Here is a 56675-nt window from a genome sequence, read left to right as displayed (position 1 = left end):
TCAGCAGTGTCAAAACAAATTGAGCATGTACTGAAAGTGTGCTTGGAAAGCACACACTCAAAGCAGGAGAAAAGACGGAACTGAAGGTGTCGTTTGCAACCAAAGGAGCGCCGGGCCCATTTGAAAAAATCGTGACCATCGATATCGATATCCCTGCACAGCAACAGGTTGAGGCGGTCATGACCGGCACGGTCAAGGAAGCGCCGGGAGCCAAATTGACGGTCACGCCGCGTAAAATGGACGTTGGCAGCATAAAACAAGGTGTTTCAAAGAGACTGAAACTTGCTGTGACGAACACCGGCACCCTTCCGCTTACAATCAGGAAGATCTTCTTGAAGGGCGGTTCAACTGTGTATTTTGATGGCGTTAAGCAGGGCGACATCAAGATTGGCGAAGGGAAAACGCATAACATCGAGATCGAGTACATAGCCTCCAAGCCAGGAACGCTTAAAGACGTGATCCTGATTGAATCAAATGCCCGGAATGCCCCCAAGGGAGGCATAGCTGTCATGGTGACCGGCAAAAGCGAAGAGTGAGTATTGGAGTTAGCACCACGAATCCCGCTAAGGGATCACAAAAAAAGGAGGAAAGAGTATGCGACAACGAACAGTAGTATCATTTCTGACGACGCTGGCTATCGGCATGAGCTCGATATTGCCATCGATGGCAGCGGCCAAGGAAGATGTTCAGCAATGGGAAGTGCTGAACCCGACGGGTATTGTCGACATCAAGCCTGTCAAACCCGCTCCTCGTCTCACTACGCTGGAAGGGAAGACGATTGTCCTCAGATGGAACGACAAGCACAACGGCAACAATATGTTGGACAGAGTCGCAGAACTGTTGAAAGAGCAGGTCCCATCAGCAAAGGTGATCAAGCTCTACGAAGTTGATAAGTCCACAATCAAGATCAGCGGCTCCCAGAAGGAAAGTGCCCGCATTGCAAAAGTAATCAAGGATTTGGGAGCCGATTTGGTCATCGCCTCCCAAGCCGATTGAGGGTCCTGCACCTCATGGCTGGTGGTCGACCAGTCCGAAGTTGAAAAAGAAGGTATCCCCACAGTTACTATTGCATCCAACCAATTCGTCGCCTTGGCAAAAGGCACCGTTGCCAGTACCGGCTTGCCGGAAATGGCCTTTGTGGAGTGTCCGCATCCACTCGGCATGATCCCGCTCAACGAGATCAGAGCAAAAGCGGACCTGATCTTCCCCGACATCCTGCGTATGGCGACAAAATGGCAGCCGGCACAATCCGCCAAGGTCGAGTTAAAACGGCCATACCCTGCGGAGCACATCAAGTTCAAGGGAACCTACTCGGCCCTCAACAAGATGTTATACGATAAGAAGATGTCACTTGGCCTCCCCGTCATCCCCCCCACTCCCGAGGCTGTAGCAGCCATGCTCAAGGGAACCAAGCATAACCCCGGCGAGGTTGTCTGGGTCGTTCCCCCGCGCCAGGCGCAGTTGACCGTCGAATTGGTTGCTACGCTTGGCGCCATGTCTGGGTGTAAGCCTTCCCACATGCCACTTCTGCTTGCCATGGTGAAGGCCCTCAGCCAGCCCGATTACGATTTCAGAGGGAATATCACCACTACAGCCCCAACCAGCCCGGTCATCGTCATTAACGGCCCGATCGTGAAAAAACTCGGCATCTCGCATTCAACCGCGCTCCTTGGACAGCGTCAACCGGTTAATATCGCTCTCGGGTATTTCGTTGACCTGCTTGCCTATGTCGTCGGCGGTGCTGCTCCCCCTGATGTGGATAAGAGCACCCAAGGTAGCCGCGGCGACTTGGTCGCCTTGGTGCTTGGAGAAAATGAAGCAGAGAATCCGTGGAAAGAGTCGTACGCAGTAGAACATGGCTTCAAGTCGACCGACAACGTGGTCACCGCTTATGGTGCCTACTTGGGCACCAACAATACCGACCACACCAGTGTCAAGGGCAAAGACCTCCTCAATACCTTGGCCGCCGCTTCGGCTGGTACCTCGGCCGGCATCAGTTCGTGTCTCACTAAGTACGACCAGCCGTTTAACTGGCAGAATGCAGTCAAGTTCACTTTCTTCTTCCTCGGGCCCGAACACGCGCAGACCATCGCCCGTGATTTCCCGACCAAACGGGCTGCAGAAGAATACCTAGTCAAGCAAACCAAGCTTCCGATGTGGGGGTACGCGCCTACCCAGTGTGCACTTCCTGCGGGGTTTGGTCCTTGGGACGAAAACACCATGGTGCAGAGGTTCACAACGCCCGAGCAGATCCATGTTGTGGTGACAGGTGGTCCTGGCAAGCAGTCCCAGGTCTGGCCTGCATTCGTGACCGACATGAAACCAGTCCACGTTGTGGTTGAAGATTAAGAGCTTCTACTGACTTGTGGGGAGAAATAGTATTTCTCCCCACATTCTTTTGATCACATAAATAGTGGGAGCGGCTTTAACGCACACAAGGTAATTGGGTGAGTATCAGCCGAATGTATTATTGATGCGCAAAGCTGGTACTGTAACGGAGACTTTGCCTCTATGCAGAGCTTGATAAAGGTGATCGTAATGCGTAATGCGACAATATCCCTTGTAGTGCTGCTGTGCCTGTTTTTCATGGAGACCGGTGTACCGGCTTCGCAACAGGTCCTTGTCTATAACCCCGCCGGGCAGCGAGAGGACGGTGGATATGTAGACCATCTTTTGAAAAAACTTATGATCCAGGCAGGCGTAAAAAAACCAGCTAAAGCTGGCATGTTCTCAGGTGCCAAGATTGAAAAAGTAGCGATCAGCTCCGATGCAGTCGCAGAGGTTAATGAATATTTCTATGACCGGGGATGGACGGACGGTCTTCCGATCATACCGCCCACACCTGAGAAGGTCAGAGAAATGCTGGCAGCAACCGACCTGTCGCCCGACATGGTTATCGCTCCCCTGGAACCGATGGGTGGGGTTGCAACCGTAGAAAAAATTGCTGTTAATGCGGTGATGGCCGGCTGCAAACCCGAATATTTGCCCCTATTGCTGTCGGCGGTTGAACTGGTTGCCGCACCGGAGTTCGATCTGAAGGGGCTGGCCACAACCACGAATCCCGACGTACCGATGATAATAGTAAGCGGTCCCATCTCCAAGCAACTGGCCATAAACTCAGGAGCCAACAGCCTGGGGCGAGGTTGGCGGGCCAACGCGTCTATCAGTAGGGCTCTCCACTTGATCATTCAAAATGTCGGTGGGAGTTGGCCCGGGGTGACGGACATGTCAACTATCGGTTTTCCGGGTGATTTTGCCATGATGCTCGCTGAAAACCGCGAAGCAAGTCCGTGGCCTCCTTTGCAAACTGAATTGGGGGTGCCGGCGGATGCAAACGTGGTGATGCTTTTGGCCGCTGAAGGAACGCACAGTATCCTTGGTATAGGGCAGTCGGATACAGGGTTCCTGAACCTTGTTGCAGCACACTTGGCCGGGCTCGAGAGACCGTACCGTGCAACGATGCTGCTGATCATTGCTCAGGATACAGCAAAAATGTTGGCAGACAAGGGGTGGACGCGGGAAACAATGACCGCCTACATCAAAGAACACGCCAAGATTCCGTTTAAGGAATATAGAGAGCGCTATCTGAGAGGCGCAATACGCAAGGGGGTTCCCGAGTGGGTTTACCGGATTAAGGATCCGCAAACAATGGTTCCGAGTCCCGAGATTGGGAAGCTGCTGATACTTGTTTCCGGGGGGACGGGAGAAAAAAGTATACTGATCCCCGGCTGGTATGACACTGAAATAATGAGTAAAGAAATCAGATTACCATCCTTTTGGGAAGACCTGCTGCAAAAACGGGAAGCCTTAAAAAAATAGTTTAAAAGGAAGGAGCGCAAGGCTCTCATTCCCAAAGGGAGCTACGAGGAGTCGATGTTCTTAAAACGGCAGGTGTGCTTGGCGCCGCCATGTTGACGGGGGAAGTGCTCGCGCTGCGTGGAAATACGCAGACGAGCAACGTGCTTTCTGGTCTGATCGATAGGCAAAGGCGCGTTCTGCTTTTGGTCGCGAAAATTGTGTGATCTCAGCCGCCCTCGGGCAGGCTCAGAACCCTGTACCTGCGGTTGGAATGGCCGATTTCATCGAACGGTTGAAAAGTGTAATTTAAAAGGCCCCGATCGATCTTATGGCGAGAAAGAATTCGGCAAAACTTTTAGGACTTGATGGAACTTACCTTGAATACGTTTCATGCGCTATTTGCTTGGCTGGGCCGCCGGCAATTTGTGGGCAGATGGATCTTGAATCATCTGCCCTCTTGGTTGTTGGCAATAAGGTTGAAAATGGTTAGGACGTTTCATATCAGGATATTCCGCTCAATATCCCAGCAGATCTGTTCACACAATGGGTGAATTTTGCCCTTCCGGCGCCATGGGGGGGGTGATGTCCGTTGTTAGAAAAAATGAACTGAGGTGTCATTTTGCGTCGAATCGAAGCCGATTTCACAGTTGAAATTTCCCTAACATTTCTTCTCTTGTGTTCAATGAGGTGGGTGCGATATAATTAATAATATTAAATAAATATTTTTTATTTTGAGGCGTGTAGGCATGCATCAAGCTCTGCAATTGTATGTGAATTCCAAAGTAACTCAAAATTTGCGGCAACTATTTCTGGGTATAAAAGCAAACTTAACCATTCACCGTATTCCGGCAATAATGGTGCTTTGTTGCTGGCACGTATTGTGTGTTTTCCCTGCCATGGCTGAACCACTGACAGAGAACCGCCCTATCATTGTCGGGGGAATCATCAGTCACCCACCGTTTGAATTTCTTGACCAAGAAGGCAAATTCACCGGTTATGGTGTGGAGCTCACCCGCGCTATTGCCAAGACGATGGGGATGAACCTCCAGTTTACCATTGAACCTTTTGGCTCTATTCGGAGATCGCTCTATAACGGAAAAATAGATGTTTTAATGGACATTGCATATTCGGAATCGCGTGCAAAATATTTCGATTTTTCCCCCCATACGATAGTCGTTTTTTCAATATTCGGCAGAAAGGGAGCGCTTCCGATAAGCCCTTCTGAGACATTGAAAGGCAAGGATATCATGGCGTTGAAGGGCAATGTGATTTCAGACCTTGCAATAGAACAGGGGTGGAACGATTCTCTGACTCTTTTTGATACTGATGAGCAAATACTGCGGCTACTTGACTCCGGGATGCATGAGTATGCAATTTTGCCCAAAGATGTGGCCGCCTACCTGATAAAAAAGCTGGGACTAAAAAATGTTGTGTATATTGCAGAAACCCAGAATGCTTTCAACTATAGTTTTGCCGTCAGGAAGGGAAATCAAGAATTACTTCAGCAGTTTACCCAGGGACTTGCTATTCTGCACAAGACAGGCCAGTACAAAAAAATTCATGACAAATGGCTGGGAGATGGCCTTAAGCCACACAGGGAAGCGTGGTTACAGACCATTAAAATTGCTGGATCCTTAACAGCTTTATATCTGGTAATACTCAGTGTTGTCTTTATATGGTCCCGCACCCTGAAAAGTAAGGTTGCACAACGTACTGCCGCACTTGCGCAAGAGGTTAAAGAGCGCCAGCGCGCCGAGGATGAGTTGCGTCGCAACCAGGAACAATTGATACAGACGAGCAAGATGGCTGCCATAGGCACGCTTGTGTCTGGCGTAGCCCATGAGATTAACAACCCTAATGGGCTGGTTCTTTTGAATGTGACAATGCTGTCGGAAATGAACGAGACTATCAGACACATCACTGAGGAGTGGTACAAAAAAAATGGGGATTTTGCCATCGGGAAGTGGCAGTACTCGCAGATAAGGGAAAATCTTTGGTATCTGCCGGCTGAAACGCTCGAAGCTTCAAAACGTATTGGCCGCATTGTCAATGACTTGAAGAATTTCAGCAGAAGCACCATTCCTCAGCAGGATGAAGTCGTAGACTTGAATTCCGTTGCAAAAACAGCAATAAGGCTCGTCGATACTTCCATAAAACAAGCGACGGATTCATTTGTCGCCCACTACGCCGAAGATTTACCGAAAATTCGCGGCAATTCGCAACGTATCGAGCAAGTCATTGTCAACCTGATCATGAATGCCTGCCAAGCTCTCTCCAGTCAGGATGAAAGTATCGTTCTGAGAACCGGTTACAATGAGAGCGAACGGGTGGTCGAGCTCCAGGTTTCCGACGCGGGCGTTGGCATCGCTCCGGAGCAACTTCAGTATATTACGGATCCTTTTTACACGACTAAACGTGAACTGGGCGGTACCGGGCTCGGGCTTTCGGTGAGTTCCACAATCGCCAAAGAACATGGGGGAGTGCTTACCATAGATTCAACGTTGGGCAAGGGGACAACTGTTACTCTCGTACTACCGGCTGCCGCGAATGGAGCTCTTGCATGAAAAAAAATCTATACCCAGCGTTTTCAGTCCTACTTGTCGATGATGAATTGCCGTGGTTGCGTTCTTTAACCATGGCACTCAATGGAGAGGGAGGCATTAATAACATTATCCAATGCCAGGATAGCCGGCAGGTGCTGGACATCATAAATGAACAGAACGTCGGGCTCGTTCTTCTCGACCTTACGATGCCGCATGTTTCTGGAGAACAACTTCTTACTACGATTTCAGAAACGTTTCCATCTGTATTTGTCATTGTTATTACTGGCATGAACCAGGTTGATTATGCTGTTCGCTGCATGAAAGTCGGGGCATTCGATTACTATGTAAAGACAAATGATGTAAATCGCATAATCACAGGAATATTACATGCCATTCGCATAATTGAACTACAAAGAGAAAGCAGAGATGTACGCAGTAGGCTGCTGACCGATCGTTTGGAGAACCCGGAAGCCTTTAGTGATATTGTAACCACAAGCAAGAAAATGTTTGCCATTTTCCAGTATATAGAATCAATAGCTTTAAGTAAGCAGCCGGTCTTAATAACCGGTGAAAGCGGCGTCGGGAAAGAGTTGATCGCCAGGGCTTTATACAAAGCATGCGCCTATGACAAACCTATGGTCTCTGTAAACATAGCTGGACTTGACGATGCGATGTTCTCCGACACCTTGTTTGGCCACAAGCGGGGCGCATTCACCGGTGCGGATGATTCCCGCAGCGGGCTTGTAGAACAAGCGGAAGAAACGATACTGTTTCTCGATGAGATTGGAGATTTAAGCCAGTCGTCGCAGGTTAAGCTACTGCGGCTTTTACAGGATGGAGAATATTATTCCGTTGGGGGCGACCAGTTAAAGCGTACAAAATCCAGATTTGTCTTGGCTACTAACCATGATTTGTTAAGCAAGCAACAATGTGGTGAATTTCGCAAAGATCTCTTCTATCGGCTGCAAACTCATCATATCCATATACCTCCGCTCAGGGAACGCAAAGAAGACATTCCCTTGTTGCTTGAACATTTTGTTAAAGCGGCAGCACATGAGCTTGGTTTGAAATGCCCCCCGAATATCCCGAAGCCAATCCCTGCATTATTGTCACGCTACGCATTCCCCGGAAACATCCGCGAACTGCGATCCATAGTATATGATGAAGTGTGCCGGAATAAAATAATGCTGTCCGCCGATGGCTTTAAAGATGTAATTAATTATCGGCAAGAAATAGAATCTAACCCTGATGCCTGTATATTGGGAGATGCTGCAATTTTACAGGTTTTTCTCAACGCACAACGATTACCTACTTATTCCGAGGTTGAAGACATCTTGACTGAGGCTGCTTTAGATAAGGCAGGTGGAAACCAGACGCTTGCAGCCAGAATGCTCGGCATCTCACAGCCAGGTCTGAGTAAACGTATAAGCTCTTGTAAAAATCGTATAAACAAATAATCGCTATTATATAATGACTATTTGTATAAATATTTATGCGGTAAACAATATTATATAAGATGTGAATAAATATAAATTTACAACTATTTATTTAACAAATTAAAAATAATTTACTGCTATAATATTAGCTATCATTTATTGCTCTGGTTATTATCGCTGTAACTAGCTATCAAATAAATAAAAAAACCATTTATTAGCTTAAATACCATTCCAATAGTTATTGTTGCTCCTCGCTGTACACACCCTCCCTGTTTTAAAATAATAATAAAATCATAGTGATATGAGTTTGTGCGATCTGGCATTAGAGTTGCTAAAGTATTAAAAAAAGCAACAACACCGGGTCGTTTGTATCGATTCTGGCTCTAGCTGAAACAGAGCCGCTTGGCTTCAGTGGTGCCTCGACTTTTAAAGGTTTGTGTCTCCTTCATGTGATGGGGGGTAAATAGCTACCCCCACGTTTTTGAGACTAGTTGTGCATAACATACTATTTTAAATGGATAATATCCTTTTGATTTGATGCGAGAAGAGGCCGCACAATCCACCCCTTGCTGGTTGGATACAATTCACTAAGGAGGAATTGAATGGAGCGTTTAAGCAGCAGGAACAAAATGAAGGTAGCTCTTTTGGGGGCTTGCGTCTTGACGATGGCGACAGCAGTGCAGGCGTCGGCGTTTGAAAATGAATTTCACGGCTCGTATATGTTGAAGTATTTTATCTCCAACTACGAACAGGGTGGGGCGGGAGCCATTTTATCCGGCCCCACCCCTGCGTTCCCATCAGGCAATACAACCAGTAATCTCCGTATAAACAATTATTTTGAACAGCGTGCACGCCTTTTTTATACCGCAAAAGCCAGCGATGACCTGAAGCTGGTAACCGGCTTTGAAATGGACTCCGTTTGGGGCGACAAGGCTCAAGGGGCCTTGACGGCAGCCAACTCAAACGCAACCGCTTCAACAACAACCGCCGCCTTCAGAAATTCCGGTGGTGCCTTGGAATCTGATGCCGTAAACCTCGAAACCAAGTGGGTATATCTCGACTTTAAAATCCCAGCGACCCCAACCCGGGTAAGAGCCGGTATTCAGCCGTTCAAGGATTCCATCAAGGGAGTCATGTTTGATTTTGACGCAGCGGGAATATCTGCTTCCACGCAGGTGAATGCCGCTACCTTCAACACTGCATACATTCGTGGGTATGACCAATCTTATTTCAGCGTAGGCTCACCCATGAACCAGGCAAATGTGCGTGGCAACCAGAATCTTGACATCGGCGTGGTCGAGCTTAAGTATGCCCTCAATAAATCCGCGAATGTCGGGGCAGCCTACTACATCTATGGCGACGGCCGGCCGCTTTATCTCTCTGCGACGGCAACCACCCCCGTCGACACGTCGACTCAAGTTCATGCCTTTGGCCTGACGGGAGATGCAAAGGTGGGGCCGGTGGCCCTCAGTGGTTTTGCCGCTTACCAGGGAGGTATACTGAGAAACGTCAACAGCAATGGTGATAGCGCTTTTCTCAATGCCTTCGCCTATAACGTGGCCGGTAAAATGGATGTTGGCCCCGGTACGCTCAAAACAGCCCTTCTCTTTACCTCCGGGAATGACAACAACGCCTCAACTCTCAAAAGCAAGCACCTGACCGGGTGGGTTACCGTAAACCAGTCGCCCGATGCCATCTGGGGCGTTTCCTCCGTCAGCAGCTACAATGAGAGCGGCATGATCCTCCTCAACAGAAACAATCTGACGTCTGGCCCGACGACTGAAAACATGATGGTCTACAATATGGGCAATGGTACAACGCCAATAAATCAACAAGGTTTGTATCTCTATACCATCGGATACGACGCGAATATCACCCCAAAGCTGTCAGCATCGCTCAATGCGGGAGCTGCATGGGCGGCCCATACAAATGCGCTTAAGCCGACGGATAAGCATAACAATATCCAGAATGCCTCGAACTATATGGGTACTGAGTTGAATATAGTAACGAACTATAAATTGTACGATAACCTTGAGGCAAAAATACAGGCAGCATATGTTTTCCTTGGTGGGTTCTACAAAAATTCCGTACTGAATGGCAAAAATGCTGTCGCCGATCCTGAATCTCCCTATACGGCACGCGTGGTTCTGCAATATTCATTTTAGCTAATATGCTAATTAAGGGTGGCGCCTTTACAATGGCGCCACCCACGAATGATCAATTATATAAACTAGAGAATGCAGTAAAGGGAAAGCTACGCTTTGATATTTGCGGAGCGAATAAATGAACCTGGATAAACAGCGTTATTGCATACAGTCTGTCACCAACGCTCTCGATCTCCTGGAGCAGTTCCAGAGTGGGGGGGGGGAGCTTAGCTTCAACCATTTGGTTGACTCTATGCACCTCTCCGAGGATAAGGTGCTTCGCTTGCTGACCACCCTGGAAAAACGCAACTATATAGAGAAAGATATGACGACAGGCCGCTGCCGCTTGGGGCTGCAGGCCTTAAGATTAGGACAATCCGCTATCAGGCATATGGGCCTGTTGCGCCATGCAAGGCCGGTATTGGAGTCGCAAGTTCATCAGCATAACGAAACAACCTACATAGCGGTTCTCAGAGATTCCTTCAGTATCTGCCTCGACGCGGTTGAGTCAAGCCAGCCGGTTCGTGTTGTCCCACGGCTGGGAGCTTGTCTTCCAACCTACTGTACGGCCGGGGGCAAGGCACATCTGGCATTCATGAAAAAGAAAGAGTTGTTACGGCATCTCCCCGTTGGCAAATTGCAGCGTTATACATCAAATACCATTACGGACCGGGATCATCTGTTGCGACACTTGCAGGAGGTGGCTGAGCAGGGATTTGCTATTGATAATGAAGAATTATATGTGGGGGTTATGTGTATCAGCGCGCCTCTTCGCGACTCAATCGGCAGTATCGTTGGGACACTGAATATATCAGGGCCGGTTTCTCGCTTTACCAAGCATATTATCGATGAAAAATTGGCGCCTTTGGTCAAATGCGGAGCCGCTGAGATATCGGGGCGACTCAGATCATGTTGAAAATTGAAATTATAGATGGCCGCACATAGATCATGCAAACGGCAGCGCAATCGGCCCATGGACCTGCCAGGGGCGTCGATAAGCTGGCGAATGTGGCGGATGAACTAGGAGAGCTCGTCGGACAATTCAGGTTAGCCTGGGGGGACGTGGAGCGGCATGGCAACCTTACAACGGAAGCACAACCATCGCTGGTGGGTGGCCCGGTCTTCAAAACCGGTGAGGGAGATGAGAAATTTCCTTGGTGGGTTCGATTCCCATGTGCTTCCGCCAAATTTACAGTTACCGCCTCACGACATATTGAGGGCGATCTCGGTGACAGAGGTTTGCGACATAAAATACATAAAGCGGTTTCAGCTCGGCTCTTGCACCTGCGCTCAATTCTTATGGATGATTACTACAGATATCAGCATAAATGCACCGTAGACCTGCCCACATGGCTGCTCACGATTTGCATATCCTGGTGGGCTTTCTGAAGGCGTTGGCCGAAGGTGCTTTCGTCTGCGGGCACTCCGACTGCGCCCCGCCGTCTGATCATGTCATGCCAGGCCGGCTCCGCGTGATGTTGGAACATGCGTAATAAACGGAGGGCCTGTTGTCCAGCGGGCCGGTAAAATGCGAAGAGAGCGAATTATGGAAATGGACACTTATAGGCAATGCGATCCACCCTTTCCCTGCATGCTGGTCGCTACCAAGCGGCTAGCCGAAAGGGAACTCTGCTGCGACAGTCGTTACCGGAGCATCATAGACCAATTGGACGCCATGTTTGGGCAGCTCCTGCTGCAGCCCGATAAAGACTTGGGGGCAGACTTCGATCACCTGCTGGATACCGTGTTGGAACATGTCGGCAGTGAAAATATCTCTATGGGGATTGTGGGCTTCCCTCAGGCCATTCAGCACGGTCTCAATCACCAGTTCGTCTGTCTCAAAACTGCCGAACTGCGTCACCGTATCAGGGCGGGGCAGCAGGTAACAACGGAAGAATTGGGACAGGTTCGCCAACTCTGGCTTAAGCATATTGAGACGTATGACCATGATTTCGAAGATTTCCTCGCCTCGTAAAAGATGACGCCCCTCCGGACATGGAAAACGCACACCCTCCAAAAAACGGCTGCACTCCAACGTATCAAAATGTGTGCAGTTTCGTGAGAAACCCTTTCCCAGAATGTTACTGTTACGCGATGTCCAGCAGAAATATTGCCAACATAATAACCTATTGCGGGGATGATTTCGAATCATGCGCCGTATATCGTCAACGGACCAAAGCATCATGATGCTTTGGTCGGGAAAACGTTGGTGCACCGCGCTGGTGCCAGGCCGGCGGCCATGCGACCGTTTCGATAGTTGTTCGTAATTATTGGATAAATCCGTCTTGCATGTATTCCGTTTTTTTCTTGGGGGATGTCGCAATGAAACACCTTATACTCGGCACGGCAGGCCATATTGACCACGGCAAGACCTCGCTGGTACGGGCACTGACCGGTATTGACACCGACCGCCTCAAGGAGGAAAAGGCTCGCGGCATCACCATTGAACTGGGATTTGCCCACTTGGAGCTTTCCCGAGACATTACGTTCGGGATAGTCGACGTGCCGGGGCATGAAAAATTCGTACGGGCCATGGTGGCTGGCGTTGGCGGTATGGACGTGGTCATGCTGGTGATTGCCGCTGACGAAGGGATCATGCCACAGACGCGAGAGCACCTGGATATCCTGCGACTTCTGGGAGTCAAAAGCGGCTTGGTAGCCCTGACCAAAAGCGACATGGTGGACAAAGAATGGCTGGAACTTGTCACCGAAGAAACGCGGGAGTTCGTGGCCGGCAGCTTCTTGGAAAACACCCCGATCGTACCGGTATCGGCGCGCACCGGCGCAGGCCTCGACGTGTTGAAGAAAAAGTTGGCGCTGCTGGCGGACGTTGCTTCCGAGAAACGGCGTGAAGGCCATTTCCGGCTGCCTGTGGACCGGGTCTTTACCGTGGCCGGTTTCGGCACCGTGGTGACCGGGACACTGCTGTCAGGGGAGATTGCCGTAGGAAACGAGTTGGCATTGCTTCCCACGGGCAGAGAAGGGCGAGTCCGCAGCATACAGGCCCATGGGTGCAAGGTCGATAAAGGGGCGGCAGGCCAGCGCCTGGCGGTCAACCTGCAAGGTGTGGATCTGGATGAGGTGCGCCGCGGAGACGTGGTCACGCCACGTGGCGTGTTCCAGCCAACTCGAGTTGTGGACGCCCGCCTCGATTATCTGCACACGGCGACCCGTGAGTTGAAACACCGTGCCGGCGTACGTCTCCATTCGGCCACATACGATGTGCAGGCCCAGGTAATCCTGCTGGACCGTGACGCCCTCCGGCCCGGAGACAGCGCCTATGTGCAATTGCGCCTTAATGAGCCGGTGCTGCTGATTTCAGGGGACAGCTATATCCTGCGCACCGCCTCACCTGCCACTACCGTGGGAGGAGGCGTGGTGCTCGACCCCTTCCCGCCACGACGCCGGCGGCGGAACGAGGAAGCCATACAACTGCTCGCCTCCCTGGATGGCCGGGAAGACCGGTGCATCATCTCGCTGATCGTTGGGCAAAGCCTATTATCCGGAATCTCGTTCGAAGATCTCCTGTTGCGCTCCGGTATCCCCCGGAAACCGGCTGAAGCAGCACTCGCGGCGCTGCTGTCCTCCGGCGATATCGTTCAAATGGCGCGAGAGCCGCGAATCCTGCTGGGCCGGGAGGCCTTTGCAACGCTCAAAAAGGTGCTGTTGGACGAAGTCGCCACCTATGTGACGGCCAATCCGCTGAAAAACGGGATAGGAAAGGAAGAACTCAAAACACGCCTACCGCAAAGGAGTGACCAGCGCTTCTATACCCCGCTTCTGCTTGCGTTGGAGCATGAAGGCAAGCTGCTGCCCGACCGGGATATTGTGAAGCTGACAGGGCAGATCTCGCGTCCGACACGCTCTACTGCCAACCTGGGCGATGCCATTATATTGTTTCTTCAGGAGAGGGGAATCGAAGCCCCTACGGTCAAGGAGATCATGGAGCGCCTCCGCTGTGATGAGAAGTGCGTTCGCGATACCATGGCCATGTTGACTCGCAACGGCGATGCGGTGCGGGTCTCTCATGATTTGTTCTACGCAGGGGCGGTCTTGAGTGGCTTACGAGACAAATTGGTATCCTATCTCCAAGATAAAGGAGGAATAACCCCCCCTGAATACCGCAATATAACCGGCCTGTCACGCAAGTATCTGATCCCTCTGCTTGAATACTTCGATAGTGAAAAGGTTACCATCCGTTTGGGAGATTCACGGGTGTTAAGAAAACGGTAGTTTGGCACGGGAAGCATTTCCCGCATATTGCTACTGAAGAGGATACCAGGCATCAGACAAAATATAAGCGAGCCATAACCGCTATCGTCTTGATGATCAGGTTGCGCGCCCTATCACATCCGGCATAGTTTTGCCGACTAGAGTCTGCTGGTGTGAATTGAACCGTTACGCTTGGTAAAGATGAGGCAAATCAGGCCGTGATCGAGAAGTTCAACCGGCACGGGAAATGAGATGCTTTTGGACAATATCTTGCATACTCATTAAAGCATTTCCTCCTTTGCCGCCTGGAGCTTACGGAATGATCTCGATTATAATCCCCGCTTATAATGAAGAAAACCGGCTCCCATACTATCTTGACAGCATCCTGCAGTACCTCGAACAAAAAAAGCGCATCTATGAAATCCTGGTGGTGGATGACGGCAGCACCGACGCCACCGCGGCGGTCGTCAAACGCTTCATGGCGTTGAATGCAAACGTGAAGCTTATCCGGCTTCCCCGCAACCGTGGGAAGGGATTTGCGGTAAAGACGGGGATGCGGCAGGCCGTCGGCAGGTTGCGCCTGTTTGCCGATGCCGACGGCGCCACGCCGATTGAAGAGCTCGAACGGCTTGAACGGTCCATCGAGGCCGGGGCGGATGTGGCGATAGGCTCCCGCGCGTTGCTGAGCGATGCGTGTTCGGTGAAAGCACGGATGCATCGTAAGTTAATTGGCGCGGTATTCAACACTATCGTACGAACAATGGCCGTAAGGGGTATCCGTGATACCCAGTGCGGCTTTAAGCTTTTTACGGCCGGAGCGGCTGCCCGGATTTTCTCCCTTCAGCAGTTGGACGGCTTCGGATTTGATGTCGAGATCCTTTGTATCGCAAAGCGAAACGGGTTGTACATTTCCGAGATACCGATAAATTGGCGGGACGTCAAAGGCGGAAAGATCCGGCTGATTCGTGATTCCGTCAGCATGCTCTTCGACGTGATCAGAATACGGATCAACGAGTTGCGAAATAAATATGCCATTGAGCGCATGGGCACATTACAAGGAGAACCCCGCAAGTGAAAATCGATTGGAAATATGTTGGCGTTTTTGCTTTGGCGGCTGTGGCCGCTTCTTTTTTGTACTACTACAAATTCCTGAATAATTTTTTTGTGGATGATGATTTCAAATACCTGGAGAATATGTTCCACGGGCCGCTGGCGGTTTTGTTGGGCTACGGCACCATACGGGTAGTATCCAACACCGTCTGGTGGCCGCTCTATGCTCTGTCGGGCCTCGATCCCTTCGGGTACAATCTGTTCGGCGTAGTCATGCACGCCGTCGATTCCGTCCTGCTCTGTATTTTTCTCATGCGGCTGACAGGGGACAAGATTCTTGCCGCCATCTGCGGGGGGATCTTCGTCCTGAACTCCGTCGGCTGTGATGCGCTCTTCTGGAAGGCGGCGAGCAATACGCTGATAAATGTCTTTTTTTACCTGATCACGTTGTACCTTTATGTCGTTTACCGCCAGGAGGGTTCCCGGAAGCATCTCCTCCTTTCGATCGCTTCATATCTCGTGGCCATGTTCAGCAAGGAAGACGCCGCCTCGATGCCATTTATCATTCTCTTGCTGGAATTGACCTTCTTTGACGGGTTGCGGTCCGTTAAAGAGACCATCATGAGGACTGTGCCGTATGCGGCCGTAATCGTCGCGTATGCCTTAACCAATCATCTGGTCTTTAACGTTCTGCTCAACACCAGCGCCGAACATATTCAATTTTTCAAAATAAGGCCGCTTCATTCCCTTCTAACCCCATGGAGCGTATTTTTTCTACGCCCCGAGGGGTTCCTGAAACCTGACAACCCGGCGATCCCTGCGACCATTATCGGGATTGTCGCCAGCTTTTTCTGGGTGAAAAACAGAAAGCTCCTCTATTTCGGCTATGGCTGGATATTTTTGGCGTTCCTGCCGCAGAGCTTTACGAGCCTTGGCCATCTTGAACCGATATATATTGCCAATTCAATCAGCCGGTACATGTATATCACCTCCATCGGCTCGTCCCTTGTCCTGGGGGCGGTCATGGTGCGCCTGCGGGAGAAATTCTCCCGAACGGTATTCCTGTGCGGAGTGGTCATTTTTTTCTCATTGTTCATCCCGCTGAACTACGGGCTGGTTCAGGCTCGAGGAGTGGAGTGGCAAAACGGAAACGAACAAACCGCCCGGTTTCTGGTGGCAATAAAGAAAATAATTCCCGTCCTCCCCCCAAAAACTAACATTTTTATTGAAGAGCCCCCTGCCGGGCGCGCCTTTATCCAACAAGCGCTACGAGCTTTTTACGGCAATACGGATATTACATGGATATCCGACCCTATCCATTATGTTCATCAGCCGGGTGTTAATTCTTTTCTCGTTACGTGTTTATGGGGATACGAAGGGGAATTGAGTTTGCACGTTCGTTGGAATGATAGCGCGGGTCAAAAACATTATGTCTCGAGTGATTTTTGAGAGGGGTATTTTGTTACAGGCTGATCTAAAAAACAATTTTTGCTACTAAATTGCTACCAAAAGACCAAGTTTTAAAAAGAAAGGGTTGCAGCACGATTGCTGTAACCCTTTGTTTTTATGGCGGAGAAGTAGGGATTCGAACCCTAGGTGGAGTCACCCCCACACTTGATTTCGAGTCAAGCGCCTTCGACCACTCGGCCACTTCTCCAAAAATGAGTGCGTACCTTATCCTAATTTTGGTCAAAACTCAAGCCCTAGATGGCGACTGGCGCCGGGAAGCCTTGCACGTTATTTGTCATATTAAAAAATTGACAGATCGTAAGATGGGTATCAGGATTAATGGCAATCGATCCCGAGCCCACCCAAACGTCTCCTCTTGCATAGAAAAGAGCAGGAGAAAGGGGACCGGCCTCGGCCGCCACCGGAAGGCAACGCTTGAAATAGTTCCTACGTTGCCGATAATGTTACTATATCGATCACATGGAGGCTATCAATGCCACTGGCTCAACTTTCACCCGCTGTCATTGTGGGAACCCCGACGAACCTCAATCCACTGGCCCAGGCGAACAACAGCGCTACGGCGGCGGTCGTCGGCACCATCGCCCAGAAGAACACGCAAAAGGCAAAGAGCGATTCAGTGACCATTTCGCGTGAAGCCATGGCAAAGGCGGCAGAGGCCGACGCCCGGAACGGCAGCGGCAAGGATGCCCAGACCAAAGATGCAACCCCACGGGCGAAGCCCCGCTAAGCCTTCCAACCTTCCTTTCGTATCGAGTGTGCCGACGGATTCAGACGCATTACCGTTTCCTCCACGCCTTATCTTGGCTCGTCCGGCATGGATTACCCTGGTCTTGACTGCTGGTTCGGCCGTTGTTGCTCACGTGCCCGCACTCCTATCGGTTGCCGCGGCGTCATCCGGTTTCTCTCCCGTTCCCTCCACCGGGCCGCAGCCAGGCAGCCACGTCGGCAACGCCGACCGGCGCGGGAACGATGTGCTTGGGGAGTCGTAGGATCTCGGTTCCCTGGGGTGGTTGCAGTTCGTGGTACAGATCCACGGTGCGGCGCAGGTAGCTCTTGGAGAGGTGCAGGGGGAGCAGGTAACGTGGCACCAGGCGTCCCGCCAGACGGTTCAGGTCGCCGGTGGTGAGATGGTAGGAAGCCCGGGCCTTGTGCACATCCGCCTCCAGAAAGGTGCACTCGGCACAGAGTAGCGTCAAGCCTCCCATGAAACGCTCCATGACGGCCACGTTTTCCCTGGTCCAGCCGACGTCTGTGACATAGCCCAGGGAGGCGGTCGTCTCCTGGGCGCGGATGGCCTCGTACAGGGCTGTTGGATCGCCGGCCGGCTCTTCCCTCGATCCTTCTCCGTCCCGCCGGGTGACCAGCACCTCATGCTGCCCGTAACCTTTCCACACCCTGGTCTTCAGGTCCCGCAGCCACTCGCCGGCTACCAGCCCGTGGGCCTCCAGCTTGGTGGGGTCAATGGTGAAGTGGGGTTGTTCGTTGGCCCGGAAAGCGAGCACCGGCAGCTTGTGATCCAGTATCTCGGCCTCGACGGATAGGTAGCGGCATGCCCAGATCTCCCGGCCGATGCGGGGTTCTTCGCCCTCACAGGTGCCTATGAACCGGTCGGGTCCGGGAAAACGGTAGTGGATGATACGGTCGGCATGGACCTCGTGGAGTCGCAGGGTAAACCAGGTCGGTTCGGCCAGATTCCAGTCGTATCCCCCCAATAGATGTTGGACCCGTTCGGCGATGCCGGGTGGACCGAAGACGTCCAGAGGGCGGGGGGATGCGTGGTGGTGGCGCACCAGGGTGGGAAGTCCCATGATGTGATCCATGTGGGCGTGGGTGATGAAGACCGCCGCGATGGGTTTGACGACCCGCTTGGCCAAATGGGCGATCTGCCCGCAGTCGAAGAGCAGAGCACGTCCCAGGGGCCGGATGCGCAGGAAGATGAGCGGATCATCCAGCAGGCCGCCGAAGCAGGCCGGCTCGCAATAGCGGAATGGAAGACGATGGTTGCCGTTGACCATGGCTGTTCAACACCTCATAAGGGGGCCCGGCGCTGTATCATGTCACTCCGGGGACCCCGCCCTCTGCCTCCACATACCTTTTCACCAACCTCCGCTCCATAAAGTAGCGTACCCCCAGGGGAATGACAACAGCGATGAAGATGATCCCACAGCCGAGCCATTCGCGGGCGGAGAGGCGTTCACCCAGGACAAAGAAGCCGGCGACCAGGCTCCAGACCGGGTCGAGGGTGTAGATGAGCCCGGCCCGGGTTGCGGTGACGTAACGCTGGTAGGCGTTCTGGAGGGTGAAACAGAATACGGTGGGGAACAGGGCGCAGTAGGCCACCGACAGGAGGGCGGAGCGGTGCAGCGTCACATGCGGCAACGGGAGCAGCAGGGTGATGCATCCCGCCATCAGGGATGCCGTGGCAAACTGCACCAGCGAGACCAGGTAAACATCGTCGTCCCTCAGCAGTTTGGAAACGGCCACGACCTGGCAGGCGATCATGAGGGCGCAGAAGGTGGAGAGCAGGTCGCCCCGGTTGAACCCCTCGCTGCCGCCGGTGGCCAAGAGCCAGATGCCGCCTGAAGCCAGGATGATGCCGGCCAGGTTGATACGGCCGATTCTCTCGCCCCAGGCGATCTTTACTATGAACGGAATGAATAGAACAAACAGGTTGTTGAGGATTCCGGCCCGGGAGATGCTGGTCCCCTGGACGCCGAAGACAAAGCTGATGTTGGTCAGCCCCAGGGTGACACCGACCGCGGCGCCGCGCCACAGGATCTGCCGGTTGAAATTTTTGAGCCGCCGGCCGGAGACGAACAGCATGATCATGGCTGCCAGGCTGAAACGCATCAGGACGAAGAGCTGGGGCGGGATCTCTCTCAGGCCGATCTTGGTGAAGAGGAAGCTGCCCCCCCAGAAGAAGGTGGTCAGGATCAGGATGAAATAGACCTGTCCCATGGCGGGCTTGGGCGGGGAGGTCACGGATGCGCCCCCTCTCCAGCCCCGAGGGACCGGGTTGCCAGATAGCCGGCGATGATCGGCAGATCGGCCTCGGCCCAATCCAGGACGAGCATCTGCTCCGGTTTCAGCCAGGCCACGGCTCGGTGTTCGATCAGGGTCAAGGTGCCGTCTCCGGGGGTGCAGACAAAGGGATAGAGCGTGACCGTGAAGGCTTCATAGGCATGGGTGGCGACCGGGAGCGCCCGGCCGACGTTGATGCCGATGGCCAACTCCTCCCGCACCTCCCGGACAAGGCAGGCCTCGGGCGTTTCGCCCGACTCCAGTTTCCCGCCGGGGAATTCCCATTTGAGGGGCATCTTCATGGTTTCGCTGCGTTGGGCGGCCAGGGTCCTCCCATCATGTTCGATAATGGCGCAGGCTACGTGGATATGAGGTTTCACAGGATTCGCTTTCATTCAGTGTTCTTGAGGTGCGCGGTTGCGGCCGCCATTCAGTTATTGCGCCTAATGCAAGGCCGGTTTTTTGATGATGCCGCCGACAACATCCGCCAGCGGGTGGACCAGGATGAAGGACGATTCATCGATTTCCGTCGCGGCATTCTTGACATTGCCGATCTCCAGGCGGGTGACGACGCAGTAGAGGATGTGCATATCCTTGCCGGTTTTTCCTCCCCGGCCTTTATACACGGTTACGCCCCGGTTCAGGACCCGCACGATCGACTCCCGGATCTCGTCGCTCTTCTCCGAGACGATGATCACCGCCGTGTATTCCTCGATGCCGTGGATCAGGAAGTCAACCGTCTTTGACGCCGCCAGGTAGGTGAGGATCGAGTACAGAGCCGATTCGATGCCGAGGAAGAAGGCCGCGGCGGCGAAGATCAAGAGATTCATGAGCAGGATGACATCGCCGACCTTCAGCAGATTACTGTTTTTGCTGATCAAGAGCGCCACGATGTCGGTGCCGTCCAGGACCGCTCCGCCCCGGATGGCCAGCCCGATCCCGGCACCGATGAAAAATCCCCCGAAAACCGCTGTCAGGAGCTTGTCCGGTGTGACGTCCGGGTAGTGGACGAAGGTCAGACAGAGGGAGAGGCCGGCGATGGTCAGGGTGCTCTTGATGGCGAACATGAGGCCTATCTGGCGGTAGGCGAGGGCAATAAAGGGAAGGTTGATGAGCAGGATCAGGAGCGCCAGGGGGATGCCCAATACGTGGGAGAGCAGCATCGAGATGCCGGTCACGCCGCCATCGATGAAGTGGCTGGAGAGCAGAAAACCTTTCAGCCCCAGGCCGGCAGAAAAGATACCCAACACAATCAGGACCGTATTCAGGGATTCCCGCAGGATCGTTTTTTTGGAGAGAGTCCGGCGCATTATCTGAAAAATCCTCCCAAAGCAAAATTGAAATAGTGTGGCGGCGGAGCCTTACCGGTCGAGCCGCAGAGCCAACTCTTCCAGGGTTCCGACGCATATGTCGGCCAGTTCCGGCCAGCGGAAGCAACGGGTGGTGTCCACATGCACGGTCAGCGCTCCGGCGAGACGCCCGGCCTGCAGATCGTAGAGATAGTCCCCCACCATGACGGTGGTTGCCGCCTCCGCGCCCCAGAGCGCCATCAGGCGGTGAATGCCGTCCGGGTCCGGTTTGGGGAGGGCTTCGTCCCGCCCCAGCACATCGTCCGCGGCAAAATACCCGCCGAGGCCGATCATCCCCAGGGTGCGCAGGGCGTTATCGCGGGTATTGCGGGTCAGCACCCCCAGGGAAGCGCCGGCGCTGTAGAGACGGTCCAGCAACTCCTGCGCCCCCGGGGCGGCCTCCGTGATGCGGGCCAGCTCCAGTTCGATCTCCTGCAAACGGACATGCAGCGGATGCGCCCGGTGCTCCGGCAGGGAGGCCAGGTGGCCGAGGATGTCGCAACCATCGGGTATGGACAACTCCTGCCGGATGGCGGCGAAATCATGCACCGCCACGGTCAGGGTGCCGTCCAGGTCGAAAACCCAGTGGGAACGGGCCGCGATGGGGGCGGCGTATCTGGTGCCGTTATCCGCCAATATGCACCGCCAGCCAGATCGTCGTTTCGTTCGGAGCGGTCCAGGCCACACGGTGGCGCCTTCGGGCCGGGATCATGAGATAATCGCCCGCGGTCAGGCGACGCAACTCCGGTTCCCCGTCGAAAAGGAGCCCGGCGCTACCCGCCAGCAGCAGCACCCATTCGTCCCGGTCCTGGTCGTACCATTCCCCCTCCGGCGTGGCTTGGCCGTGGGACAGGATGCGCTCGATGCGTACGGTCCCCCTGTGGGCCAGGGTTTCGAACAGTTCCGCGGGCAGATCGGGGGGGATCTGGCTGAACATGTTGCCGGATTCCGTCATGGTCGTCTCACCACCAGCGCCAAAGGGCAACGATCAGGGTGATTGCAAACACCATGACCAGGTTCATGTATGCCATGAAGAAGAATACCCGCTCATGGAGCGGCCGCGTCGGCGTGCCCGGGGTTTGGGCGATGGTCCCGACGCGGGGCAAGGCCAGTAGCCGGTCCTCGCCGTGGGGAGCTTGACCGAGAAACATGGTCAGGTCCTGGCCGGCAGGGTGGCGCCCGGCGTGTTTGCCCCCTTTCCAGAGGACGCTGGCGCTGGCGTCGTACACGGTGCCGTTGTGGGCGAAGTAGGCCGGTCGCCCAAGGGACCCGTCGTAAAAGGCCAATTCTTCCGGCGTGAAAACGGATGTGCCCGATGGGGCCGGGATGGCCGCTTCTTCCCTCCGTGCCCGCAAGCGGGGGCCGATCACGAATACCACCACCAGGGCGGAGATCACCATAATGGCGAACAGGCCGATCTTGATCATCAACAGGATACCGAAACGGGTGTGAAAGAGCATCTCGGCGGAGGTGATCCGGTAGTGGGCCAGGATGGCGCCGGTCAGGGCCATGGCAGCCATGGAGGCCAGCCCGACCCGCACCTCGCCCCGGGGCAACCCCTGCGAGGCGTAGGCCGGTTTGAGCACCAGATGCACATAGAGGATCGTGCCGAACCAGAATATGCCCACCAGCAGATGGAGATAACCGCTCACCAGCCGGACGACGCGGGAGAGGGCATCACCGGTGCTGCGCTCCCGGGGGGGCGCTTCGGCGGCCTTCGGCGTGACGTCGGCCAAGGAGTGGTGCAGCTCAAACCGCTTGCCTGCCGCGGTCAGTTCACCGCCGCCGGTCTGGCTCAGGTGGCAGTAACCGCATTCCTTGCCGGTCTGCTGCGCATACTCTTCCAGGGCGTTGGCTGAAATATTTGAAAATACGATCAAGACGATTGTTAATGTATATAATGCAATTTTCATGCGGCCCTCCATTGTCTGATACCACTCCACAGGGCGGAACGCAGACCGTCTGAATCGCCCACTCTGTCTGCCGCTCATTACGAGTTTCCCGTGAAGGTCAATTCTTACGTTATTTCATCGCCCGACGCAAGGCTTCCGGCATGCCGGCCGGATGATTGGGGCTACCTGCGATGAAGCGTGACAAAACAGATATAATCGGATAATGTAACACATTACAGCCATATGCCGGCAATTTCCCCGGCGGTGATCTTCGCGGCACCATGTGGAGGGCGGACCATGGCCTTGGACAGAAAGATATCCGGAGCGGCAGTGCCTGACGACATCGGTCAGTTCGAGAATATTATCGCCGAGGGCAACCCCCTGTACCCCAAGTTCAAGCTGCTGCTGGAGAGCTATAAAAAGCTTGCCCACCACGCAGAGGGCTTGGCCTACGAGAATGAGCTTCTCGGTACCCAGCTTGTGGAGCTTAACCGCTCCCTGGACCTGGCAACCAGGGTAGACCCCATGACCGGTCTGGCGAACCGCCGCCACATCAAGGAAAAGGTTGAACAGGAATATAGCCGCGCCCAGCGTCACAATCGCATTTTTTCCATCATTCTGGCCGACATCGACAACTTCACGAAGATCAACGACACTTACGGCTATAATGCCGGGGACGATATTCTGGTGGAAATATCGCGCGTTTTCATGAGCTGTGTTCGCCAAGAGGATGTCTGTGCCCGTTGGGGGGGCGAGGAGTTTCTTATCCTTCTTCCCGAGACGACGATTGAGGGGGCTCTGGCGGTGGCCCAGAAAATCCACGAGTCGATTGCCATGACGGAATTCAAGGCCAACAAGCCGGGCATCCGGACCACCATCAGCATAGGACTCAGCGAGTACAAGCCCGGTCAGGCGCTGTTCGAGTGCATCAGTCGGGCCGACCATGCCCTGCGCCAGGCCAAGAAAAGCGGGAAAAACCGTTATATTGCCGAGCCGTAACCGTAACCCCTGTCAATCCCCTTTAATGCCTTCGGGCGTTCCTCCGTGCCCCGCCGGGGGAGAGGGCTCATTTCCCTGGACGCTTTCCCTCAGTTTGCCCAGTTCGTGGAGCGCTTCTTCCAATCTCTGATTGAGCTGCATTTCGTTGAGCAGCATCTGTCTGATCTTGGCGATGGTGAGCGCCGTGGTAAGAAATGAGATCAGGCGCATGAACATCTCCCAGTAGATGAAGTAGGCGCGGGAGTAAGGATGGTTGGTATACTTGTCCGAGAAATACCAGCATATAGCCGAGGCGCCTGCCATGAAGAGGCCGGGACGTTTGCCGCCCAACCAGGCCGAAACCGAAACCGGGATGAAGTAAAAGATGAAAAAACCGAACTCGTAGCCGGTGGCATAGTCAAGCCAACCTATGAGCAGCAGCATAATAAGACTGACGGCGTAGACCGCCCGGTCCCTGGCGGGCGATGGTGCCAAAACAGGCGGGACGATATAGGTACGGCCCATGGGGGCACTCCATGATCATAGAGAGATGAAGCACAGCATACCAACTCTTTGCAAAAAAAACAGCACGTGTTACAAAAATAGTAAGGGTGGGGTGTGGGGGCCGGTTTCGGCGGCAGGTCAGGACAGTTCGGCAATCACCTCATGCAGCTTGGCATCGATCACGGGGAGAAGAGCGCTGATAATACTGACGTCGCCCTGGTTTCCCGCCAACTCCGCCTGGCGGGCGAGTTCGCTGAGCTCATATGCCCCGATGGTGGCCGATGAGGATTTGAGGGAGTGGGCGTGACGGATTGCCACAATTAGCTGGCCGGCATCAACGGCATCCCGCAGCTTGCGTAGGAGTTTCGGCCCATCTTGCTTGAAGATGGTGCAGATTTCGGCAAACAGTTCCTGATCGTTATTTAGCCGCTCAAGCACCGCGAGTTTGTCAACTGTCATGTGTAGTCCTCCGACGGCACCGAACTGCGACCTGAATTCTTTGCCTTATAAGTTTTTGAGATCATAAAGAATAAATATAATGATGACAAATTTTGGACATGTCTGCAATAAAACTATGGCCGCTCTTTGGAAAGAGCCCGATACAGAGTCTACTTAAGCGGGGGCGGGAGCACTATGAAGCGAGTAGTGATAGCAGGAATGGGGTTCGGCGGTTTGAGCGCGGCTAAAAGCCTTGCGGGAAGCGGGCTGGAGGTCGTGATGGTCGATCGCCACAACTACCATCTTTTTCAGCCATTGCTGTACCAGGTGGCCACGGCCGGGTTGGAACAGGAGTCGATTGCCTACCCGATCCGGGCTTTGGCCCGGCGCTGGCGGGGCGCGCATTTCAGGCTCGGGGAGGTTACCGGCGTCGATTTCAACGGCAAAAGGCTCATGCTCGAAGACGGGGAAATCCCCTACGACTACCTGATTCTGGCGGCCGGCAGCCGTACCAACTTTTTCGGCCAGGCCGATATCGAGCGGCACGCCTTCGATCTCAAGCGTCTCGATCAGGCCGAGAATCTGCGCAACCATGTGCTGCTGGCCTTTGAACGCGCCTCCCGCGAGCCCGACCGGGAGCGCCGGAAGGCGCTCTTGACCTTTGTCATCGTTGGGGGCGGGCCGACCGGCGTTGAATTCGCCGGAGCCCTGCGCGAACTGGCCGTCCATGTGCTCTCCCGGGACTATCCCGAGGTGCGGCCGGAGGAAACCCGTATTATCCTGATGGAAGCGTCATCGTCCCTCTTGTCTGTCATGCCCCGGCGATTGCAGGGATATGCCCTGGAGAGGCTGCGCTCCATGGGGGTCGAGGTCATGCTGGAGACCCGGGTGAGCGGCGCGGATGGGGAGCATGTTTATCTCAACGGTGGGGAGGTCATCCCGACCCATACCCTGTTCTGGTCGGCAGGCGTGGCGGCCGTCGAACTGGCGGGAAAACTCGGTCTGGCCCAGGCTGGGGCGGGCAGGATCGTCGTGGCCCCCGACCTGAGCATTGAAGGGCACCCGGAGGTTTTTACCATCGGCGACATGGCCTGCCGGGAACAGGACGGCGCCCCCCTTCCCATGTTGGCGCCGGTGGCCAGCCAGCAGGGGCAGTACGTCGCCCGCGCCATCCGTGCCAGGGAGCAGGGGGCGAAATTGCCCCCATTCCGCTATCGGGACAAGGGGACCATGGCCACCATCGGCAGAAACGCCGCGGTGGCCACGACCCACGGCGTGAGTTTTTCGGGCTATCCGGCGTGGCTGGTCTGGCTGCTGCTGCATCTCTACTACCTGATCGGATTCCGCAATCGTTTGCTGGTGCTGATGAACTGGGCCTACTACTATTGGTTCCATGAACGCCAGGTCCGGCTGATTACCGCTTCCGCCCGCCGCTCTCCCTGAACGGTTCGGGCGCTGTCGGCCGCCGGGCCGGTCTGCGGTTTCTCTCTGTGGGAAATCTGGCCGGAGGCCGCGAAAACACGGACTGCCCGGTATGCAAGACCACGGTCGTCAGGCGCGAAGAGTTCCAAGTCCTCGATAACAGGCCAGCAGGGAACGCTTGCCTCGGTGCGGTACGGAACTTGCTGGCATATTCGCGTGACCTGTTTTTGCCGCGAAAACCCAGAAAAAGGCAGGTAAGCGGGGGGCATTTTGTCATTGCTTGGTTGCCTCTCTGATCATGCCCCCGCGCCTGGAGCTTTGCGGCAGATGGCCGGGGTTATCCGCCTTGACTTTTGCGCAGGTCATGCCGTACATTCGTCAGCTGTGAAAGATGCTGGCGATACCCATCCCACGCGACCTGGAGAACTCGGAACTTGAAAGCTATCGTCGTCATTCCCACCTACAACGAGCGGGACAATATCGTCCGGCTTGCCGGAGAGGTCCTCGCCCAGCACCCCGATCTGCAGATATTGTTTGTGGATGACAACTCGCCCGACGGCACCGGAACGCTTGCCGACGAGCTGGCCGCCGGAAACGGGCGGATCAGCGTGATCCACCGTTCCGGCAAACTTGGCCTGGGGTCTGCCTACCGGACCGGCTTCAAGGCGGCCCTTGCCATGGGGGCAGATTACCTGATCGAGATGGATGCCGATTTTTCCCATTCCCCAACGGTGCTGCCGCTCTTCCTCGAAGCCATCCGGAACGCCGATCTGGTCGTCGGGTCACGCTATCTCAACGGCGTCAGCGTCGTCAACTGGCCCATTCGCCGTCTGATGCTCAGTTTCTTCGCCAGTGTCTATACCCGTTTTGTGACCGGCCTTCGGGTCAAGGACTGCACGAGCGGGTTCAAATGTTTTCGCCGCTCCGTGATCGAGGCATTTGATCTGGATAGCGTCAAATCGGACGGCTACTCGTTTCAGATAGAGATGAACTACCGCTGCATGGAAAAAGGCTTCAGGATCGTCGAAGTGCCGATCATCTTCATCGACCGGCATGCCGGCACCTCAAAGATGTCCGGCAAGATCGTCCGGGAGGCGGTCACCATGGTCTGGAAGCTTCGTTTGGGGACGCTCTTCCGGCGTTTGGTCGGGAAAGGATAGTGACATAATGGGTGAAGCGTGGGGTATTGTTACCATAGTCGGGTTTGCCGGCTGGCTGACGGCGTCTTTGACCTTTCTTTTTACATCGTTTCCCGAACGGGGACGCTTCGAAAAACGGCCCGCCATGGTGTGGGGGGGCGTCCTGGCCGTCTTCTACGCCGTGTGGATCGCCGGACTGCTGAATGCCTGATACCACGATTGGGCATCGGTATCGGTATCAGGCGGTGCAGCCATGAGGGTATTGGGCATCGATCCCGGTTCGCGCATCACCGGTTACGGTATCGTGGAACAACAGGGAAATCGTCTCGTTCACGTTGACAACGGCGCTATCTTCACCGACAGCGCCGCTGATTTTCCCGGACGCCTGAAACGGATCTTCGACGGCCTTTGCTCCGTCATCGCCCAGTACCGGCCCGATGGGGTGGCGGTGGAAAACATCTTCTTTGCGACCAACGCGCAGAGCGCCCTCAAGTTGGGCCAGGCGCGGGGCGCGGCCATCGTGGCGGCGGTGCATGCCGGCCTGCCGGTGGCCGAATATACGGCGCTCCAGGTCAAGCAGGCGGTGGTGGGGCAGGGCCGGGCAGAAAAAAGCCAGGTGCAGAAGATGCTCAAAGCGCTCCTGGGCCTGCCCGAGATCGCCCAGGCCGACGCCTCCGATGCCTTGGCGGTTGCGGTCTGCCATATCAATTCCTCCGCCTTGAAACAGATGACCGGGAGTGCCAAGCCGGCGTCACGGAAACCCACCTCCTGGAGGGACATGAAGCTATGATCGCGCTGCTGACCGGGGTTATCGCCTATAAATCGCCGGATCACATCATCCTCGACGTACACGGCGTCGGCTATCGGGTGTTGATCCCCTTTTCCACCTACTACGAACTGCCCGAGGAGGGGGGGACCGCCTCGCTCCACATCCATACCAGCGTGCGTGAGGACGCCATTCAACTCTACGGCTTTCGCACCCGCCTGGAAAAATCCTTTTTCCAACTGCTGATCTCGGTCTCGGGCGTCGGCCCCAAGATGGCCCGCGACATCCTCTCCAACATCCAGCCCGGCCCGCTTGCCCAGGCCCTCGTCCAGGGGGATGTCCACAAACTCTCCGCAATTCCGGGCATCGGCAAGAAGACCGCCGAGCGCCTGGCCCTGGAATTGAAGGACAAAGCCGGCAAGCTGGATCTGGCTTCAGCCCCGGCCTTCGAGGCACGGGAGATACCGGCGGAGGATGTCATGGACGATGTCGTCTCGGCGCTGCTCAATCTGGGGTACAAGGAACCGCAGGTGCGCAAGGCCCTGGGGGGACTTGACGCCACAGGTGGGGGCACGGTGGAAGAGTTGCTCAAGCAGGCTTTGAAGATACTGATGAAATGAACCAAAAGACGGCAGTTATTCACCACAAAGAGCACAAAGGATGCACAGGGGGAGTGGCGGAAAACCGTTCGCTCACTACGCGAGTCCAGCCAATTACGAAATTGTCATATGACTCAATGAAATCACCCTTTGTGTCTTTGTGGTGAACTACTTTTCGAGGATGAATCAGTAGTCATCCGACGACCCGCCGCCATCGAAGCCGCCGCCCCCGCCGGAAAAACCGTCGTCGCCGCCGGATGAGCCTCCCCCCCCGCCATAGAAACCGCCGCCTCCCCAACCGCCTCCGTAGAAGCCGCCGCCCCCGCCTCCACCGAACATGCCGGAGAACAGCAGGCTGAGCAGAAATCCCACCACGAGGCCGACGCCGGCCAGGATCAACAGCATCGTCACGCCCAGGCCGGGAAAGGCCAGGAAGGCCGCCAACGGCAGGCCGACCGCCCCGGCCAGGCCGCTCAGGTAGCGGGAAAACGCGCCGAGCAGGACGGCCACGACAGCGATCAGCAGCAGAAGTACGGGGAACGAAGCAGAACTCTTCTTATGGGCACGTTTGCCCGCATCCTGGGGGGAAGCCGTGAACTCCCCCCTGGTCGCGGAGATGATGGCGTCGATGCCGGCGGTGACGCCCTGGTCGAAGTTGTCGGCTTTGAGATAGGGGCGCATGACGTCACGGATGATATGGCTGGCGGTTATGTCCGGCAGCACCCCCTGGAGCCCCATGCCGACCTCGATGCGCACCTTGCGCTCGGCCTGGGCCAGGATCAGCAGCACACCGTTGTCCTTGCCCTTCTGGCCGAGCTTCCACTGTTCGGCCACATGGATGGAAAATTGTTCCAGGTCGTCCCCCTGGAGCGTGGGGACGGTCAGCACGGCTATCTGGGTGGATGAGTCACGCTCGAAGGCGGCCAGTTTTTGATCCAGTTGCCGCACGGTTTCGGGCGACAGCATCCGGGCATAATCGTTGACCCGTCCGTTGAGCTGCGGGACATCGAGGGCCGGCAACGGGAGCGGCAGAAGAACCAGAAGCGCCAGTATGAAGATGTTGCGTAACCTCATGGTAATGCCCCCGTTGCCACCCCTGTCCCGTGCGGTGCGTTTATTCCGGCGAACTGGCCGCACGGGACACGGTTTGGACTAAAACTTGATCTTTGGCGCCGTTTTTGCCCCTTCTTCCGCCTTGAACGCCTCTTTGCGGTTCAAGTGCAGCAACAGCGAGTTGGTAAGCGAATTGGGAAAGGTGCGGATGCTGGTGTTGAAGACCTGCACGCTCGTGTTGTAGCGCTCACGGGCCACGTTGATGCGATTCTCGGTCCCTTCGAGTTGCTTCTGCAGGTCCATGAAGTTCTGGTTCGCCTTCAGGTCCGGGTATTTCTCCACCACGACCATCAGGCGGGAGAGGGCGCCGGAGAGTTCGCCCTGGGCCTTTTGAAACTTGTTCAGGCTCTCGGGATTGTTGAGGACATCCTTGCTGACCTGCATGGAGCCGACCTTGGCACGGGCCTCGGTGACCGCCTTGAGCGTATCGGCTTCATGTTTGGCGTATCCCTTGACCACTTCCACCAGGTTGGGGATCAGGTCGGCCCGGCGTTGATAGGACGATTCCACGTTGCCCCAGGCGGCCACGACCGCTTCCTCGTTGGCCTGCATGGTGTTGTAGCCGCAGCCGGACAAAAGCGTCAACAGCAGCAGGATGGGCAGCTTCGCGACGATTCTCTTCATGGTGTTCCTCCATTTATGCTAGGTGATGAAATGTGGGCCCCGTCAAGCGGCGTCGTTGCCATAGTGGAGCTTCAGGCCGATGAGCAGGGCGTTGCACGCCAACGGAACAATATTGGCCACGATCAGCGGCAGATTATGGATAAGCATACCGTAAACGATCCAGAGGGCAACGCCGATGGAGAGCAAGAGCGGTTGCCAGACGGAGATGTCCCGGGCATGACGGGTGCGCAGGGTTTTTATAACCTGGGGGACGGCCGCTATACTGGTCATGGTGCCGGCAACCAGTCCGAGGAGCGTCGGGTCCAGGTTCACGGCCGTTTCCTGCCGTCGAAATCACTGCTGGCCCAGTCGATCTGGGAGACGGCGCCCCGCAGAATGGAAACCTCGCGGCTGTCGAGTTCGGCCCGGAAAAATATCCTCCTCATGGAGCGCATGATATGCTCCGGGTTTTGCTCGTTGAGAAAGCCGATCTTCAGCAGGCAGGAACTCAGTTGGCCAAAAAAAGACTCCATCTCCTCCGACGTCGCCAGCGGTGCCGTGCGGCCCCCACCGGGAGGCGAACCGGCCTTGCCCAGTTCGTAGCAGAACACCAGGACCGCCTGAGCCAGGTTGAGGGAACCGTAATCATCGGCTGAAGGGATGGTGGCATGCCAACGGCAGAGCGACAACTCTTCGGTGGTCAGCCCGCTGTCTTCCCGGCCAAAGACGATTGCCGCCCGGCAATCCGGGCCGGCCTGCTCCTTGAGGTTGGCGGCCACCTCCGTCGGCGAGAGGATCTCCTGGCGATACTTGCCGTGACGGCGGGTGGTGCCGACGGTCAGGGTGCAGTCGGCCAGGGCGGAGGCAAGGTCGGGGAATACCACCGCCTGTTCCAGCAGGTCTTTGGCCGCAACGGCGAATTTGAGGGATTCGGGGTGGAACCGGTCGCACCCCTTGACCAGCCGCAGCCGGGAAAGCCCCATGTTTTTCATGGCGCGGCAGGCCATGCCGACGTTGCCGGGCGACTGCGGTTCCACCAGCACGATGGAAATACTGTCCAAAATGGATTTCATAAGGTCGTTTTCCTTGCTTTCTGCAGAGCGCGCATCCTGGCAAGTCGCTGCCGGACCGGCCCTTTCAGTTTGAAGCCGTGGTAGGCGTGAAAGCACCAGGTCATAATGATGAATCCCACCAGCGCCAGCATCAGGTACTGCTCGTATTTGCCCACATCGTCCAGCACCAGCGCGGCGCTTTTGCCGAACAGGTAGCCGGCCAGCGAGAAGACGGCCGCCCAGGAGAGGGCGCTCAACAGGTTGATCCAGAGGAATGTCCGGGGCGTCAGGCTCGTGATGCCGAGGATGATGGGGAGCACGATGCGAAATCCGTAGGTGTAACGTGAGATGAAGGCCACGAACGATCCGTACTGTTCGATCAGGCGGAGCGCTTCGCGAAATTTACGGGCAACCGGGTGAAACCGTCGCAGCAGACTCTTGCCTCTGAACCGGCCGAGGTAGAAGTAACACTGATCACCGAGGAAAGAGCCGGCCCATGAGGTGAGAATGACGCCGGCCACATTCAGATACCCCTGGAACGCCAAAAATCCCGCCATGATCAGGATCGCCTCCCCCTCGAGAAAGGTGCCGACGAACAGGACCCAATAACCGTGGAGTTGGAGATACTCTTTGAGTAGTTGCTGGAAGTGCACCATCTGCTCCCGTCAGCACGCGGTCCACCGGTTATACTGCCAGGCGCCCTGCTATTTCCGATCTCATCAGATCGATCATCTCGTCAATGCGGGTATTGCTGTCAATGCGTCTGGCTTCGCCTTCAAACAGGGTGATGAAGGCCTCGCTTTTTTCGTCGTCGGAGAGGATTCGGTTGCCACCGGCCTTTTGCAGGCCCCTTTCGACGGCGACGCGCCCCTCCTTGGAGAGGTACGCCGCGGCGATTTCCTTGAGATCCTCCACCAGCGCCTGGAGCCGCCCGTCATCCAGCCCGGCCTTCGCGCCCGCCCCCTGCTGCTCAAAATGTGTCTCTTTTGGGAGGATCGTCTGGCGGGCCTTGGCTGCTTCCCACAGCTTATCGAGGTTGACCATCTTCAGCAGATTGTACCGCAGCAACTCCTCCATCGGTTTGGTGGAGCAGACATCCACCAGCGCCCCCGGAAGCGCCGCAACAGTGCGCGATTCTTCGGGAGACGCCTCGACGGTTCTTGCCTCGTCGTGGTAATAACCGATCGGCTGGCCGTCCTTGTAGAAGATCATGGCGGAGCGTTCTGCCGTGTAGAAACGGACCACGCCGTTGAGCCCCTGGCTCCTGAGCTGGGCCAGTGTTTCTTTCATGTCTATTTGGCGCACCTCACTGCCGTGCAACAGTTTGCCGCCCAGAAGCAGCGCGTGGGCGCATACGGCCAAATCGGCCGTCATACGATAGATGTTGATCTCGCCGCCGGAAGAGAGAATTTTGTCAAACAGCAGTGTAAACGCTTCGAAGCCGGTTCGCTCCTTCTCCCCATCACTGGAGCTGACACAGATCAGTGCCCCCTTGATAAAGATGCAATCCGCCTCGAAATCCGTATCAGTATACCTGAGATAACCGGAAAAGCCGCCCTTGGCCAGCTTGTTCAGCACCTCGGAAGGCACGACCTTGCGGGCGGGTATCTTTTCATACAGTGGGTTCGCTTTGGGTAAGAAACGCATTGTTTGTCTCCGGAATATTCCAGAATATGCAGATGAATACGACGGCTGACCGCCCCTAACGTCCACTCATTTAAAGTGTTTCAGCCTACTGTATTTCTCTGGCCATGTCAAAATGTAATTGAGCGGGATGATGCGGCAAAACGCCGGGCGTCGTGGCTTTAATATGCTTGACATGTCATGGGCGTTTGATTAACTATTTGCGTATGTTTATGAAAGATTTCCGCCCCCTGCCGGTAGCAGGGGCCGAAAGGAATTCTCAGCGGTGAGTTCACCAAAGGACAAACTGATAGGAGATGCTCAAAAATACACCCAGCGCGGCCAGTTGGATAAAGCCGTCAAGGCCTATGTGCAGGTCTTGTCCCTTGAACCCTCCGCCATCAATCTGCGTCAGAAACTGGCCGAACTCTTGGTCAAGGTCGGCCAGCCCGATGCCGCGCGTACCGAATATGAAACCATCGGCAAGCATTACGCCTCGAACGGTTTTTACCTGAAAGCGATCGCTGTCCACAAGCAGGTGCAGAAACTTTTCCCCAGCGACATCACCACGACATTGACCCTGGCCGGCCTGAACGAAAAACACGGCTTGGTCGGCAATGCCCTGGCCGAATACAAACTGGCGTACGATTATTACGAACGGGAATCCAACTCGGCGGAATCGCTCAAGGTTCTCGAAAAGATGCAGCATGTCGATCAGCAGAATGCCAACATCAAACTCAAGCTGGCCGAGGCATATTTCCGTGCCGGTAAAACGGAGGAATCCTATGCCCTCTTCAAGCAGCTTGCCCTGCTCCTGCACGAACGGGGCGATAGCGGGCCTTTTGCCAATCTGAATACGCGTATTCAGCAGCTTTTCCCCGGGAAGACGGAATTCATCGTCGAGGTGCTGGCCAACCAACTGGAAGAGGGGAACGCCGCAAAAGCGCTTGGCGGGCTTCAAACGTTGCTGAAAAACAATCCCAGGGATAAGAGGGTATGGGAATTGATCGTCCGGGCGTACCGCCGCCTCGACCAGCCCCACAGACTCATGCCGGTTTATCAGCATTTTTTGCACTATTTCCCCGACGAGGTTTCGGCCAAAACCGGTTTGATAGCGTGTCATGCCGAGCAAAAAGACATCAAAGGAGCCCTCGGTCTGCTTGACCGGTATGAGCAGGAGGTCGCCTCGTCCGGTGCGCTTGACGAACTGGTGGCTCTTTATCGGAAACTTGCCGAACTCGATCCCATAAACCCCCGCATCCTCGAAGGGCTCCGAAGGGCCTGCGAGGCCGTCGGCATGCTTGACGAAGCGGCCCACCTGGCGTCCAAGATCGAGACGTTGCAAAAGCTCTCATCACATGCCGTTGCTCCCCCGGCGCCGGTTGACGTCCCCGCAGAAGGGGATTGGGAAAGCGGTATTGAGGGGGGGGATGCCGGCGTCTCCATGCCGGATGAGAACGAGCTCGTTGCTGAATCTGCCGTCGACGATTCAAGTGGTGCCGGTGGTGGTGAAACGCTGCCCGACGAGAGCGAAATAGAAATAGAGGTGGACATCGACGATTTCCCGTTTGAGGACACCGCAACCGAAAAGGAGGAAACCGGTGCCCCCGATGGGTGGGCCGAGCCATTCGACGATGGGGCGATGACCTCCCCCACGCCGCGCAGCGTCAGGTTCGGCAGCAGCCTGGACGGTTCAGATGCCCAGTCCCATTATGATCTGGGGGTTGCCTTTAAAGAAATGGGACTGTATGACGAGGCTCTCAACGAGTTTCGTCAAGCTGCCGGCGACCCCGCCCGCAAGATTGCATGCGGCCTGCTGCAAGCCACCTGTCTGCGCGAACGGGGGGAATTGGCCGCTGCCCAGGGGATTCTGAATGCCCTGATGACGCCTGAGTTGAACCTTGAGGATGTCTGCGCCGTGAAGTACGAACTGGCATTGGTTTTGGAGGCGCAGGGGGACGATGAGGGGGCCGCCGGGCTGATGGCGGAAATTGACGCGGTGAATGCCGATTTTCGGGACGTCCATGCCCGTCTCAAGAATGCCGGCGGCTCTCTTGAGTTTTCCGATGAGGAGTTGCAGGGCTTTGAGCTGAAATAACCGCGCTTACTTATTTAATGCTGAAAAGAGTGGAGGGCGCCTTTATTTTAAGGGGCGCCAGGAACACCTTCTGATCAAAGCTGGCCGGCAGGGGCGGTAGGGGAGCCACCGCCTTGATGACATCCTGGAGTACCTGATCGGCCTCCCGCGATCCGGTTCCCTGATAGATCCTTTGGGAGATGATGGAGCCGTCGGGCTGTACGTACAGTTCGATGATCCCATCCCGGCGGATCGGCTCTTTCAGGCCATCGGCCCGTTTCCACCATTCGCGATTAATCTTCTCCACCACTTCGAAATAATATCCCCGGATATCCTCGCGAAGCGAGCGGCCTTCCGCCAAACTGCTGATATATCCATAGGTCATACCAAGCCCGAGAGGGGTGGCCATCAACTCCTTCATTCCCTCGGAAGCCTTTTCCGGGGCCGCTGTCTGCGCAGCAGAGGAAGCCTGAAGGGGAGGGACGTCTTGTGAGGCATCCGGTTGCCGGGGGGGCTCGGATGGCGCAGGGGCTGGCACGGGCTCCGCCTGTTTGGCCGGACTGATTGTCGGAGCAAACGTGACGTTTTCGACCAGTATGCCGCTTACGGCCGGAATGCTTCGGACTGCACCCCCGGCGGCAAAGATGAAGACAACGGCCAGCAGGTGCAGCATGAGCGAAGTTGCCAATGCATACCCCATCCACGGCTTGTGGGGGGCGCAAGCCGTTTCCGGCTCGGGGGTGTCGGGTATGTATGAATGTGCCATAGCGTGATAAGGTCTGGGAAAGTTCCGAAAAAGTATGATATACAATCACATTATCATATCTGTGGCGCAGTGGGAAGGTGTTACTACTACTTTTGGAGGAGGGGTAGCATGAAACGTCGGGTCGTCATTGTTCTGTCCATGTTGGTCATCGCCGTGTCTGCGGTTTCTGCTGTTGCGGCGGAACTTCTGGACGTCAAACCGGTGGTTGCGGGAAGTGATCTGATGGTGGAAATCCTGGCCGACATCCCTCTGACCTACACCTATTACAAGATACCGGGACAGGCCCGGGCGGTGGTGGACATCGCCGATGCCGACCCGGAAAAGGTGGAACCTCTGATCGTCGTCAACAAGGGGGCCGTTTCCAGTATCAGCGTTGATAAAGCGCAGATTGCCGGGATGGTGGTCAGCCGGCTGATTTTCAACCTCGTGGCCGAGGCCGATATTGCCGTCACGGCTACGGCAGATCGGAAGAAGTTGAGTGTCGTTTTCAGCGGCGGCAAGCCGGCTGACAGGAATGCCGTAAAGCCGGCCAACCTTGCCGTCGAATCCGCTCCTGCTGCGCCATCGCCGTCTGCCGGGGCTGCTTCTGCGGTTCCGGCGGCGCTGGAGAAGGAAGCGGACCCGCTTGGGCTCGATGAACCTCCTGCGGCCCCCGTGAAGGACCAGCCAGCGGTTAAAGAACCGGACAAGCCCGCCCTCCTTGCCGTCGCACCCGTCACCGCCCCCGGCGCTTCCGCCAAGCTCGAACCGGTGGTGCCTGTTTTGGCTGCGCCCCGCAGACAGACGGTGATTACGGCAATAAAGGTGGGAACGACCTCTATTGACGTTGAAGCCAACGGCAGCCTGGAGTCTTTTGAGCAGCTAAAGCTGGCCCAACCGAATCGCCTGGCCATCGACGTGCCCGGAGCGACCGCCTCATTGAGCGTAAAGAGTATTCCGGTCCGCCGATTCGGCCTCGACCAGATCAGGGTCGGACGTTATCCCAACCATGTGCGTATTGTCCTCGACGCCGGCAGTTCTCCGTTTCCGAAGTATGAGGTCAAGCCTACGGAAAAGGGGCTCAGGGTCAGCTTCAAATAACGGTACGGCATTGGCACGCAGGATGACAAGAACCTGAGAAAAAGCATGTGCCCCGGAGGCACAAGACGCAGGGATACCCAGAGAAAAGCACAGCATCATCGGCGAAAACCAGCAACGGAATGCGTTGCTGGTTTGTCCGTCGTACTCCCCAAAATGCATGGGTGTTAAACCTGCACAGTTCACCTTGTCAAAAGTGCGGGACAGTCACCCATGCACTCCTGCCCTCCTGTCGCACATCCACGGCAGCGTCCTGCCACGCCCCGTGTTCCCACTCGACCCATCCAGGGAAATCCACACCAACAGCAAACATGGAGCGTGGGTGGCGTTTGTGTTCGGAACTCAAAGCTATTTTTGGTTTTAGTGGGGATGATGCCGCGTATCAGCCTTGGGAAACAGAGGTGGTCTGATGCCGTTTGACACGGAAATGGGCTCTACAGGTGGCGGCCGTAACCCCCTCCTCGTCCACGATGGCCACCGTGCCGGTAATGTCCCGTTCGGTCCTGTCGATCACCTCGGCAATCCCCCGTATCGTGCCCCAGCGGATCGGATGTTTGAAGGTCATGGACATGTCGATGGTTGCAAAGATGGTCCCCTCGGGAAGGAGGGTCTTGATGGCAATGGCGAGGGCCGTATCGGCCAGTGAGGTTATTGCTCCGCCGTGCATGAGCCCCGCACCTTGGCAATGGGCCACGCGGAACGGCATGGAAAGCACCGCTCTGCCGTTGCCGGCTTCATCGATGTTCATCCCGAGGTGCGTTTCAAAGGGGGCCAAGGCAATCCAGTCCGGCATGTGAAAGGGGAGGGGAGCGTTTTTGACAACGGACGACGAATAGGAGGGCTCTTCGTGCATGGGATACGGGCTCTTTATGGAAAAAAGAGTACCCGGATGCGGGTACTCTTTTTTTGAATGGCGGGGTTGACGGGGCTCGAACCCGCGACTTCCAGCGTGACAGGCTGGCACTCTAACCAGCTGAGCTACAACCCCAATATGAATAGCCGATGGAGGTGGGCGGTGGGTCAAATCAAGAACGCTATTTTTAGCAAATTGCCTTTTCGTTGTCAATAAAAATAGAGTTCGCCCCGAATTTTGTTGCGACCCGTTTCACTGGTGGTTCGAGCCGGGACGGCAATGCTCTTGAAGTCTCCGGCTACACCTTTCCAGGCTGCCTTCAGTCAAGCCAACCGCACATTATGGCGGTACCGCTTGTCACCGAAACGAGTATCCAGAGCGCTACCCCCTGGGCCAGCGGCCTGATGCCGGTCCCCCCCAGCACTTCTCTTGTCAGGCCACTGCCGATCAGGAACAGGGTCACTACCAGGCTCTGTTTTGCGATGTTGTTCAGCGGGTGCCAAACGTGGTCAAGTTGCGGCAGCGCTGTTGTGATGGTAGCGGCAGCAATAAAGCCGATGATGAAAAGAGGGAATTGCACCTTTCCTCCCGACTTGGTGAACCAGGCGGCAAGCAGGGCGGAAGGCATGATCCACAATGCCCTGGTCAGCTTCACCGTCGTGCCGATGGCCAAGGCCAGCCCGCCATAAGCTGCTGCTGCCCCCACCACGCTGCTCGTGTCGTGGATGGCCAAGGCGGACCAGAGCCCGAATTGCCGCTGTCCCATCCCCAAAAGGTGCCCCACTGGAGGAAAGAGAACCAGGGCGATGGAGTTGAGAGTAAATACCGTGGCCAGGGCAACACCGGTCTCTTCGGCTTCTGCCTTGATTACCGGCGCCATGGCGGCTATGGCGCTCCCGCCGCAGATGGCGGTTCCAAAAGAGATCAGGGTCGATGTGCGTTGAGGCGTCCTGAAAAGCTTGCCCAGCAGATACCCGGCTGCCATGGTAAAGCCGATACTGATGGCGGTGTAGAGAAAGGCATCCTTGCCGGTTTTAAGCAGCTCGGGCAGGTTCATGCCGAATCCCAAGCCAATCACCGAGGCTTGCAGGAGCCGTCTGCTCCAGGTTGATGTGACTGAGCCCCAGGGATTTCCGACCAGGATGCCAAACGCGATCCCGGCCACCAGCGCCATGGGGGCGCTGATCCCGGGCCAGCAGCACCCCAGCACCAGTATCCAGAACACTGCTTTTAAGCCATTGTTGCTTTTCACGGCAAACTCCTTTTATCTGGTTGGTTGCTGCTACTATAGTCAAATCAGAATATAATAAAAAATGAATAATATTTATAGAATGTATCAGAAAAAATGAACTATATAGTGCATCGAAAAATGGGGGTCGTCGAAGGGAGTATTGAAACAGGCATGACGACAGGGACAGGGGGGAAACTGCCGGCTATAAACATAAGCCGGCAAGCTTGGGACCGAGCATGATACCTGTGCGGCTGCAGAAAACTTCTTCTGGACGATGGCGGCCAACTGGGGAGTGGATTGCTGGTGGAACTACCACGAGTGAAGATTACCTGAGGGGACAGGAAGGGGGCATGAAAAGAAAAAGGACCAAAGCGATTATGCCTAAGTCCTTGTTCTAATTGGTGGGCGAAACAGGGATCGAACCTGTGACATCCAGCTTGTAAGGCTGGCGCTCTCCCAGCTGAGCTATTCGCCCTAATTTTTATGGCGGGGTTGACGGGGCTCGAACCCGCGACTTCCAGCGTGACAGGCTGGCACTCTAACCAGCTGAGCTACAACCCCGCAAACTTCGACGTACTCTGCAGTACGAAATTACTTCTTGCTGTTGACGGTTTCCTTGAGGGTCTTGCCCGGTTTGAACTTGGGTACGACAGCAGCCGGAATATTGATCTTCTTGCCGGTCTGGGGGTTCTGACCTTTGCGGGCCGCCCTTTTTGCGGTGGAGAATGTGCCAAAACCGACCAAGCTCAGCTTGTCGCCTTTTTTGAGGGCGCCAGTTACGGTGGTGATGAAAGCAGCAACGGCTTTTTCAGCTTCAACCTTTTTAAGCCCAGCCTTCTCAGCTACTGCGCTAATCAATTCAGATTTTGTCACGTTACACCTCCTATTTTGTTATGGGAATACAAAGCGAGTCAGTGTTTATCAGATTCCCGCGAAGACTGTCAAGGAAATTTTCGCGCAAAGCTCCATTTTAAGGGCTATTGGGGCATCTTGTATGCCGCAAAGCACGATAAAATAACGCTTTCACCTATCAAACTACATGCAACATATCGTAATTACTTAAAATAACTGGCCGGGCCCGAGGGGCTAGGCGGCGTCATTCACCTGTTGTTCATAAACGACGATCGGTTTTTCCTTGCGATAGATGACATCCTCGCTGATAACCACCTCTTTGACGTTCTGCTGCGAGGGGATCTCATACATGATCTCCAGCATGGAGTTTTCCAGGATGGAACGCAAACCCCGGGCGCCGGTGTTTCTCTTGAGCGCCTCTTTGGCGATGGCAACCAGGGAACCGTCGGTGAAACGCAGGCGAACGCTCTCCAGGTCGAAGAGTTTCTGGTATTGCTTTACCAGGGCGTTCTTGGGTTCCTTCAGAATCTGCACCATGGCATCCTCATCCAGTTCGGTGAGCGGCGCCAGGACGGGGAGCCTGCCGATGAATTCGGGAATGTAGCCGAATTTGAGCAGGTCCTCGGGGGTCACGTTGTTGAGCAGTTCCCCGAGTTTTTTCTCTTCGCGCTTTTTGACGTCGGCGCCGAAGCCTAAGCTCTTCATGCCGATGCGCTGCTGGATGACGCTCTCCAGGCCGGCAAAGGCACCGCCGCAGATGAAGAGGATATTGGTGGTATCGACCTTCATGAATTCCTGCTGGGGATGCTTGCGGCCCCCCTTGGGCGGGATGCTGGCGACCGTTCCCTCGATGATCTTGAGCAGGGCCTGCTGAACCCCTTCGCCCGACACGTCGCGGGTGATGGAGGGGGAATCGGTCTTGCGGGCGATCTTGTCGATTTCATCGATATAGACGATCCCCTTTTGGGCGCGTTCCACGTCGTAATCGGCCGCCTGGAGCAGGCTCAGGATGATGTTCTCCACGTCCTCGCCCACATAACCGGCCTCGGTCAGGTTGGTGGCATCGGCCATGGCAAAGGGCACTTTCAGGATACGGGCCAGGGTTTGAGCCAAAAGCGTCTTGCCCGAGCCGGTGGGCCCCAGGAGGAGTATGTTGCTCTTCTGCATTTCCACATCGCCCGGCTTGCTTCCCGACTCGATGCGCTTGTAGTGGTTGTACACCGCGACCGAGAGCACTTTCTTCGCCTTGTCCTGGCCGATAACGTACTCGTCGAGAATTTCCTTGATTTCTCGAGGCTTGGGGAGCTTTTTCATATCCGGCCCCAAGGTCTCTTCCATCTTCATCTCTTCGGCAATGATGTCGTTGCAGAGTTCGATGCATTCGTCGCAGATATACACCGCCGGCCCTGCAATCAGCTTTTTCACCTCTTCCTGGCTTTTGCCGCAGAAAGAGCAGGTAAGATTTTCCTGATTGGTGTCGCGTCGGCTCATGCTGCACCTCCCGTATCAGGCTTCCTAATGAACGTCGAGTCAATCAGGCCGTACTCCCTGGCTTCTTCGGCGGACATGAAAAAATCACGCTCGGTATCGGCTTCCACTTTTTCAAGCGGTTGGCCGGTCATCTCCGCGAGGAGGCCGTTCAACTCGTCCTTCATACGCAGGATCTCTTTGGCGTGGATGTTGATGTCGGTGGCCTGCCCCTGGAATCCGCCCAACGGCTGATGGATCATGATCCGTGAGTGGACCAGGCTGTAACGCTTTCCTTTTTCCCCTGCCGCCAGAAGGACTGCGCCCATGGACGCGGCCTGACCGACGCAGATGGTGGAGACCGGGGCCTTGATGTAGCGCATGGTGTCGAAGATCGCCATGCCGGCCGTTACCACGCCGCCGGGAGAGTTGATATAGAGGTGGATGTCCTTGTCCGGATCTTCGGCCTCCAGAAAGAGCAGCTGGGCGATCACCAGATTGGCCACCTGGTCGTCGATGCTTCCCCCCAAGAAGATGATCCTCTCCTTGAGGAGGCGTGAATAGATATCGTACGAGCGCTCGCCGCGGCCGCTTTGTTCAACCACTATCGGGATGTACATTGGTTCTCCTTACGCCTCGGCTTGCTTCAACTCGGAGGCGTCAACTTCGGTAATGACAGCACTGCTCAGCAGAAACTCGATGGCCTTGTCTTCCTTGATCTCGGCGAGGAGGGAGTTTTTGGCATTATGGTTCGATTCGTAATATTCCTTGACGCGGTCGAGCATATCCGGATTGCCGGCGGCGATCAGTTCGTAGCGTTTCGCCAGGTCCTCGTCGGCAACAGCGATATTCTCCTTCGTCACCAGGGCCATGAGGAGCATCCCGCCCCGGACCTTGTCGGCAGCGGCATCGCGGAAACGCTCGCGAAAGCCGTTGTCGTCCAGGCCCATCATCTCGATGGACATGTGCTGGCTCTGCAAGCGATTTTTGAGGTTTTCCAGCATGGCGTCGAGTTGACGTCTGACCAGGGAATCGGGAACCTCAAGCGGGTTCTTGTCGATCAACGCCTGGACGATGCGATCCTTCAGCTCGCCCTGGATACGGTCGGTCTCGTGTTTTTCACGGAACTCGACCATCTTGGCCCGCAGCTGTTCCATGGTTTCGTACTCCCCGAACTGCCGGGCAAATTCGTCGTCAAGCTCGGGCAACTCCTTGTGTTTGCCTTCCTTCAGGGTGACCGTGAAGACCCCCGCTTTGCCGACCGCCTCGGGAAGGCGGTAGCCTTCGGGCAGGGTGACGTGAATCTCCTTCGTCTCGCCGCTTTTCATGCCGACCAAACCTTCCTCGAAGCCGGGGATGAGCTGGTTTGCGCCAACTTCGATCTGGGCATCCTCGGCAGTGCTGGTTTCATTGGGAAACCCTTCCACGGTAAAGGTGTAGTCGGCGGTAACGACATCGCCGTTCTCAACGACGGCATCATCGCCCATGGGCACGAGCTGGGCCATATTCTCCTGCATCCGCTTGAGTTCGGCTTCGATGCTCTCCTGGTTGGGAACGTAGGTTTCCTTTTTGACCGCCAGCCCCGTATACCCCGTGAGAAGTATTTCCGGCAGGACCTCTACCAGGGCGCTGAACTTGAACGGTGCACCCTGCTGGAGGATGTCGCTTTCAACGGTCGGGGAATCCACCGGCTCGATCTTGTGCTCACCCAAGGCCTTGAAGATGGTCTGCTCGTAGATACGGCGCATGACCTCGTCGCGCATGGTGTCGCTGTAGGTGCGTTTGATGAGCTGCATGGGGGCCTTGCCGGGACGGAAACCCTGGAGTTTGGCCTTTTTCTGGATGCCCGCATAGACCTTCTCGATCTCGGCATCGACCTGCTCGGCCGGAACCTCGATATTGACTCTCTTCTTGACCGGGCTTATTTCTTCTACGTGAACCTGCATTTCGGATAACCTCTCCTGGTTGAAATTTGTTTCGTGCCCGCCCACGCCGTGCGCGGTTATTACATGGTGCGAGAGAGGAGACTTGAACTCCTATACCTTTCGGTGCCAGATCCTAAGTCTGGTGCGTCTGCCAATTCCGCCACTCTCGCACGAGCGCCTCGCCCGCGTTTTCAAGCTCGACAAAATAAATCGAATATAAAAAAATATTTGAAAAAATCATTACGGTCAAGGAATTAATTGCATTCTCATCCTCCCGCCAGTTTGACCCGGTATCCACGCGACTCCAATTCCTTGAGCAGCGTGTCGCGATGGTCCCCCTGAATCTCGATGACCCCTTCCTTGACCGTGCCTCCGCAGCCGCAGCGTTTTTTCAGCGCCCCGGCCAATTCCTTCAACGCCTCTCCCGTGAGCGGTACGCCGGTGATGACGATAACGGTTCCCCCACCGCGCCCCTTGACCTCGCGGCGCAGACGGACCGTCCCGTCGGCCGGCGGCTGCGCCGGTACCCGCTTCGACGGCTGCATCCCCTGCGGTTTTGCGGCGCCCCGGCTGACACGACCGGTTTCGCTGGAGTAGACAAGTGTTGTTTCCTCACCTCGCTTCATTCGTGTTTCCCTGTCCTTCCCGGAAATGGCCATCATCGTGCCGGTACCCCGGTCCTGAAGCTCTGCATCCATGTGAGATCGTTTTCAATATCCTCATGGGCGGCGTAACGATACGTCATGATTATCACCGCGCCACCTCCCGATACCCCCATTGTATCAGAAGTCGCCGATAAAGCGCCAATACCATTCCCGCTCAAGCCATCACTTGCCCCAATCCCGGGAGTACCTGAAATCCCGGTCGATGGTGCGGTTGGATACCTTGGCGATCACCGGCAGGCGCCGCTTGAAGTGGGAGTTCTGAACCTTCTTGTAGATGGTGTCGACGAACTCCGGGCCAAAGCCTGCGCCGATCAGTTCCTCCCTGGTCAGGCGCAGGTCCACCATGCGGTAGAGCAGTTCGTCCACCTGGCGGTAGGAAAAGCCCAACTCCTCCTCGTCGGTCTGGCCGGCCCACAGATCGGCGGAAGGTTTTTTCTCGATCACCTCGTTCGGTACTCCCATGGCCTCGGACAGTTGCCAAATCTGGGTTTTGTAGAGATCGCCGATGGGATTGAGGGCGCTGGCCATGTCGCCGTAGAGGGTCCCATAGCCGAGCAGCAGTTCGGTTTTATTGCTGGTTCCCAGCACCAGGGCGGAATAATGGGCGGAATGGTCGAAGAGGATGGTCATGCGTTCGCGGGCCATCTTGTTGCCGCGCCGCATATTGTTCGCATCCGGGAACATCCCGAAATAGGCGTCCACCATGGGGGTGATCGGCACCAGGGTGAAGTCCACGCCGCATGCCTGGGCCACCAGGCGGGCATGGGCCTCGCTCTCGGGGTTGCTGGTCTTGTAGGGCATGCAGATGGCGTGGACGTTTTCGGCCCCCAGCGCCTCGGCGGCGATGAACGCCACCAGGGCCGAGTCGATCCCCCCCGACAACCCCAGCACGGCCTTTTTGACCCCGACCTTGTGCACCTCGTCTTGTACGAAGCCGACCAGGATTTTTCGCAACAGTTCCGTATTGGCTGACAGCCCCGCCATCACAGCCCCCTTTCCCGTTCGATGCGCCTGAGCTCCTGCAGGGTCACGAACAGATTCTCGTCCCGCAGCATGGGAGAGAAAATCCGCTCCCGCCTCAGGGCGCCTTCCTCCAACCGTGCGCTGACGCTGTCTTCCTCCAGCAGCCGGGCCCGTATGATCGACTCGCCCGACGGAGCGATATATTCCGAACCGCCCCAGAAATTGACGCCGTCTTCGTACCCCACCCGGTTGCAGTACAGCACCCGGCAGTTGAGGAACAGCGCCGTGGTGGCGGTCAATTTCTGCCAGGACGCGGCTGAAGCGAGAGACTCTCCCTCCACGCCGCGGCCGGGGCTGCTGGAGAGGCAGAGCAGCGTGGCAGCCCCGTCCATGGCCAGGATGTAGGAGCTTGAAAGGTGCCACATATCCTCGCAGATCAGGAGGCCCATGCGGCCGAACTTGGTGTCGAAGGCTCGGAAACGTTCCCCCCGGGCCAGGTAGCGCTGCTCGTCGAACAGGCCGTAGGTGGGGAGGTAGACCTTGCGATGGAGGTGCTTGATCACCCCGTCTTCCAGGTAGAGGGCCGAGTTGAAGAATCTATAGTCCGAGGTTTCTTCCACGAAGCCCACGGCAATGGAGATGCCGCGGGAAAGTTCCAGCAGCCGGGCGATCTCGGGTGAATCCAGCCGCCGGGCCACCTCCGGCACCAGATCCTTGAGAAAATAGCCGGTCAGGGCCAATTCGGGGAAGATCACCAGGTCGGCCTTGGCCGCTTTCGCCTCTTCGATGCGCTCCTCGATGAGCGCCAGGTTATCGGCGACGCAACCGAGCTTCGGTTTTATCTGGGCCAGTACGGCGGTGAAATCCATGCAAACCTCCTCTTCAATATGCCAACTCAAATGCATTCTCGATATGCTCGATCTTGTGGGGGCCGCTCTCCGCCAGAAGGATGGCGATCACGTCAAAGCGGGCATTGGCGTCCTGTTGCCGGTTCCGGGCCAGCCAGGTCAGGGCGGCCTTTGATATCTGGCGCTGTTTGAACGGGGTCACCGCCAGTTGGGGCACGCCGTAGGAAAGGTCGCGGCGGGTCTTGACCTCCACGAAGACCAGACTTTTGTCCCGCGGGTCCCGGGCCACGATATCCACCTCGCCCCCCTTGCAGCGGTAGTTGCGTTCCAGGATGCGGTAGTTGTGACCTTCGAGGAATACGGTGGCCAGAGCCTCCCCCAGATCGCCGATACCCCTGTTGTCCGTGGGCAGCGGCCCGGTGGGCCCGGGGGAGGGGGCTTTGCCGAACCATTTCACGGCAGTTTTTCCAGGAAGTCGGCATCATCGAAACAGCCGTCGGCATTCAACCCCCTGATGCGGTAGTACTTGTCCAACTCCTCTGCAAAACGGCGTCGGTCGATGGGGGGGATATGAATGCCGTCGCCGCTCGTCCCCGGCTCGTTGAAAAAACGCTCCGGCAGGCGATCGTCCTTGCGGGAGAAGCCGTTGGCGCAGTTGTAGAAACGCTCGGTCAGGCAGATACGGCGGCCGATCTCCCGCAGCCGCTGGGGGGAATACCCGATGCCGGTGGCGGCGGTCAGCAGTTCGGCGTACTCCTCCAGGCTGGCGCCGAAGAGAGCGAACTTGCAGGCCGCCAGGGAGTCCATGGCGGCGTTGGTATCCTCGGCAATGGTGATGATGCGGGCCTTGCCGGAAAACGAAAAGCGGTCGGTGGGCACCGGTTTGCGCAGGATTTCATGGGCGATGGGATAAGCCTGCAGGTGGCAGCCGCCGCGGGTACTGGTGCAGTACGCCAGCGCCATGCCGTAGGCCCCCCGTGGATCGTAGGCCGGCAGTTCCAGGGATTTGACGCTCATGGAAAGTTCCGGCCTGCCCATGTGCTCCGCAAGGCGGCGCGAACCGAGCGCCAGAAGCTCGCCCTCGCCGCGGCGCAGGGCCATATCCTCCACCAGGGCGGGGATCTGTCCTGCCGTGGGGAATTTCCCCTTGATCTCGCCCCACGCGGCAAGGGTGGCGGCCGCCGAGATTCCGTCCAACCCCAGGTCGTTGCAGACGCGGTTCGCCGCAACGATGGCCTGCAGGTCGTCAACCCCGAGGAGAGCTCCGAAGTGGGAAGCGGTCTCGTATTCCGGCAGGGAAATGCCCTGTGCCGTCGCTTTCCGACACTGGATCGGGCAGTCGTAACAACCGTTTTTCCGGGGGGCGAAGGCCTCCCGGATCGCCGGTCCGGAGTAGGCGGCCGAGCGCTCGAAGAAGGTCGTGCGGAAGTTTCCGGTGGGGGTCATGCGGCGTTGGGCCATGAGGTCCACCAGTACGGGGGTGCCGAACTCGGCGATCCCCAGGGGGCCGAAAATCACCGGAGAGGCGTTGAAGAGCCGCAGCACATCACTGCGGGCCTTGTCCAGCAGGACGGGATCGGCGCTCGTCGTCACGCGGTCGCCGTCGACAACCACCGCCTTGAGGTTTTTTGCTCCCATCACGGCGCCCAGGCCGCCCCGGTCGGCCGAACTCCCCCCGTCCATCACGATGCTGGCAAAGGGGACGCCGTTTTCACCGGCCGGACCGATGGCCGCCACACTCCCCTGTTCTTTCAGGGCGTCCACCGTTGCGGGGATATCCCTGCCCCACAGCTGGCCGGCCCGCAGAATTGCCACCTCGTTGGGCCGAATTGCCAGAACGGCCGGCTCAAGGCTCCTGCCGGTCACCATAAGGGCGTCCAGTCCGGCCGCTTTCAGATGCCAGGCGAAACGGCCGCCTACGGAGCAATCGCAGACGGTGCCGGTCAAGGGAGACCGGGAGATCACCGAGAGCCGCGCGGCTGTCGGGGCAGGGGTGCCGCACAGCGGCCCGACGGCAAAGATCAACGGCATGGCCGGATCGAGCGGGGGAAGCCGAAAGCGGTCGCGCATCAGGCGCACCCCCAGTCCGCGGCCCCCGAGGTACTCCTCCAATAATTGCCGGGGTATGGTCTCGCGCTGCGCCGTTCCGGCGCTCAGGTCGACCCTGAGTATGGTTCCGGTCCAGCCGTTCATGGTCTCCTAAGAGGTTGTTGGAAAACAGTCATCAGGCCTTCGTCCTCGAATGCCCCTTCGTGCGGCGTAGCGCTGCTACGCCTCCGCAGGACATTCTGCGGGGGCGACGATCTGACTATTTTTGAACAACCTGAGTTTTTCAACAGCCCGCTAATGTCCCGTTCAAGAGGATGGCCGTCACATCCCTGAAGGATGCGGCACGGTGGTCCGCCCCCGTCAACTCTTCCTCACCGCCATAGCCCCAGGCGCAACCGATGGTGGTGACGCCGGCCTGTTGGCCGGCTTGTACGTCGTTGATGCTGTCCCCTATCATAACCGCTTCATAGGGGGGCACGCCGAGGCGTTCCACCACCCGCAGCAGGGGGAGGGGGGAAGGTTTCATCTCGGAGAAGGTATCCCCGCCGCAGATGATTTCAAACTGCCGGGCGATGCCGAGCGCCTCCATGACCAGACGGCAGAGGGCCTCGTGCTTGTTGGAAATGACCGCCATGCGGATACCGCTTTCGGCCAGTTGCTGCAGCGCCTCCCGAACGCCGGGATAGAGCGAGCTTTTATCCGCGATATGGCTGCTGTTGTAGGCTACGAACAGATCGAGCGCCCGCGTAATATCGTCCTGTGATTCGGTGCCGAGTGCCCGCCGGACAAGATTCCGGGCTCCTTTGCCCACCAGCTTGCGTACCGAGGGGGCCGTCAGGGAGGGGGAGCCGAAGCCGGCCAGCATATGGTTGACGGCATCGGTTATGTCGCCCAGCGAATCCACCAGGGTGCCGTCCAGGTCAAAGAGGGCAGCGCGTACGGTCATGCCTTTTTTGCCTTGGCAGGTTTTTCCGCACTTGGCAGGACGATTACCGGTGGCGTCGCCGGGCGGTAAAGCAGGAACGTCTTGCCCAATATCTGGGCGATGTCGGCATCGCATGACCCGGCCAGGGTTTCGGCAGCCTCGTTCTTGTCCAGCAGGCAACTTTCCAGGAGTTTGACCTTGATCAGTTCATGGCAGTCCAAAGCGGCATTGGCCTCCTTGATCAAGGCCTCTTCGATCTCTTTTTTGCCGATGTGGATGACCGGTTTGAGGCTGTGCCCGAGGGCGCGCAGGTGGCGTTTCTGTTTTCCCGACAACATGCATGATCTCCTTCATTTTTGCCGAATTCATGGCTGATATATCGTGTATAACATAACCACCCCGATGCTGGCAAACTTCAATCTGGGGCCGGTATTCCGCCGGGAGATCAGGGGCGGGTGTCACGGTCGTGTATCGGTAATATGAAAAAAAATATACATCTTTCGGTTTCTGTGATATTAAAGCACAATTTAACTGACAAATGCCCTCGGCATTGCCTTTATTGCGATCACCAGGAGCTTTGTGAATGAATTCAAGCAAATATCCGATTTCAACGGCGCTGACATCGTTCAATTTGGAAACGGCTGCACCAACTGCACCAGCTATAGATCCCCCTAAAAAAACGGTTGCCAAGGTACACCACCTGCCACCCTCCATCTGGAAGAAGATGGTGGGCGACGCAAAAAGTCCGCTGGACAAGGCCATCGAGCGGACCCGCGATTTCTTTTTCCGGGAGCAATTGCCGGACGGCTATTGGTGGGCAGAGCTGGAGTCCAACGTCACCATCACGTCGGAATACGTCATGCTGTTCCACTTTCTCGGGATGGTGGACAAGGTGCGCGAGCGGAAAATGGCCCGCTACATCCTCGGCAAACAGACCGAGGAGGGCTATTGGGCCATCTGGCATACCGGCCCCGGCGACCTCTCGACCACCATCGAGGCCTATTTCGCCCTCAAGCTGGCAGGCTACCCGGCGGACCATCCGGCCATGCGCAAGGCGCGGGAATTCATCCTGGCCAACGGCGGCATCATCAAGGCGCGCGTTTTTACCAAGATATTCCTGGCCCTGTTCGGCGAGTTTTCCTGGCTCGGCGTCCCGTCCATGCCGATTGAACTGATGCTTTTGCCCAACTGGGCCTATTTCAACGTCTATGAGCTCTCCAGCTGGGCCCGGGGGACCATCATCCCGCTTTCGGTGGTGATGGCCGAACGCCCGGTGCGCAAGCTTCCCCCCTGGGCGCGGGTGAAGGAGCTTTACGTCCGCCCGCTCAGGCCGACCGACTATACCTTTACCAAGGAAGACGGCATCCTCACCTGGAAAAACTTCTTCATCGGCGTGGACCATTTGTGCAAGGTGTACGAGTCCAGCCCCATCCGGCCGTTCAAGAAGAAGGCCACGTCCGTTGCCGAACAGTGGATACTTGACCACCAGGAGCCGACCGGCGATTGGGGCGGCATCCAGCCGGCCATGCTCAACTCGATCCTGGCCCTGCATTGTCTCGGCTATGCAAACGACCATCCTGCCGTCGTCAAGGGGCTGGAGGCGCTGGCCAATTTCTGTATCGAGGATGAAGAAGGCTTGGTGTTGCAATCGTGCATATCGCCGGTATGGGACACCGCCCTGGCGCTCGTCGCCATGCAGGAGGCCGGGGTTCCCGCCGACCATCCGGCGCTGGTCAAAGCGGCCCAATGGCTGCTGGACCTGGAGGTGCGGCGCAAAGGGGATTGGCAGATCAAGGCCCCGGAGCTGGAGCCGGGCGGGTGGGCCTTCGAGTTCCTCAACGACTGGTACCCCGATGTGGACGACTCCGGTTTCGTCATGCTGTCCATCAAGGATATCAAGGTACGGGACCGCAAACACAAGGAACAGGCCATCAAACGCGGTATCTCCTGGTGCATGGGGATGCAGAGCCAAAACGGCGGCTGGGGCGCTTTCGACAAGGACAATACCAAATACCTGTTGAACAAGCTCCCCTTTGCCGACCTGGAAGCCCTGATCGATCCGCCGACGGCCGACCTGACCGGCCGCATGCTGGAGTTGATGGGCAACTTCAATTATTCCAAAAGCCATCCGGCGGCCGAGCACGCCCTTGAATTCCTGCAGAAGGAACAGGAGCCGGAAGGCCCGTGGTGGGGCCGTTGGGGGGTCAACTATATCTACGGCACCTGGTCGGTCTTGTGCGGCTTGCAGGCCATCGGCGAGGACATGTCCCGGCCCTACGTCAAAAAGGCGGTCAACTGGTTTAAATCCAAGCAGAATATGGACGGCGGTTGGGGAGAGGTCTGCGAGTCCTACTTCGACCGCTCGTTGATGGGCAGCGGGCCGAGCACCCCGTCTCAGACCGGGTGGGCGCTGCTGGCGCTCATGGCGGCCGGCGAGGTGCACTCCAAGACCGTGGCCCGCGGCATCGACTACCTGCTGAACAGCCAAAAACAGGACGGAACCTGGGATGAGGATGCCTTCACCGGCACCGGGTTTCCCAAGTTTTTCATGATCAAGTACCACATCTACCGCAACTGTTTCCCGCTGACAGCGCTGGGCAAGTACCGCCGCCTGCTCGCGGAAAGCGGAGAAAAAAAATAGCGCCGTCCAGGCGGCAATGACATTTCGTTTCGCTGGGAAGCCCCGAGTTTGCCATATTCCGGGGCTTTCCCCATTTATGAAGCGGCGGTCGTAACCTGCTGTAACTGGCTGTTTCGGCACGGCATCAGTGGAAAATGAGTGGCTATGAAGACATTTATCACCGGCGCGACCGGTTTTATCGGCGCAAGCATTGCCAGGGAGTTGCTGAAAGACGGCCGCGAGGTGCGCGCCCTTGTGAGGGCCGGGTCGGATACCTCCAACCTGGCGGGGCTGGACATCGAGTTGTGGCGGGGGGACCTGCAGGACCCCGAAAGCCTGCGGCAAGGATTGAAGGGATGTGATACGCTCTATCACGCCGCCGCCGATTACCGTCTCTGGACCCGCGACCCCCGGCAGATGTACCGCATCAACGTCGAAGGCACGAAAGCCGTACTGGAGGCTGCCTTGGAAAACGGCCTCGCGCGGGTGGTCTATACCAGCAGCGTGGGGACGCTCGGCAATCCAGGCAACGGCACGCCGGGCGCCGAAGATACGCCGGTGACCCTGGCCGACATGGTGGGGCATTATAAAAAGAGCAAATTCCTGGCGGAACGGGAGGCGGAGCGGTTCGCCAGCCGCGGCCTGCACCTGGTCATCGTCAACCCGTCGACGCCGGTCGGGCCCCTCGATATCAAGCCGACCCCCACGGGCAAGATCATCGTCGATTTTCTCAACCGCAAGATGCCGGCCTATCTGGACACGGGGCTCAACATCATCGCCGTCGAAGATTGTGCCCGTGGCCACATCCTGGCGGAGCAGAAGGGGCGTGTGGGCGAGAAGTACATCCTGGGCAACGCCAACCTGACCCTGCGTGACATCTTTGGCCTGCTGGAGGAGATCACCGGCCTGGCGGCACCCCGGGTGCGACTGCCCTACACGCCGATCCTGCTGGCGGCCTACGCCAACGAAGCCATTGCCCGCATCACCGGCAGAGAACCGCTGATACCTCTGGCGGGCGTCCAGATGGCGGCGAAGTTCATGTTTTTCGATTCAGGCAAGGCGGTACGGGAGCTGGGGTTGCCCCAGACACCGGTAAATGATGCGCTGCAACGCGCCGTAGCGTGGTTTAAGGGCAACGGTTATGTGGAAAACAAGTAGCCGCCGCTGCCCTGCACAGTGATTTTTCGATGGAGAAACGATCATGTACACATACCTCGACAAGATAAACTCTCCGGCTGATCTGAAAAAGCTCAAGCCCGAACAGCTGCCGGCCCTGGCCGAGGAGGTGCGCCGTTTCCTGCTGGAAACGGTCTCGACCACCGGCGGCCACCTGGGCTCGAATCTGGGGGCGGTGGAGTTGACCATCGCCCTGCACTACTGCTTCGACTCCCCCCAGGATAAAATCGTCTGGGATGTGGGGCACCAGGCCTATACCCACAAGATCCTCACCGGGCGGCGTGAACGTTTCCCCACCCAGCGTCAGTACAAGGGGCTTTCCGGGTTTCCCAAACGCTGTGAATCGGAGCACGACGCTTTTGGCGTGGGGCACTCGTCCACCTCCATCTCGGCCGGCCTGGGCATGGCGGTGGCCTGTGACCTGGAAGGCACCAAGAATCATGCTATCGCCGTTATCGGCGACGGTTCCCTGACCGGCGGCATGGCCTTTGAAGCACTCAACCAGGCCGGGCACCTCAAGAAAAATCTCGTGGTGGTGCTGAACGACAACGAGATGTCGATTTCCAAGAATGTGGGCGCCTTTTCGTCGTTCATCTCCCGCAAGATGACCGGCCGGTACTTCCGCGACCTGAAAAAAGAGATGCAGGGGCTGCTGCGGAACATCCCCGCCATCGGCACGGATATCCTCCACTTTGCCCGGCGGGCGGAAAACTCTCTGAAAGGCTTTCTCACCCCCGGTTCGCTCTTCGAAGCCCTGGGGTTCGACTATCTGGGCCCCCTGGACGGCCACGATCTGCCGCAACTGGTCGAAGTGTTCAATAATATCAACCAACTGGACGGCCCGCTCTTGGTGCATGTCATGACCACCAAGGGGAAGGGGTACAAGCCGGCTGAGGACACCCCCTCCAAGTACCACGGTGTGGGCGTTTTCGACGTGGCCACCGGCAAAGGCGCCCCCAAGGCGGGCAGCAAGTCGTACACCGAGGTGTTTGGCGAAACCATCGTGCACTTGGCCGAGCAGGATCCCAAGATCGTGGCCATCACGGCGGCCATGCCGGACGGCACCGGGCTCAACCGTTTCGCCGAGCGCTTTCCAAAACGGTTCTTCGATGTGGGGATCGCCGAACAGCACGGCATGGCCTTTGCCGCCGGCCTTGCCGCCGACGGTTTCCGTCCGGTGGCCGCCATCTATTCAACCTTTGTGCAGCGCGCCTATGACCAGGTTTTTCACGACATCTGCCTGCAGAATCTGCCGGTGACCATCGCCATGGACCGGGCCGGCCTGGTGGGCGACGACGGCCCGACCCACCACGGCGTCTTCGACCTCTCCTATCTGCGCCATCTGCCCGGCATGACGCTGATGGCCCCCAAGGACGAGAACGAGTTGCGTCATATGCTCAAGACCGCCGTCTACTCCGGCGCACCCATGGCCATGCGCTATCCGCGCGGGGCGGGTTACGGCGTGGAGATGGACCGCGAACTGACGTCCCTGGAGATCGGCAAGGGCGAACTGCTTGTGGAGGGGAACGACGTATGTATCGTCGCCATCGGTTCCACCGTCTATCCGGCCCTGCAGGCCGCCGAGACCCTGAAGGGTCGGGGCATAGCTGCAGGCGTGATCAACGCCCGTTTCGTCAAGCCGCTGGATGCGAACCTGATCCTGTCGGCGGCCGGACAGACCGGCCGCATCGTCACCGTCGAAGAGAACGCTCTGCAAGGCGGCTTCGGCAGCGCCGTACTGGAGTTGCTCTTTGATAATGGCCGGCAGGATGTTAAGATCAAACGGCTCGGCATCCCGGACCACTATGTGGAGCATGGCAGTCAGGCCCAACTGCGCAAGGATCTGGGCATCGACGCCGAAGGGATTGCCGCTGCCGTGGAAGGTTTTGTGAAATCGTAGGACACCTGAAAGATTCGTACACATCAGTCTCTGTGGCAGATTTTTGTAGTAACAAATTGAAAGGATTGAAAAATGCGTTTTCCGATGCGCCTCAACTACGACCTGACCAAGTATATCGTCAGCAACAAGCTCAACAAGGTGGGAAAATACCCCCTCGTCCTCATGCTTGAGCCGACCCATCTCTGTAACCTGGCCTGTTCCGGCTGCGGCCGCATCCGGGAATACGCCGACACCATCCAGGAGATGATGAGCCTGGAGGATTGCCTGAAATCGGTGGACGAGTGCCCCGCGCCGGTCGTCACCATCACCGGCGGCGAGCCGTTCCTCTACCCACCCGTCTACGACCTGATCCGTGGCGTGCTCGACCGGGGCAAGCACATCTACCTCTGCACCAACGGCATACTTTTGGAAAAGGCGCTGGACAACATGAAGCCCCACCCTAATTTCACCCTCAATGTCCACATGGACGGCCTTGAGGAGACCCACGACCGTATCCTGGAGCGCAAGGGCGCTTTCAAGATCGCCATGGAAGGGATCAAGAAGGCCAAGAAACTGGGGTTCCGCGTCTGCACCAACACGACCATCCTCAAGGAAACCAACCTGTTGGAGATCGAGATGCTCTTTACCCACCTGGAGGAGATCGGGGTGGACGGCCTGCTGGTGGCACCCGGTTTCGGCTACGAGGCGGTGGGGGAAAAGCTGTTCCTGGAGCGGCGCGAGATTGAAAAGAAATTCGCCGAGGTCTATGAGATGAGCAAAAAGCATCGCTTCTTCTCAACCCCCATGTACCTCCGTTTCCTCAAGGGAGAAAAGAAGCTGGAGTGCACCCCCTGGGGCAACCCCACCCGCAACCCGCGCGGTTGGAAGGCCCCCTGCTACCTGATTACCGATGCCCATTATCCGACCTTCAAGGAGATGATGGAAAAGACCGATTGGAACAAGTACGGCGTCGGCAAAGACCCCCGCTGCGCCCAGTGCATGATGCATTGCGGCTTCGAGCCGACGGTCGTCGGAGAGATCGGCAAGAGCTTCAAGGATATTCTCGAAATGATGATCTGGAATTTTACGTAATCAGCCGGGACCACATCGGTCAAGCCCGCTCAAACCATTGTGTTTGAGTGGGCTTTTTTTTGCTGGTCGCTTGGCTGCTACAGCATCGCAGGCGATCCTCTTTGCTTATGTTCAACCATTTTTATCAAATTGACCGGCAAAATCTGCTCTAGCGATTGTCCGCACACTTCCGGCAGACTAGCGCCCCATTGACATACGGTCAATGCCGAACAATGCCCCTTGACATTTTCTTTGGCCCGGTGTTACATGTAACAAAAGGAGGAGATATTCTTATGCGAACTCAACCGGTTAGGCAACGTGTACAGAGCCACAGAGATCGCCTGCGTGCCGCAGGTCTGCGCCCTGTGCAGATTTGGGTGCCGGACACCCGGCGGCCGGGTTTTGCCGAAGAATGCCGTCGCCAATCCCGGCTTGCGGCTCAAGCTGACAAGGCCGACACCGATATGCAGCGGTTCATGGATGAAGCCCTTGCGGACGTGGACGGGTGGACAGAGTGAGGCGCGGGGAGTTCGTCACCATTGCCATGCAGGGGGACTTTGGCAAGCCAAGGCCCGCCCTGGTGATCCAGTCCGACCGGTTCAACGAACATACCAGCGTCACCGTATTGCCGGTGACAAGCACGCTGGTGGAGGCCCCGTTACTGCGCATCACCGTCCAGCCAAGCAGCGAGAACGGCTTGCAGAAGCCTTCGCAGGTAATGGTGGACAAGGCCATGACCGTCAAGCGCGACAAGATGGGGCCAGCCTTCGGGAGCATTGACGCAGACACAATGGTGGAGATTGAGCGCTGCCTGGCTGTGTTCTTGGGGGTGGCAAAATGAAAATCGAAAGCCCCTTTCCCGATCAAACGGGAAGGGGGCTTTGTGCTTGACCAGAGCTGGGACTCTCTCCGTGCCGGCCGGCTGATATACGGTCGCGCCCCATGGCATTTTTCCCATATCGGGTAGAGATGAGGTAAAAAAAGTCCTTGACGTCGGGGTATATTTATTTTATCTATAGTTCAACTAGATATGATATCGAAAAAGACCAAATACGCGCTCAAGGCGCTCTATCATCTGG

General features: G+C 56.6%; 56 protein-coding genes and 6 tRNA genes (1 of these 62 running past the window's edge). 28 read left to right on the top strand and 34 right to left on the bottom strand.

What is annotated here, in order from left to right; translation table 11 throughout:
- From F6V30_RS15210 to F6V30_RS15145, 13 genes are all read left to right on the top strand, one after another.
- A protein-coding gene (locus F6V30_RS15210) for a hypothetical protein (RefSeq protein WP_151157821.1) crosses the window boundary here: on the top strand, nt 1-23 show its end. The gene continues 190 nt to the left of window position 1, outside the view; only the last 23 of its 213 coding nucleotides appear in the window; its start codon lies off the left edge, out of view; the stop codon is at nt 21-23.
- A 15-nt stretch (nt 24-38) separates the two neighbouring features.
- Nucleotides 39-536, top strand: coding sequence for a DUF1573 domain-containing protein (locus F6V30_RS15205; RefSeq protein WP_151157819.1), 498 nt, complete (start codon nt 39-41; stop codon nt 534-536).
- Between the two features lie 58 nt (nt 537-594).
- Nucleotides 595-2349, top strand: coding sequence for a UGSC family (seleno)protein (locus F6V30_RS15195; RefSeq protein WP_273701391.1), 1755 nt, complete (start codon nt 595-597; stop codon nt 2347-2349).
- Between the two features lie 162 nt (nt 2350-2511).
- Nucleotides 2512-3819, top strand: a complete 1308-nt coding sequence (locus F6V30_RS15190; RefSeq protein WP_151157818.1) for a hypothetical protein — start codon at nt 2512-2514, stop codon at nt 3817-3819.
- Between the two features lie 725 nt (nt 3820-4544).
- Nucleotides 4545-6362 (top strand): transporter substrate-binding domain-containing protein, encoded by a 1818-nt coding sequence (locus F6V30_RS15185; protein ID WP_151157816.1) that lies wholly within the window; start codon nt 4545-4547, stop codon nt 6360-6362.
- Nucleotides 6359-7798 (top strand): sigma-54-dependent transcriptional regulator, encoded by a 1440-nt coding sequence (locus tag F6V30_RS15180; RefSeq protein ID WP_151157814.1) that lies wholly within the window; start codon nt 6359-6361, stop codon nt 7796-7798. Before F6V30_RS15185 ends, F6V30_RS15180 begins: the two co-directional genes overlap by 4 nt.
- 581 nt (nt 7799-8379) lie before the next feature.
- On the top strand, nt 8380-9942 hold the full coding sequence (locus F6V30_RS15175; protein WP_151157812.1) for an alginate export family protein: 1563 nt from the start codon (nt 8380-8382) through the stop codon (nt 9940-9942).
- A 118-nt stretch (nt 9943-10060) separates the two neighbouring features.
- Nucleotides 10061-10837 (top strand): IclR family transcriptional regulator, encoded by a 777-nt coding sequence (locus F6V30_RS15170; protein WP_151157811.1) that lies wholly within the window; start codon nt 10061-10063, stop codon nt 10835-10837.
- A gap of 172 nt (nt 10838-11009) precedes the next feature.
- Nucleotides 11010-11107: transfer RNA gene (locus F6V30_RS15165), tRNA-Sec, on the top strand.
- A gap of 360 nt (nt 11108-11467) precedes the next feature.
- Nucleotides 11468-11896, top strand: a complete 429-nt coding sequence (locus F6V30_RS15160) for a hemerythrin domain-containing protein (protein WP_151157809.1) — start codon at nt 11468-11470, stop codon at nt 11894-11896.
- Between the two features lie 347 nt (nt 11897-12243).
- Nucleotides 12244-14154, top strand: a complete 1911-nt coding sequence (gene selB / locus F6V30_RS15155) for a selenocysteine-specific translation elongation factor (protein WP_151157807.1) — start codon at nt 12244-12246, stop codon at nt 14152-14154.
- Nucleotides 14155-14452: 298 nt separating this feature from the next.
- Nucleotides 14453-15208, top strand: coding sequence for a dolichyl-phosphate beta-glucosyltransferase (locus tag F6V30_RS15150; protein ID WP_151157805.1), 756 nt, complete (start codon nt 14453-14455; stop codon nt 15206-15208).
- Nucleotides 15205-16632 carry a hypothetical protein gene (locus tag F6V30_RS15145; RefSeq protein ID WP_151157804.1) on the top strand — a complete coding sequence of 476 codons (1428 nt, stop codon included), beginning with the start codon at nt 15205-15207 and terminating at the stop codon, nt 16630-16632. The genes F6V30_RS15150 and F6V30_RS15145 overlap by 4 nt, the downstream gene beginning before the upstream one ends.
- 118 nt (nt 16633-16750) lie before the next feature.
- Here F6V30_RS15145 and F6V30_RS15140 read toward each other — a convergent pair.
- Nucleotides 16751-16840: transfer RNA gene (locus F6V30_RS15140), tRNA-Ser, on the bottom strand.
- 285 nt (nt 16841-17125) lie between these two features.
- Here F6V30_RS15140 and F6V30_RS15135 point away from each other — a divergent pair.
- Complete coding sequence (locus tag F6V30_RS15135) at nt 17126-17380, top strand: hypothetical protein (protein ID WP_151157802.1); 255 nt, start codon at nt 17126-17128, stop codon at nt 17378-17380.
- Nucleotides 17381-17543: 163 nt separating this feature from the next.
- Here F6V30_RS15135 and F6V30_RS15130 read toward each other — a convergent pair whose 3' ends face one another.
- The 7 genes from F6V30_RS15130 to F6V30_RS15100 are packed head-to-tail and all read right to left on the bottom strand — an operon-like array spanning nt 17544 to nt 22936.
- Nucleotides 17544-18668 (bottom strand): MBL fold metallo-hydrolase, encoded by a 1125-nt coding sequence (locus F6V30_RS15130; protein ID WP_151157800.1) that lies wholly within the window; start codon nt 18666-18668, stop codon nt 17544-17546.
- 37 nt (nt 18669-18705) lie between these two features.
- Nucleotides 18706-19635 carry a DMT family transporter gene (locus F6V30_RS15125; protein ID WP_338042779.1) on the bottom strand — a complete coding sequence of 310 codons (930 nt, stop codon included), beginning with the start codon at nt 19633-19635 and terminating at the stop codon, nt 18706-18708.
- A complete protein-coding gene (locus tag F6V30_RS15120) occupies nt 19632-20069 on the bottom strand; it encodes a (deoxy)nucleoside triphosphate pyrophosphohydrolase (protein WP_151157799.1) in 438 nt (145 codons plus the stop codon). The genes F6V30_RS15125 and F6V30_RS15120 overlap by 4 nt, the downstream gene beginning before the upstream one ends.
- A 48-nt stretch (nt 20070-20117) precedes the next feature.
- Nucleotides 20118-20984 (bottom strand): YitT family protein, encoded by an 867-nt coding sequence (locus F6V30_RS15115; protein WP_151157797.1) that lies wholly within the window; start codon nt 20982-20984, stop codon nt 20118-20120.
- Between the two features lie 51 nt (nt 20985-21035).
- Nucleotides 21036-21659 (bottom strand): HAD family hydrolase, encoded by a 624-nt coding sequence (locus F6V30_RS15110; protein ID WP_151157796.1) that lies wholly within the window; start codon nt 21657-21659, stop codon nt 21036-21038.
- Entirely contained in the window at nt 21649-21978 is a 330-nt protein-coding gene (locus F6V30_RS15105) for a cupin domain-containing protein (RefSeq protein ID WP_151157794.1), read from the bottom strand. Before F6V30_RS15105 ends, F6V30_RS15110 begins: the two co-directional genes overlap by 11 nt.
- A 7-nt stretch (nt 21979-21985) precedes the next feature.
- Nucleotides 21986-22936 (bottom strand): CopD family protein, encoded by a 951-nt coding sequence (locus F6V30_RS15100; protein ID WP_151157793.1) that lies wholly within the window; start codon nt 22934-22936, stop codon nt 21986-21988.
- A gap of 276 nt (nt 22937-23212) precedes the next feature.
- Here F6V30_RS15100 and F6V30_RS15095 point away from each other — a divergent pair, with 276 nt between their 5' ends.
- Nucleotides 23213-23914, top strand: coding sequence for a GGDEF domain-containing protein (locus tag F6V30_RS15095; protein WP_191965728.1), 702 nt, complete (start codon nt 23213-23215; stop codon nt 23912-23914).
- Nucleotides 23915-23926: 12 nt separating this feature from the next.
- On the opposite strand, the gene F6V30_RS15090 is transcribed toward F6V30_RS15095, so the two are convergent.
- Both F6V30_RS15090 and F6V30_RS15085 read right to left on the bottom strand, forming a co-directional pair.
- Nucleotides 23927-24418 (bottom strand): DUF4118 domain-containing protein, encoded by a 492-nt coding sequence (locus F6V30_RS15090; RefSeq protein ID WP_151157790.1) that lies wholly within the window; start codon nt 24416-24418, stop codon nt 23927-23929.
- Between the two features lie 117 nt (nt 24419-24535).
- Nucleotides 24536-24856: an Hpt domain-containing protein gene (locus F6V30_RS15085; RefSeq protein ID WP_151157788.1), complete on the bottom strand. Its 321-nt coding sequence runs from the start codon at nt 24854-24856 to the stop codon at nt 24536-24538.
- A 174-nt stretch (nt 24857-25030) separates the two neighbouring features.
- On the opposite strand from F6V30_RS15085, the gene F6V30_RS15080 reads away from it, so the two are divergent.
- The 5 genes from F6V30_RS15080 to ruvA all read left to right on the top strand — a co-directional run bounded on the left by F6V30_RS15080 (nt 25031) and on the right by ruvA (nt 28782).
- Nucleotides 25031-26278 carry an NAD(P)/FAD-dependent oxidoreductase gene (locus F6V30_RS15080; RefSeq protein WP_151157787.1) on the top strand — a complete coding sequence of 416 codons (1248 nt, stop codon included), beginning with the start codon at nt 25031-25033 and terminating at the stop codon, nt 26276-26278.
- Nucleotides 26279-26691: 413 nt separating this feature from the next.
- Nucleotides 26692-27417, top strand: a complete 726-nt coding sequence (locus F6V30_RS15075) for a polyprenol monophosphomannose synthase (RefSeq protein WP_151157785.1) — start codon at nt 26692-26694, stop codon at nt 27415-27417.
- A gap of 7 nt (nt 27418-27424) precedes the next feature.
- Nucleotides 27425-27607, top strand: a complete 183-nt coding sequence (locus tag F6V30_RS15070) for a hypothetical protein (protein WP_151157783.1) — start codon at nt 27425-27427, stop codon at nt 27605-27607.
- 42 nt (nt 27608-27649) lie between these two features.
- Nucleotides 27650-28186 (top strand): crossover junction endodeoxyribonuclease RuvC, encoded by a 537-nt coding sequence (gene ruvC, locus F6V30_RS15065; RefSeq protein ID WP_151157782.1) that lies wholly within the window; start codon nt 27650-27652, stop codon nt 28184-28186.
- A complete protein-coding gene (ruvA, locus tag F6V30_RS15060; protein ID WP_151157781.1) occupies nt 28183-28782 on the top strand; it encodes a Holliday junction branch migration protein RuvA in 600 nt (199 codons plus the stop codon). The genes ruvC and ruvA overlap by 4 nt, the downstream gene beginning before the upstream one ends.
- Before the next feature lie 165 nt (nt 28783-28947).
- Here the strand turns inward: ruvA and F6V30_RS15055 are convergent, their stop codons facing one another.
- The 6 genes from F6V30_RS15055 to F6V30_RS15030 all read right to left on the bottom strand — a co-directional run bounded on the left by F6V30_RS15055 (nt 28948) and on the right by F6V30_RS15030 (nt 33176).
- Nucleotides 28948-29835, bottom strand: coding sequence for a TPM domain-containing protein (locus F6V30_RS15055; RefSeq protein ID WP_151157779.1), 888 nt, complete (start codon nt 29833-29835; stop codon nt 28948-28950).
- A 78-nt stretch (nt 29836-29913) separates the two neighbouring features.
- Nucleotides 29914-30498, bottom strand: coding sequence for a LemA family protein (locus tag F6V30_RS15050; RefSeq protein ID WP_151157778.1), 585 nt, complete (start codon nt 30496-30498; stop codon nt 29914-29916).
- Nucleotides 30499-30540: 42 nt separating this feature from the next.
- On the bottom strand, nt 30541-30810 hold the full coding sequence (locus F6V30_RS15045; RefSeq protein WP_338042778.1) for a SemiSWEET family sugar transporter: 270 nt from the start codon (nt 30808-30810) through the stop codon (nt 30541-30543).
- The gene (locus F6V30_RS15040; RefSeq protein ID WP_151157776.1) at nt 30807-31550 is read right to left on the bottom strand and encodes an RNA methyltransferase; all 744 of its coding nucleotides are present in this window, start codon (nt 31548-31550) and stop codon (nt 30807-30809) included. The genes F6V30_RS15045 and F6V30_RS15040 overlap by 4 nt, the downstream gene beginning before the upstream one ends.
- Nucleotides 31547-32185 carry a DedA family protein gene (locus F6V30_RS15035; protein ID WP_151157774.1) on the bottom strand — a complete coding sequence of 213 codons (639 nt, stop codon included), beginning with the start codon at nt 32183-32185 and terminating at the stop codon, nt 31547-31549. The genes F6V30_RS15040 and F6V30_RS15035 overlap by 4 nt, the downstream gene beginning before the upstream one ends.
- A 28-nt stretch (nt 32186-32213) precedes the next feature.
- Entirely contained in the window at nt 32214-33176 is a 963-nt protein-coding gene (locus F6V30_RS15030) for a GTPase-activating protein (protein ID WP_151157773.1), read from the bottom strand.
- 262 nt (nt 33177-33438) lie between these two features.
- Between F6V30_RS15030 and F6V30_RS15025 the strand changes: the two genes are divergently transcribed.
- On the top strand, nt 33439-35250 hold the full coding sequence (locus tag F6V30_RS15025; protein WP_151157772.1) for a tetratricopeptide repeat protein: 1812 nt from the start codon (nt 33439-33441) through the stop codon (nt 35248-35250).
- A 10-nt stretch (nt 35251-35260) separates the two neighbouring features.
- Here F6V30_RS15025 and F6V30_RS15020 read toward each other — a convergent pair whose 3' ends face one another.
- Nucleotides 35261-35995 (bottom strand): TonB C-terminal domain-containing protein, encoded by a 735-nt coding sequence (locus tag F6V30_RS15020; protein ID WP_151157770.1) that lies wholly within the window; start codon nt 35993-35995, stop codon nt 35261-35263.
- Between the two features lie 108 nt (nt 35996-36103).
- Here F6V30_RS15020 and F6V30_RS15015 point away from each other — a divergent pair, with 108 nt between their 5' ends.
- The gene (locus F6V30_RS15015; protein WP_191965727.1) at nt 36104-37075 is read left to right on the top strand and encodes an AMIN domain-containing protein; all 972 of its coding nucleotides are present in this window, start codon (nt 36104-36106) and stop codon (nt 37073-37075) included.
- A 379-nt stretch (nt 37076-37454) separates the two neighbouring features.
- Here F6V30_RS15015 and F6V30_RS15010 read toward each other — a convergent pair whose 3' ends face one another.
- The 17 genes from F6V30_RS15010 to yhbY form a co-directional block, all read right to left on the bottom strand.
- Entirely contained in the window at nt 37455-37925 is a 471-nt protein-coding gene (locus tag F6V30_RS15010) for a PaaI family thioesterase (protein WP_151157768.1), read from the bottom strand.
- Between the two features lie 58 nt (nt 37926-37983).
- Nucleotides 37984-38060, bottom strand: a tRNA-Asp gene (locus tag F6V30_RS15005).
- Between the two features lie 184 nt (nt 38061-38244).
- A complete protein-coding gene (locus F6V30_RS15000) occupies nt 38245-39177 on the bottom strand; it encodes a YeiH family protein (protein WP_151157766.1) in 933 nt (310 codons plus the stop codon).
- 378 nt (nt 39178-39555) lie between these two features.
- Nucleotides 39556-39631 (bottom strand) — tRNA-Val (locus F6V30_RS14995).
- Nucleotides 39632-39640: 9 nt separating this feature from the next.
- A tRNA-Asp gene (locus F6V30_RS14990) sits at nt 39641-39717 on the bottom strand.
- Between the two features lie 30 nt (nt 39718-39747).
- Nucleotides 39748-40029, bottom strand: a complete 282-nt coding sequence (locus F6V30_RS14985) for an HU family DNA-binding protein (protein ID WP_151157765.1) — start codon at nt 40027-40029, stop codon at nt 39748-39750.
- Nucleotides 40030-40242: 213 nt separating this feature from the next.
- Nucleotides 40243-41499: an ATP-dependent Clp protease ATP-binding subunit ClpX gene (clpX, locus tag F6V30_RS14980; RefSeq protein WP_149309801.1), complete on the bottom strand. Its 1257-nt coding sequence runs from the start codon at nt 41497-41499 to the stop codon at nt 40243-40245.
- Nucleotides 41496-42095, bottom strand: a complete 600-nt coding sequence (gene clpP, locus F6V30_RS14975) for an ATP-dependent Clp endopeptidase proteolytic subunit ClpP (protein ID WP_151157763.1) — start codon at nt 42093-42095, stop codon at nt 41496-41498. Before clpP ends, clpX begins: the two co-directional genes overlap by 4 nt.
- A gap of 9 nt (nt 42096-42104) precedes the next feature.
- Nucleotides 42105-43421, bottom strand: a complete 1317-nt coding sequence (gene tig, locus F6V30_RS14970; protein WP_151157761.1) for a trigger factor — start codon at nt 43419-43421, stop codon at nt 42105-42107.
- Between the two features lie 64 nt (nt 43422-43485).
- Nucleotides 43486-43570: transfer RNA gene (locus F6V30_RS14965), tRNA-Leu, on the bottom strand.
- A 96-nt stretch (nt 43571-43666) separates the two neighbouring features.
- The gene (locus tag F6V30_RS14960) at nt 43667-44026 is read right to left on the bottom strand and encodes an SUI1 family translation initiation factor (RefSeq protein ID WP_151157760.1); all 360 of its coding nucleotides are present in this window, start codon (nt 44024-44026) and stop codon (nt 43667-43669) included.
- 201 nt (nt 44027-44227) lie between these two features.
- Complete coding sequence (locus F6V30_RS14955) at nt 44228-45049, bottom strand: NAD+ synthase (RefSeq protein ID WP_151157759.1); 822 nt, start codon at nt 45047-45049, stop codon at nt 44228-44230.
- A complete protein-coding gene (locus F6V30_RS14950) occupies nt 45049-45897 on the bottom strand; it encodes a nitrilase-related carbon-nitrogen hydrolase (protein ID WP_151157757.1) in 849 nt (282 codons plus the stop codon). The genes F6V30_RS14955 and F6V30_RS14950 overlap by 1 nt, the downstream gene beginning before the upstream one ends.
- Before the next feature lie 13 nt (nt 45898-45910).
- Nucleotides 45911-46288, bottom strand: coding sequence for a YraN family protein (locus F6V30_RS14945; RefSeq protein ID WP_151157837.1), 378 nt, complete (start codon nt 46286-46288; stop codon nt 45911-45913).
- A gap of 41 nt (nt 46289-46329) precedes the next feature.
- Complete coding sequence (locus F6V30_RS14940; protein WP_151157756.1) at nt 46330-48069, bottom strand: aldehyde ferredoxin oxidoreductase family protein; 1740 nt, start codon at nt 48067-48069, stop codon at nt 46330-46332.
- 139 nt (nt 48070-48208) lie between these two features.
- Nucleotides 48209-48871 carry a phosphoglycolate phosphatase gene (gph, locus tag F6V30_RS14935; protein WP_151157754.1) on the bottom strand — a complete coding sequence of 221 codons (663 nt, stop codon included), beginning with the start codon at nt 48869-48871 and terminating at the stop codon, nt 48209-48211.
- Nucleotides 48868-49188 carry a ribosome assembly RNA-binding protein YhbY gene (gene yhbY / locus F6V30_RS14930; protein ID WP_151157753.1) on the bottom strand — a complete coding sequence of 107 codons (321 nt, stop codon included), beginning with the start codon at nt 49186-49188 and terminating at the stop codon, nt 48868-48870. The genes gph and yhbY overlap by 4 nt, the downstream gene beginning before the upstream one ends.
- A gap of 245 nt (nt 49189-49433) precedes the next feature.
- Between yhbY and shc the strand changes: the two genes are divergently transcribed.
- The 6 genes from shc to F6V30_RS14900 all read left to right on the top strand — a co-directional run bounded on the left by shc (nt 49434) and on the right by F6V30_RS14900 (nt 56437).
- The gene (gene shc / locus F6V30_RS14925) at nt 49434-51491 is read left to right on the top strand and encodes a squalene--hopene cyclase (RefSeq protein ID WP_151157751.1); all 2058 of its coding nucleotides are present in this window, start codon (nt 49434-49436) and stop codon (nt 51489-51491) included.
- 144 nt (nt 51492-51635) lie between these two features.
- The gene (gene hpnA, locus F6V30_RS14920) at nt 51636-52628 is read left to right on the top strand and encodes a hopanoid-associated sugar epimerase (protein ID WP_151157750.1); all 993 of its coding nucleotides are present in this window, start codon (nt 51636-51638) and stop codon (nt 52626-52628) included.
- 43 nt (nt 52629-52671) lie between these two features.
- Nucleotides 52672-54546: a 1-deoxy-D-xylulose-5-phosphate synthase gene (dxs, locus tag F6V30_RS14915; protein WP_151157749.1), complete on the top strand. Its 1875-nt coding sequence runs from the start codon at nt 52672-52674 to the stop codon at nt 54544-54546.
- 72 nt (nt 54547-54618) lie between these two features.
- Entirely contained in the window at nt 54619-55617 is a 999-nt protein-coding gene (gene hpnH, locus F6V30_RS14910) for an adenosyl-hopene transferase HpnH (RefSeq protein ID WP_151157748.1), read from the top strand.
- 212 nt (nt 55618-55829) lie between these two features.
- Nucleotides 55830-56114, top strand: coding sequence for an antitoxin MazE family protein (locus F6V30_RS17520; protein ID WP_420850290.1), 285 nt, complete (start codon nt 55830-55832; stop codon nt 56112-56114).
- Entirely contained in the window at nt 56102-56437 is a 336-nt protein-coding gene (locus tag F6V30_RS14900; RefSeq protein ID WP_246163553.1) for a type II toxin-antitoxin system PemK/MazF family toxin, read from the top strand. Before F6V30_RS17520 ends, F6V30_RS14900 begins: the two co-directional genes overlap by 13 nt.
- Nucleotides 56438-56675: the final 238 nt, after the last annotated feature.

The sequence above is a fragment of the Oryzomonas sagensis genome, assembly GCF_008802355.1.
Taxonomy (GTDB): Bacteria; Desulfobacterota; Desulfuromonadia; order Geobacterales; family Pseudopelobacteraceae; genus Oryzomonas; species Oryzomonas sagensis.
The sequence above is the reverse complement of the archived record's forward strand: the minus strand, read 5'-3'. Positions and strand labels throughout refer to the sequence as shown.

What these genes read in the sequence shown, in the direction of transcription:
- F6V30_RS15190 (WP_151157818.1), top strand. Translation starts at nt 2,512, where the DNA reads ATGCAGAGCTTGATAAAGGTGATCGTAATGCGTAATGCGACAATATCC.
- F6V30_RS15185 (WP_151157816.1), top strand. Translation starts at nt 4,545, where the DNA reads ATGCATCAAGCTCTGCAATTGTATGTGAATTCCAAAGTAACTCAAAAT.
- F6V30_RS15180 (WP_151157814.1), top strand. Translation starts at nt 6,359, where the DNA reads ATGAAAAAAAATCTATACCCAGCGTTTTCAGTCCTACTTGTCGATGAT.
- F6V30_RS15175 (WP_151157812.1), top strand. Translation starts at nt 8,380, where the DNA reads ATGGAGCGTTTAAGCAGCAGGAACAAAATGAAGGTAGCTCTTTTGGGG.
- F6V30_RS15170 (WP_151157811.1), top strand. Translation starts at nt 10,061, where the DNA reads ATGAACCTGGATAAACAGCGTTATTGCATACAGTCTGTCACCAACGCT.
- F6V30_RS15160 (WP_151157809.1), top strand. Translation starts at nt 11,468, where the DNA reads ATGGAAATGGACACTTATAGGCAATGCGATCCACCCTTTCCCTGCATG.
- selB (WP_151157807.1), top strand. Translation starts at nt 12,244, where the DNA reads ATGAAACACCTTATACTCGGCACGGCAGGCCATATTGACCACGGCAAG.
- F6V30_RS15150 (WP_151157805.1), top strand. Translation starts at nt 14,453, where the DNA reads ATGATCTCGATTATAATCCCCGCTTATAATGAAGAAAACCGGCTCCCA.
- F6V30_RS15135 (WP_151157802.1), top strand. Translation starts at nt 17,126, where the DNA reads ATGCCACTGGCTCAACTTTCACCCGCTGTCATTGTGGGAACCCCGACG.
- F6V30_RS15130 (WP_151157800.1), bottom strand. Translation starts at nt 18,668, where the DNA reads ATGGTCAACGGCAACCATCGTCTTCCATTCCGCTATTGCGAGCCGGCC.
- F6V30_RS15120 (WP_151157799.1), bottom strand. Translation starts at nt 20,069, where the DNA reads ATGAAAGCGAATCCTGTGAAACCTCATATCCACGTAGCCTGCGCCATT.
- F6V30_RS15115 (WP_151157797.1), bottom strand. Translation starts at nt 20,984, where the DNA reads ATGCGCCGGACTCTCTCCAAAAAAACGATCCTGCGGGAATCCCTGAAT.
- F6V30_RS15105 (WP_151157794.1), bottom strand. Translation starts at nt 21,978, where the DNA reads ATGACGGAATCCGGCAACATGTTCAGCCAGATCCCCCCCGATCTGCCC.
- F6V30_RS15100 (WP_151157793.1), bottom strand. Translation starts at nt 22,936, where the DNA reads ATGAAAATTGCATTATATACATTAACAATCGTCTTGATCGTATTTTCA.
- F6V30_RS15095 (WP_191965728.1), top strand. Translation starts at nt 23,213, where the DNA reads ATGGCCTTGGACAGAAAGATATCCGGAGCGGCAGTGCCTGACGACATC.
- F6V30_RS15090 (WP_151157790.1), bottom strand. Translation starts at nt 24,418, where the DNA reads ATGGGCCGTACCTATATCGTCCCGCCTGTTTTGGCACCATCGCCCGCC.
- F6V30_RS15085 (WP_151157788.1), bottom strand. Translation starts at nt 24,856, where the DNA reads ATGACAGTTGACAAACTCGCGGTGCTTGAGCGGCTAAATAACGATCAG.
- F6V30_RS15080 (WP_151157787.1), top strand. Translation starts at nt 25,031, where the DNA reads ATGAAGCGAGTAGTGATAGCAGGAATGGGGTTCGGCGGTTTGAGCGCG.
- F6V30_RS15070 (WP_151157783.1), top strand. Translation starts at nt 27,425, where the DNA reads ATGGGTGAAGCGTGGGGTATTGTTACCATAGTCGGGTTTGCCGGCTGG.
- ruvC (WP_151157782.1), top strand. Translation starts at nt 27,650, where the DNA reads ATGAGGGTATTGGGCATCGATCCCGGTTCGCGCATCACCGGTTACGGT.
- ruvA (WP_151157781.1), top strand. Translation starts at nt 28,183, where the DNA reads ATGATCGCGCTGCTGACCGGGGTTATCGCCTATAAATCGCCGGATCAC.
- F6V30_RS15055 (WP_151157779.1), bottom strand. Translation starts at nt 29,835, where the DNA reads ATGAGGTTACGCAACATCTTCATACTGGCGCTTCTGGTTCTTCTGCCG.
- F6V30_RS15050 (WP_151157778.1), bottom strand. Translation starts at nt 30,498, where the DNA reads ATGAAGAGAATCGTCGCGAAGCTGCCCATCCTGCTGCTGTTGACGCTT.
- F6V30_RS15040 (WP_151157776.1), bottom strand. Translation starts at nt 31,550, where the DNA reads ATGAAATCCATTTTGGACAGTATTTCCATCGTGCTGGTGGAACCGCAG.
- F6V30_RS15035 (WP_151157774.1), bottom strand. Translation starts at nt 32,185, where the DNA reads ATGGTGCACTTCCAGCAACTACTCAAAGAGTATCTCCAACTCCACGGT.
- F6V30_RS15030 (WP_151157773.1), bottom strand. Translation starts at nt 33,176, where the DNA reads ATGCGTTTCTTACCCAAAGCGAACCCACTGTATGAAAAGATACCCGCC.
- F6V30_RS15020 (WP_151157770.1), bottom strand. Translation starts at nt 35,995, where the DNA reads ATGGCACATTCATACATACCCGACACCCCCGAGCCGGAAACGGCTTGC.
- F6V30_RS15015 (WP_191965727.1), top strand. Translation starts at nt 36,104, where the DNA reads ATGAAACGTCGGGTCGTCATTGTTCTGTCCATGTTGGTCATCGCCGTG.
- F6V30_RS15010 (WP_151157768.1), bottom strand. Translation starts at nt 37,925, where the DNA reads ATGCACGAAGAGCCCTCCTATTCGTCGTCCGTTGTCAAAAACGCTCCC.
- clpX (WP_149309801.1), bottom strand. Translation starts at nt 41,499, where the DNA reads ATGAGCCGACGCGACACCAATCAGGAAAATCTTACCTGCTCTTTCTGC.
- clpP (WP_151157763.1), bottom strand. Translation starts at nt 42,095, where the DNA reads ATGTACATCCCGATAGTGGTTGAACAAAGCGGCCGCGGCGAGCGCTCG.
- tig (WP_151157761.1), bottom strand. Translation starts at nt 43,421, where the DNA reads ATGCAGGTTCACGTAGAAGAAATAAGCCCGGTCAAGAAGAGAGTCAAT.
- F6V30_RS14960 (WP_151157760.1), bottom strand. Translation starts at nt 44,026, where the DNA reads ATGAAGCGAGGTGAGGAAACAACACTTGTCTACTCCAGCGAAACCGGT.
- F6V30_RS14955 (WP_151157759.1), bottom strand. Translation starts at nt 45,049, where the DNA reads ATGGCGGGGCTGTCAGCCAATACGGAACTGTTGCGAAAAATCCTGGTC.
- F6V30_RS14950 (WP_151157757.1), bottom strand. Translation starts at nt 45,897, where the DNA reads ATGGATTTCACCGCCGTACTGGCCCAGATAAAACCGAAGCTCGGTTGC.
- F6V30_RS14940 (WP_151157756.1), bottom strand. Translation starts at nt 48,069, where the DNA reads ATGAACGGCTGGACCGGAACCATACTCAGGGTCGACCTGAGCGCCGGA.
- gph (WP_151157754.1), bottom strand. Translation starts at nt 48,871, where the DNA reads ATGACCGTACGCGCTGCCCTCTTTGACCTGGACGGCACCCTGGTGGAT.
- yhbY (WP_151157753.1), bottom strand. Translation starts at nt 49,188, where the DNA reads ATGTTGTCGGGAAAACAGAAACGCCACCTGCGCGCCCTCGGGCACAGC.
- shc (WP_151157751.1), top strand. Translation starts at nt 49,434, where the DNA reads ATGAATTCAAGCAAATATCCGATTTCAACGGCGCTGACATCGTTCAAT.
- hpnA (WP_151157750.1), top strand. Translation starts at nt 51,636, where the DNA reads ATGAAGACATTTATCACCGGCGCGACCGGTTTTATCGGCGCAAGCATT.
- dxs (WP_151157749.1), top strand. Translation starts at nt 52,672, where the DNA reads ATGTACACATACCTCGACAAGATAAACTCTCCGGCTGATCTGAAAAAG.
- hpnH (WP_151157748.1), top strand. Translation starts at nt 54,619, where the DNA reads ATGCGTTTTCCGATGCGCCTCAACTACGACCTGACCAAGTATATCGTC.
- F6V30_RS17520 (WP_420850290.1), top strand. Translation starts at nt 55,830, where the DNA reads ATGCCCCTTGACATTTTCTTTGGCCCGGTGTTACATGTAACAAAAGGA.